Origin of the sequence: Shimazuella alba (assembly GCF_009831235.1) — a bacterium.
Classification (GTDB): Bacteria; Bacillota; Bacilli; order Thermoactinomycetales; family Thermoactinomycetaceae; genus Shimazuella; species Shimazuella alba.
Genome location: NZ_WUUL01000002.1, coordinates 57125 through 114795 on the forward strand (window position 1 = coordinate 57125; position 57671 = coordinate 114795).

62 protein-coding genes and 6 pseudogenes (1 of these 68 cut by a window edge) are annotated in these 57671 nt (G+C 40.2%); 29 read left to right on the plus strand and 39 right to left on the minus strand.

From position 1 onward, the window contains the following. Nucleotides 1-34: 34 nt before the first annotated feature. On the minus strand, nucleotides 35-436 hold the full coding sequence (locus tag GSM42_RS02975; RefSeq protein ID WP_160799857.1) for a hypothetical protein: 402 nt from the start codon (nucleotides 434-436) through the stop codon (nucleotides 35-37). A gap of 525 nt (nucleotides 437-961) precedes the next feature. Between GSM42_RS02975 and GSM42_RS02980 the strand changes: the two genes are divergently transcribed. From GSM42_RS02980 to GSM42_RS03000, 5 genes are all read left to right on the plus strand, one after another. Then, nucleotides 962-1393: a MarR family winged helix-turn-helix transcriptional regulator gene (locus GSM42_RS02980; RefSeq protein ID WP_160799860.1), complete on the plus strand. Its 432-nt coding sequence runs from the start codon at nucleotides 962-964 to the stop codon at nucleotides 1391-1393. Between the two features lie 4 nt (nucleotides 1394-1397). Next, nucleotides 1398-2009, plus strand: coding sequence for an HlyD family secretion protein (locus GSM42_RS02985; protein ID WP_160799862.1), 612 nt, complete (start codon nucleotides 1398-1400; stop codon nucleotides 2007-2009). A 14-nt stretch (nucleotides 2010-2023) separates the two neighbouring features. Further along, nucleotides 2024-2656, plus strand: a complete 633-nt coding sequence (locus tag GSM42_RS02990) for an HlyD family secretion protein (protein WP_160799864.1) — start codon at nucleotides 2024-2026, stop codon at nucleotides 2654-2656. Between the two features lie 15 nt (nucleotides 2657-2671). Continuing rightward, nucleotides 2672-4294, plus strand: a complete 1623-nt coding sequence (locus GSM42_RS02995; protein WP_160799867.1) for a DHA2 family efflux MFS transporter permease subunit — start codon at nucleotides 2672-2674, stop codon at nucleotides 4292-4294. Nucleotides 4295-4536: 242 nt separating this feature from the next. Next, entirely contained in the window at nucleotides 4537-5103 is a 567-nt protein-coding gene (locus tag GSM42_RS03000) for an NAD(P)H-dependent oxidoreductase (protein WP_160799869.1), read from the plus strand. Nucleotides 5104-5204: 101 nt separating this feature from the next. Here GSM42_RS03000 and GSM42_RS03005 read toward each other — a convergent pair whose 3' ends face one another. The 4 genes from GSM42_RS03005 to GSM42_RS03020 form a co-directional block, all read right to left on the minus strand. Beyond that, a complete protein-coding gene (locus GSM42_RS03005) occupies nucleotides 5205-5573 on the minus strand; it encodes a winged helix-turn-helix transcriptional regulator (RefSeq protein ID WP_202404756.1) in 369 nt (122 codons plus the stop codon). 553 nt (nucleotides 5574-6126) lie between these two features. Next, complete coding sequence (locus GSM42_RS03010; protein ID WP_160799871.1) at nucleotides 6127-6441, minus strand: thioredoxin family protein; 315 nt, start codon at nucleotides 6439-6441, stop codon at nucleotides 6127-6129. Between the two features lie 12 nt (nucleotides 6442-6453). Beyond that, on the minus strand, nucleotides 6454-8145 hold the full coding sequence (locus GSM42_RS03015) for a tetratricopeptide repeat protein (RefSeq protein WP_160799873.1): 1692 nt from the start codon (nucleotides 8143-8145) through the stop codon (nucleotides 6454-6456). A gap of 119 nt (nucleotides 8146-8264) precedes the next feature. Next, nucleotides 8265-9206: a ribose-phosphate diphosphokinase gene (locus tag GSM42_RS03020; RefSeq protein WP_160799876.1), complete on the minus strand. Its 942-nt coding sequence runs from the start codon at nucleotides 9204-9206 to the stop codon at nucleotides 8265-8267. A gap of 211 nt (nucleotides 9207-9417) precedes the next feature. Between GSM42_RS03020 and GSM42_RS03025 the strand changes: the two genes are divergently transcribed. The 3 genes from GSM42_RS03025 (at nucleotide 9418) to GSM42_RS03035 (ending at nucleotide 11717) form a co-directional block, all read left to right on the plus strand. Then, on the plus strand, nucleotides 9418-10311 hold the full coding sequence (locus GSM42_RS03025) for a class I SAM-dependent methyltransferase (RefSeq protein ID WP_160799879.1): 894 nt from the start codon (nucleotides 9418-9420) through the stop codon (nucleotides 10309-10311). Nucleotides 10312-10431: 120 nt separating this feature from the next. Beyond that, a complete protein-coding gene (locus GSM42_RS03030; protein ID WP_160799881.1) occupies nucleotides 10432-11154 on the plus strand; it encodes an MBL fold metallo-hydrolase in 723 nt (240 codons plus the stop codon). Then, nucleotides 11154-11717 carry a TetR/AcrR family transcriptional regulator gene (locus GSM42_RS03035; protein WP_160799883.1) on the plus strand — a complete coding sequence of 188 codons (564 nt, stop codon included), beginning with the start codon at nucleotides 11154-11156 and terminating at the stop codon, nucleotides 11715-11717. The genes GSM42_RS03030 and GSM42_RS03035 overlap by 1 nt, the downstream gene beginning before the upstream one ends. Nucleotides 11718-12269: 552 nt before the next feature. Here GSM42_RS03035 and GSM42_RS03040 read toward each other — a convergent pair. The 4 genes from GSM42_RS03040 to argC are packed head-to-tail and all read right to left on the minus strand — an operon-like array spanning nucleotide 12270 to nucleotide 16531. After that, nucleotides 12270-13448, minus strand: a complete 1179-nt coding sequence (locus GSM42_RS03040; RefSeq protein WP_338055221.1) for an acetylornithine transaminase — start codon at nucleotides 13446-13448, stop codon at nucleotides 12270-12272. After that, a complete protein-coding gene (gene argB, locus GSM42_RS03045) occupies nucleotides 13432-14229 on the minus strand; it encodes an acetylglutamate kinase (RefSeq protein ID WP_160799887.1) in 798 nt (265 codons plus the stop codon). The genes GSM42_RS03040 and argB overlap by 17 nt, the downstream gene beginning before the upstream one ends. A gap of 12 nt (nucleotides 14230-14241) precedes the next feature. Next, on the minus strand, nucleotides 14242-15474 hold the full coding sequence (argJ, locus tag GSM42_RS03050) for a bifunctional glutamate N-acetyltransferase/amino-acid acetyltransferase ArgJ (RefSeq protein WP_160799888.1): 1233 nt from the start codon (nucleotides 15472-15474) through the stop codon (nucleotides 14242-14244). A 25-nt stretch (nucleotides 15475-15499) separates the two neighbouring features. Next, nucleotides 15500-16531 carry an N-acetyl-gamma-glutamyl-phosphate reductase gene (gene argC / locus GSM42_RS03055; RefSeq protein ID WP_160799890.1) on the minus strand — a complete coding sequence of 344 codons (1032 nt, stop codon included), beginning with the start codon at nucleotides 16529-16531 and terminating at the stop codon, nucleotides 15500-15502. Nucleotides 16532-16888: 357 nt separating this feature from the next. Between argC and GSM42_RS03060 the strand changes: the two genes are divergently transcribed. The 3 genes from GSM42_RS03060 to GSM42_RS03070 all read left to right on the plus strand — a co-directional run bounded on the left by GSM42_RS03060 (nucleotide 16889) and on the right by GSM42_RS03070 (nucleotide 18390). Then, the gene (locus GSM42_RS03060; RefSeq protein WP_160799891.1) at nucleotides 16889-17368 is read left to right on the plus strand and encodes a DUF2975 domain-containing protein; all 480 of its coding nucleotides are present in this window, start codon (nucleotides 16889-16891) and stop codon (nucleotides 17366-17368) included. Between the two features lie 145 nt (nucleotides 17369-17513). Continuing rightward, on the plus strand, nucleotides 17514-17924 hold the full coding sequence (locus GSM42_RS03065; RefSeq protein WP_160799893.1) for a hypothetical protein: 411 nt from the start codon (nucleotides 17514-17516) through the stop codon (nucleotides 17922-17924). A 91-nt stretch (nucleotides 17925-18015) separates the two neighbouring features. Further along, nucleotides 18016-18390: a transposase gene (locus GSM42_RS03070; protein WP_160800446.1), complete on the plus strand. Its 375-nt coding sequence runs from the start codon at nucleotides 18016-18018 to the stop codon at nucleotides 18388-18390. A 327-nt stretch (nucleotides 18391-18717) separates the two neighbouring features. Here GSM42_RS03070 and GSM42_RS20495 read toward each other — a convergent pair. From GSM42_RS20495 to GSM42_RS03120, 11 genes and pseudogenes are all read right to left on the minus strand, one after another. Further along, a pseudogene (locus GSM42_RS20495) lies at nucleotides 18718-18933 on the minus strand (IS4 family transposase); the annotation flags it as partial. Nucleotides 18934-19123: 190 nt separating this feature from the next. Further along, nucleotides 19124-19618: a DinB family protein gene (locus tag GSM42_RS03075; protein ID WP_160799896.1), complete on the minus strand. Its 495-nt coding sequence runs from the start codon at nucleotides 19616-19618 to the stop codon at nucleotides 19124-19126. A gap of 373 nt (nucleotides 19619-19991) precedes the next feature. Continuing rightward, nucleotides 19992-20454: pseudogene (locus tag GSM42_RS03080) on the minus strand (serine hydrolase); the annotation flags it as partial. Nucleotides 20455-20896: 442 nt separating this feature from the next. After that, a complete protein-coding gene (locus GSM42_RS03085; protein ID WP_160799898.1) occupies nucleotides 20897-23134 on the minus strand; it encodes an ABC transporter permease in 2238 nt (745 codons plus the stop codon). Beyond that, nucleotides 23134-23829, minus strand: a complete 696-nt coding sequence (locus GSM42_RS03090) for an ABC transporter ATP-binding protein (RefSeq protein WP_160799900.1) — start codon at nucleotides 23827-23829, stop codon at nucleotides 23134-23136. Before GSM42_RS03090 ends, GSM42_RS03085 begins: the two co-directional genes overlap by 1 nt. 215 nt (nucleotides 23830-24044) lie before the next feature. After that, nucleotides 24045-24794 (minus strand): ABC transporter permease, encoded by a 750-nt coding sequence (locus GSM42_RS03095; protein ID WP_160799903.1) that lies wholly within the window; start codon nucleotides 24792-24794, stop codon nucleotides 24045-24047. Further along, entirely contained in the window at nucleotides 24795-25556 is a 762-nt protein-coding gene (locus tag GSM42_RS03100; protein ID WP_160799906.1) for an ABC transporter ATP-binding protein, read from the minus strand. 195 nt (nucleotides 25557-25751) lie between these two features. Further along, nucleotides 25752-26057 carry a DUF1048 domain-containing protein gene (locus tag GSM42_RS03105; RefSeq protein ID WP_160799909.1) on the minus strand — a complete coding sequence of 102 codons (306 nt, stop codon included), beginning with the start codon at nucleotides 26055-26057 and terminating at the stop codon, nucleotides 25752-25754. Beyond that, nucleotides 26054-26407 carry a DUF1048 domain-containing protein gene (locus GSM42_RS03110; RefSeq protein ID WP_160799912.1) on the minus strand — a complete coding sequence of 118 codons (354 nt, stop codon included), beginning with the start codon at nucleotides 26405-26407 and terminating at the stop codon, nucleotides 26054-26056. The genes GSM42_RS03105 and GSM42_RS03110 overlap by 4 nt, the downstream gene beginning before the upstream one ends. A 42-nt stretch (nucleotides 26408-26449) precedes the next feature. Continuing rightward, nucleotides 26450-26782, minus strand: a complete 333-nt coding sequence (locus tag GSM42_RS03115) for a DUF1048 domain-containing protein (RefSeq protein WP_160799914.1) — start codon at nucleotides 26780-26782, stop codon at nucleotides 26450-26452. A 12-nt stretch (nucleotides 26783-26794) separates the two neighbouring features. Next, on the minus strand, nucleotides 26795-27115 hold the full coding sequence (locus GSM42_RS03120; RefSeq protein WP_160799917.1) for a PadR family transcriptional regulator: 321 nt from the start codon (nucleotides 27113-27115) through the stop codon (nucleotides 26795-26797). 434 nt (nucleotides 27116-27549) lie between these two features. Here GSM42_RS03120 and GSM42_RS03125 point away from each other — a divergent pair, with 434 nt between their 5' ends. Beyond that, entirely contained in the window at nucleotides 27550-27792 is a 243-nt protein-coding gene (locus GSM42_RS03125; protein ID WP_160799920.1) for a hypothetical protein, read from the plus strand. A gap of 19 nt (nucleotides 27793-27811) precedes the next feature. Here GSM42_RS03125 and GSM42_RS03130 read toward each other — a convergent pair whose 3' ends face one another. Continuing rightward, on the minus strand, nucleotides 27812-28045 hold the full coding sequence (locus GSM42_RS03130; protein WP_160799923.1) for a hypothetical protein: 234 nt from the start codon (nucleotides 28043-28045) through the stop codon (nucleotides 27812-27814). A gap of 347 nt (nucleotides 28046-28392) precedes the next feature. Here GSM42_RS03130 and GSM42_RS03135 point away from each other — a divergent pair, with 347 nt between their 5' ends. From GSM42_RS03135 to GSM42_RS03155, 5 genes and pseudogenes are all read left to right on the plus strand, one after another. Further along, nucleotides 28393-29205, plus strand: coding sequence for an inositol monophosphatase family protein (locus tag GSM42_RS03135; RefSeq protein WP_160799926.1), 813 nt, complete (start codon nucleotides 28393-28395; stop codon nucleotides 29203-29205). A 988-nt stretch (nucleotides 29206-30193) separates the two neighbouring features. Beyond that, a pseudogene (locus tag GSM42_RS21285) lies at nucleotides 30194-30331 on the plus strand (transposase); the annotation flags it as partial. Between the two features lie 37 nt (nucleotides 30332-30368). Next, nucleotides 30369-30905, plus strand: a pseudogene (locus tag GSM42_RS03145) (IS5 family transposase); the annotation flags it as partial. 182 nt (nucleotides 30906-31087) lie between these two features. Continuing rightward, nucleotides 31088-31285, plus strand: a complete 198-nt coding sequence (locus GSM42_RS03150) for a hypothetical protein (RefSeq protein WP_160799934.1) — start codon at nucleotides 31088-31090, stop codon at nucleotides 31283-31285. 626 nt (nucleotides 31286-31911) lie between these two features. Beyond that, on the plus strand, nucleotides 31912-32196 hold the full coding sequence (locus GSM42_RS03155) for a hypothetical protein (protein WP_160799936.1): 285 nt from the start codon (nucleotides 31912-31914) through the stop codon (nucleotides 32194-32196). A gap of 408 nt (nucleotides 32197-32604) precedes the next feature. Here GSM42_RS03155 and hisIE read toward each other — a convergent pair whose 3' ends face one another. Genes hisIE through hisZ form a run of 8 tightly spaced genes read right to left on the minus strand, consistent with a single transcriptional unit; the run spans nucleotide 32605 to nucleotide 38930 of the window. Next, nucleotides 32605-33231: a bifunctional phosphoribosyl-AMP cyclohydrolase/phosphoribosyl-ATP diphosphatase HisIE gene (gene hisIE / locus GSM42_RS03160; protein ID WP_160799939.1), complete on the minus strand. Its 627-nt coding sequence runs from the start codon at nucleotides 33229-33231 to the stop codon at nucleotides 32605-32607. Further along, nucleotides 33213-33986, minus strand: a complete 774-nt coding sequence (gene hisF, locus GSM42_RS03165) for an imidazole glycerol phosphate synthase subunit HisF (RefSeq protein WP_160799942.1) — start codon at nucleotides 33984-33986, stop codon at nucleotides 33213-33215. The genes hisIE and hisF overlap by 19 nt, the downstream gene beginning before the upstream one ends. Then, nucleotides 33983-34714: a 1-(5-phosphoribosyl)-5-[(5-phosphoribosylamino)methylideneamino]imidazole-4-carboxamide isomerase gene (gene hisA / locus GSM42_RS03170; protein WP_160799945.1), complete on the minus strand. Its 732-nt coding sequence runs from the start codon at nucleotides 34712-34714 to the stop codon at nucleotides 33983-33985. The genes hisF and hisA overlap by 4 nt, the downstream gene beginning before the upstream one ends. Nucleotides 34715-34716: 2 nt before the next feature. Further along, nucleotides 34717-35319, minus strand: a complete 603-nt coding sequence (gene hisH / locus GSM42_RS03175) for an imidazole glycerol phosphate synthase subunit HisH (protein WP_160799946.1) — start codon at nucleotides 35317-35319, stop codon at nucleotides 34717-34719. Continuing rightward, the gene (gene hisB / locus GSM42_RS03180) at nucleotides 35316-35906 is read right to left on the minus strand and encodes an imidazoleglycerol-phosphate dehydratase HisB (RefSeq protein WP_160799949.1); all 591 of its coding nucleotides are present in this window, start codon (nucleotides 35904-35906) and stop codon (nucleotides 35316-35318) included. Before hisB ends, hisH begins: the two co-directional genes overlap by 4 nt. Next, complete coding sequence (hisD, locus tag GSM42_RS03185) at nucleotides 35903-37174, minus strand: histidinol dehydrogenase (protein WP_160799954.1); 1272 nt, start codon at nucleotides 37172-37174, stop codon at nucleotides 35903-35905. The genes hisB and hisD overlap by 4 nt, the downstream gene beginning before the upstream one ends. Further along, entirely contained in the window at nucleotides 37152-37787 is a 636-nt protein-coding gene (gene hisG, locus GSM42_RS03190; protein WP_160800447.1) for an ATP phosphoribosyltransferase, read from the minus strand. The genes hisD and hisG overlap by 23 nt, the downstream gene beginning before the upstream one ends. A 21-nt stretch (nucleotides 37788-37808) precedes the next feature. Beyond that, nucleotides 37809-38930, minus strand: a complete 1122-nt coding sequence (hisZ, locus tag GSM42_RS03195; protein ID WP_160799957.1) for an ATP phosphoribosyltransferase regulatory subunit — start codon at nucleotides 38928-38930, stop codon at nucleotides 37809-37811. 337 nt (nucleotides 38931-39267) lie between these two features. Here hisZ and GSM42_RS03200 point away from each other — a divergent pair, with 337 nt between their 5' ends. Next, complete coding sequence (locus GSM42_RS03200; protein ID WP_160799959.1) at nucleotides 39268-39573, plus strand: hypothetical protein; 306 nt, start codon at nucleotides 39268-39270, stop codon at nucleotides 39571-39573. 281 nt (nucleotides 39574-39854) lie between these two features. Beyond that, the gene (locus GSM42_RS03205; protein WP_160799962.1) at nucleotides 39855-40061 is read left to right on the plus strand and encodes a hypothetical protein; all 207 of its coding nucleotides are present in this window, start codon (nucleotides 39855-39857) and stop codon (nucleotides 40059-40061) included. Nucleotides 40062-40350: 289 nt separating this feature from the next. Here the strand turns inward: GSM42_RS03205 and GSM42_RS03210 are convergent, their stop codons facing one another. The 3 genes from GSM42_RS03210 to GSM42_RS03220 all read right to left on the minus strand — a co-directional run bounded on the left by GSM42_RS03210 (nucleotide 40351) and on the right by GSM42_RS03220 (nucleotide 42860). Further along, nucleotides 40351-40602: a hypothetical protein gene (locus tag GSM42_RS03210; RefSeq protein WP_160799965.1), complete on the minus strand. Its 252-nt coding sequence runs from the start codon at nucleotides 40600-40602 to the stop codon at nucleotides 40351-40353. Nucleotides 40603-41197: 595 nt separating this feature from the next. Beyond that, the gene (locus GSM42_RS03215) at nucleotides 41198-41803 is read right to left on the minus strand and encodes a TetR/AcrR family transcriptional regulator (RefSeq protein WP_160799967.1); all 606 of its coding nucleotides are present in this window, start codon (nucleotides 41801-41803) and stop codon (nucleotides 41198-41200) included. 19 nt (nucleotides 41804-41822) lie between these two features. After that, on the minus strand, nucleotides 41823-42860 hold the full coding sequence (locus GSM42_RS03220; RefSeq protein WP_160799970.1) for an alpha/beta fold hydrolase: 1038 nt from the start codon (nucleotides 42858-42860) through the stop codon (nucleotides 41823-41825). Nucleotides 42861-43174: 314 nt separating this feature from the next. Between GSM42_RS03220 and GSM42_RS03225 the strand changes: the two genes are divergently transcribed. The 3 genes and pseudogenes from GSM42_RS03225 (at nucleotide 43175) to GSM42_RS03235 (ending at nucleotide 45548) form a co-directional block, all read left to right on the plus strand. Further along, the gene (locus GSM42_RS03225) at nucleotides 43175-44350 is read left to right on the plus strand and encodes a nucleoside 2-deoxyribosyltransferase domain-containing protein (protein ID WP_160799972.1); all 1176 of its coding nucleotides are present in this window, start codon (nucleotides 43175-43177) and stop codon (nucleotides 44348-44350) included. Nucleotides 44351-44809: 459 nt separating this feature from the next. Then, nucleotides 44810-45191, plus strand: a pseudogene (locus GSM42_RS03230) (SRPBCC family protein). A gap of 136 nt (nucleotides 45192-45327) precedes the next feature. Further along, nucleotides 45328-45548: pseudogene (locus tag GSM42_RS03235) on the plus strand (winged helix-turn-helix transcriptional regulator). A gap of 656 nt (nucleotides 45549-46204) precedes the next feature. Here GSM42_RS03235 and GSM42_RS03240 read toward each other — a convergent pair. The 6 genes from GSM42_RS03240 to GSM42_RS03265 all read right to left on the minus strand — a co-directional run bounded on the left by GSM42_RS03240 (nucleotide 46205) and on the right by GSM42_RS03265 (nucleotide 52327). Beyond that, nucleotides 46205-46513, minus strand: a complete 309-nt coding sequence (locus tag GSM42_RS03240) for a spore coat protein (RefSeq protein WP_202404758.1) — start codon at nucleotides 46511-46513, stop codon at nucleotides 46205-46207. Next, nucleotides 46510-46710: a hypothetical protein gene (locus GSM42_RS03245; RefSeq protein WP_160799975.1), complete on the minus strand. Its 201-nt coding sequence runs from the start codon at nucleotides 46708-46710 to the stop codon at nucleotides 46510-46512. Before GSM42_RS03245 ends, GSM42_RS03240 begins: the two co-directional genes overlap by 4 nt. Nucleotides 46711-46813: 103 nt before the next feature. Then, complete coding sequence (locus tag GSM42_RS03250) at nucleotides 46814-47290, minus strand: spore coat protein (protein ID WP_160799977.1); 477 nt, start codon at nucleotides 47288-47290, stop codon at nucleotides 46814-46816. 127 nt (nucleotides 47291-47417) lie between these two features. Further along, the gene (locus GSM42_RS03255) at nucleotides 47418-48836 is read right to left on the minus strand and encodes a glutamate synthase-related protein (protein ID WP_160799980.1); all 1419 of its coding nucleotides are present in this window, start codon (nucleotides 48834-48836) and stop codon (nucleotides 47418-47420) included. Next, on the minus strand, nucleotides 48820-49113 hold the full coding sequence (locus tag GSM42_RS03260) for a hypothetical protein (protein WP_160799983.1): 294 nt from the start codon (nucleotides 49111-49113) through the stop codon (nucleotides 48820-48822). The genes GSM42_RS03255 and GSM42_RS03260 overlap by 17 nt, the downstream gene beginning before the upstream one ends. Nucleotides 49114-51001: 1888 nt before the next feature. Beyond that, nucleotides 51002-52327 carry a helix-turn-helix domain-containing protein gene (locus GSM42_RS03265; protein ID WP_160799986.1) on the minus strand — a complete coding sequence of 442 codons (1326 nt, stop codon included), beginning with the start codon at nucleotides 52325-52327 and terminating at the stop codon, nucleotides 51002-51004. Nucleotides 52328-52520: 193 nt separating this feature from the next. Here GSM42_RS03265 and GSM42_RS03270 point away from each other — a divergent pair, with 193 nt between their 5' ends. The 3 genes from GSM42_RS03270 to GSM42_RS03280 are packed head-to-tail and all read left to right on the plus strand — an operon-like array spanning nucleotide 52521 to nucleotide 53243. Continuing rightward, complete coding sequence (locus GSM42_RS03270; protein WP_160799989.1) at nucleotides 52521-52724, plus strand: hypothetical protein; 204 nt, start codon at nucleotides 52521-52523, stop codon at nucleotides 52722-52724. Then, entirely contained in the window at nucleotides 52681-53061 is a 381-nt protein-coding gene (locus GSM42_RS03275; RefSeq protein ID WP_160799992.1) for a hypothetical protein, read from the plus strand. The genes GSM42_RS03270 and GSM42_RS03275 overlap by 44 nt, the downstream gene beginning before the upstream one ends. Next, complete coding sequence (locus GSM42_RS03280) at nucleotides 53058-53243, plus strand: hypothetical protein (protein WP_237446454.1); 186 nt, start codon at nucleotides 53058-53060, stop codon at nucleotides 53241-53243. Before GSM42_RS03275 ends, GSM42_RS03280 begins: the two co-directional genes overlap by 4 nt. 354 nt (nucleotides 53244-53597) lie before the next feature. Here the strand turns inward: GSM42_RS03280 and GSM42_RS03285 are convergent, their stop codons facing one another. Then, nucleotides 53598-54188, minus strand: coding sequence for a GNAT family N-acetyltransferase (locus tag GSM42_RS03285; RefSeq protein ID WP_160799997.1), 591 nt, complete (start codon nucleotides 54186-54188; stop codon nucleotides 53598-53600). A 307-nt stretch (nucleotides 54189-54495) separates the two neighbouring features. On the opposite strand from GSM42_RS03285, the gene GSM42_RS03290 reads away from it, so the two are divergent. The 4 genes from GSM42_RS03290 to GSM42_RS03305 all read left to right on the plus strand — a co-directional run. Then, nucleotides 54496-54828 carry a PadR family transcriptional regulator gene (locus tag GSM42_RS03290; RefSeq protein WP_202404759.1) on the plus strand — a complete coding sequence of 111 codons (333 nt, stop codon included), beginning with the start codon at nucleotides 54496-54498 and terminating at the stop codon, nucleotides 54826-54828. A 345-nt stretch (nucleotides 54829-55173) separates the two neighbouring features. Next, nucleotides 55174-55539 carry a DUF1048 domain-containing protein gene (locus GSM42_RS03295; protein ID WP_160800000.1) on the plus strand — a complete coding sequence of 122 codons (366 nt, stop codon included), beginning with the start codon at nucleotides 55174-55176 and terminating at the stop codon, nucleotides 55537-55539. A gap of 224 nt (nucleotides 55540-55763) precedes the next feature. Further along, nucleotides 55764-56993, plus strand: a complete 1230-nt coding sequence (locus GSM42_RS03300; protein ID WP_160800002.1) for a serine hydrolase domain-containing protein — start codon at nucleotides 55764-55766, stop codon at nucleotides 56991-56993. A 642-nt stretch (nucleotides 56994-57635) separates the two neighbouring features. Beyond that, on the plus strand, nucleotides 57636-57671 hold the 5' end (the start) of the coding sequence (locus GSM42_RS03305; protein WP_160800005.1) for a hypothetical protein. Its footprint extends 516 nt past the window's final position; 36 of the gene's 552 nt are visible here — the first part of the coding sequence; it begins with the start codon at nucleotides 57636-57638; its stop codon lies off the right edge, out of view.

A 57671-nucleotide genomic window follows, 5' to 3' on the forward strand; every position in this document is an offset into this window, starting at 1 on the left:
TATTTATGGAAATATATAAAAATCTTAGACCAAACTATTCACTCGGCTGAATATTCAATGCTCTGGTGTTGCAAGTAACTAAAAGTAGATTTGAACCTGACACAGAAATTTTTAATTCGTATTGACCTGATCCAGCAGATGGGGTATCTTCCCAATCTAGCTCAGGAGTTTGTAAATACGATTGGATTGCACCTAATGGTTTATTATCCTGTTCCTCTAACGAAACACTGGAAAGAAGATTACCATCACGATATAAACCATACTGAATAGAATATTCATAGGAGTTAGAAGGTCCAACAATTATATTTATGGAAGATTTGGATGCTATTTTTAAAAATTGCGGATTTTCAATATCGAATGCTCGAGAAAGAACAAGAACTTCTGAACCAAGTGCCAATTCTATTGGCAAACAACTTTCAGCGGAGCTTTCTATCAAATTATTTTCACCATCCTGTATTAAATTTTCACTTCTCTACTAATCTATGAAACAGACTTTTCCCGAAAAATATACAGGTTTTCTTTTTCACTATTGCTAATAGTTGAAAGTTTGATTTAGACACACATACTATTAAGACTTTATAAAATTAAAATTACCATTTCTGATTTTCTAATCTTAGGCTTAGCTTTCATTTTTCATTTCGAATTGCTTACTTGATTGAGGAGGCAATTTTTGTTTCCTTTCTTCCCATATAAACAAGCATGACTTATCTATTTTGACTGGCTATGTAAACAAAAAATCACATTTCATTCACATGGTAAAATTTTCCATCTGATAGGTGCAAAATATATGGGAAAAATAAAGAAAACCAGACATCTCTCCCTTTTTTCACTTAACGATATTTATCTTTATATATAAAAAATACATGTAAAATCGATATTTTCTCTTATTGATATTTCGGATACGAAATAATATAATACGAAATGTTCTCGTAGTGAAATATTCGTGTGAGGTGATATTCGATTGACTGATAATGAAGTACTGGAATTTGTTAGTGCCATGCGATATTGCGTAAAGAGATCTTTTCATATCATGCATGAACACTTCAAAAAATATAACCTGACAATCCCACAGGGACAGGTATTAAGAGTGCTTAATCAAAAAGGTCCTTTATCTTTAGTAGAGCTCAGCAAAGAACTTGACTCTAAACCAAGTTCGATGAGTGGACTGATTGACCGACTTGTAAAAACAGATATGGTTACTCGTCAACGTGATGAAAAAGACCGCCGAATAGTTTGGATCGCATTAAGCGCCAAGAGCAAAGAATTATTTACTAAATTCCCCTATACGCAAGCTCAATATTATCGGACATATTTAGAAAAACTAACTGATGAGGAGTTTTCTCAGCTCTCCGTTAATTTGCAAAAGCTTGTAAGGATTTTAGAGGAAGGATAATCATATGAAACAATGGTTGACTACGATCATCGTAATTATCGTGGTAATAGGAGTTGGGGCATTTGGTTATCAATATGTGTCTGATCAACAAACATATATTTCTACTGATAATGCAACTGTTCAAGCTGACTTATCCACACTTGATGCAACCCAATCAGGTGTTTTAGCTAATTGGAAGATAAAAGAAGGAGACATCTTAAAACAAGGCGATGTTGTAGGAAAAATAACAGACCAAACACTTCCCTCAAAAACAAATGGAACGGTTGTGAAAACAAGTGTCTATGCAAGACAGAATGTTTTACAAGGACAGACACTCGCTCAGATAGCTGATTTGGATCAATCTTATGTGCTTGCATATATCGACGAAGACCAAATTAGCAGCGTAAAACTAGGACAAGATGTAAAAGTGACTATCGAATCTCTTTCCGACGATTTTTATGACGGAAAAGTGATGGAAATCGGTTTGGCAACAGGTGCTTTCTATAATGAAACAGAAACCTCTTCAGCTTCTTCTGAACAAGAAGTACAACGAATACCTGTAAAAATTTCCGTTGAGAATTTACCAGTAAATCGTTTAACGCTTGGTGTACACGCAGAAGTGAAAATAGAAAGATAAGGTGAGATAAAAAAATGAAAACTGGAAGACTTATTGCAATTAATACCATCGTGTTCTTAATTGTTGTAGCAGTTGGCATTGCTGGGATTTCTTACTACCGCAATACAACTGAATTTATTTCTACTGAAAACGCAAAGGTTACTGGAGATATGATCCCTATTACTTCTATAACTGCTGCTAAAATCACTGACTGGACTGCCACTGTTGGTAAACAAGTAACAGAGAACGAAGTAATTGGGAAAGTCACTGGAACAAGTACCACATCTATCACTTCACCAATTGCTGGAACTATCGTTCTCAACAAAGGCATTAAAGGTTCAACTGTAGCTCCCGGTCAAACTCTCGCACAAGTGGTAGATTTAAACAAATTATATATTATCGCAAATATTGAAGAAACCGAAATTAAAAACGTAAGTATAGGGCAAGAGGTTGACGTAGTAGTAGATGTAGAAGAAGGTACAACAATCGATGGAAAAGTAACGGAAATTGGTCGAGCTACAAACTCTGAGTTTTCTTTGCTGCCATCTCAAAACGCAAGCGGTGACTACACCAAAGAAGTAGAGTATGTACCAGTTAAAATCGAGCTTGAAAATTATTCTGATCAAATAGTTCCTGGAATGAATGCTACCGTTAACATACATCGCTAAAGGATGTGAACAAATATGACAGATCAATCCAAATCCAATTCTATTCGTTCACAAATTCCTTTGCTTGCAGTTATCATGCTAGGAATGTTTATATCCGTCTTAAACCAAACGTTATTAAATGTAGCAATACCACATTTGATTACCGAGTTTAACGTAACAGCAACAGATGCAGAATGGTTGTTGACTGGATACATGCTCGTGAACGGAATCTTGATCCCTTTATCTGCTTTTCTCATTGAACGCTTTGGCATTCGCAACTTATTTATTGCAGCCATGATCTTTTTTACAGGTGGTTCCTTTGTTTGTGGACTGGCACCTACTTTTTCGATACTTTTAATTGGGAGATTGTTACAGGCAGTTGGAGCTGGACTTCTCATGCCACTGAGTATGACCATCATCTTATCCATTTTTCCGCCTGAAAACAGAGGAAAAGGGATGGGGATATTCGGGCTTGGTATCATGTTCGCACCTGCTATCGGTCCTACTCTTTCCGGTTGGGTGCTGGAACATTATAGCTGGCGGTTATTATTTGACGGCATTGCACCACTTGGATTGCTCGTACTGATCCTATCGTTGTTCCAGTTAAAAGACTTGGGAGGAACGAATAAAAATCTTAAGCTTGATTATGTAGGAACCATTTTATCAACTATTGGCTTTGGTTCAGCATTGTATGGTTTAAGTGAGGCTGGGAGCAAAGGATGGGACGATTCGATTGTTATTATTACGCTTATCGTCGGGATTGTTTGTATTCTCTTGTTTGTCATCCAACAATTGAACTCTAAACGTCCCATGTTGGATTTCCGGATTTTAAAATATCCCATTTTCACCTTATCCAATATTATGAGTATGATTGTAACGATTGGAATGTTCGGAGGCATGTTCCTTGTGCCAATTTATCTTCAAAATCTACGAGGATTTTCTCCGCTTGAGTCTGGATTACTAATGCTTCCAGGCGCCATACTCATGGGAGCCTTATCACCGATTTCTGGGATTTTGTTTGATAAAGTTGGACCACGGCCTCTAGCCATCATAGGGATGATCATTACACTTATCACAACCTATGAATTTACAAACTTGACATTAGCTACTAGTTATACTTTTATCGTCGTTCTATATATGGTTCGAATGGTTGGAATGGGCCTACTCATGATGCCTATACAGACAGCAGGGATCAATGAATTGCCTCAAGAAAAAAATGCGCATGGTACTGCTTTAACTAATACTGCAAGACAAATCGCTGGATCAATTGGAATTAGTCTCATCACTACCATCTTTACGAATCGCACTACTTTTCATATGGGACTATTACAAAATTCCACCAATACGATGGACCCACAGTTTCAACAATCATATATGGATCAAGCCATACAAATGTCACAACAACTTGGTATTTCCATTGAACAAGCTCAATCGACAATCGCTAGTTCATTATACGGTCAAATTAGTCTTCAAAGCTCGATGGCCGGAATTCAAGACGCATTTTATTGGACAACAGGTATTACCATACTAGCGTTTATCCTCAGCTTCTTCCTAAAAGATGTCCGTAAAAAAGGAAAAACTCCACCTATACAATCTCATCCTGCAAAATTGGAGAAACCACAAGACGAAGGAAAACCTCTAAAACCAGTTACAACATAATCAAAAAAGCTGCTGATCAACTCAGCAGCTTTTTTTCAATTTCTCATATGTGAACTTGTAAAAATCGAGCGAGTAATGATGAATTAGAAACATCTTGGAAAATATATTCCTCATCAATATCCATGATTTGATACTTACCTTGATGTAAGTACCTGTACGAAAAGTGCATACTTGTATATCTCTAGTCTGCACTTTATAGTAAAAAAAGAATAGTAGTACTAATATTTTAGGAGGATAAACCAATGAAAACCCTTGTTATTGTCACACACCCAAATTTAGAAACGTCTGTCATAAATAAACGATGGGTAGAAGAACTCAAAAAAAATCCAGAAAAGTATACTGTACACGAATTGCATACCGTTTACCCTGACGGAAACATTGATGTGAAAAAAGAACAGCAATTAATTGAATCACATGGCAATCTTGTCTTGCAGTTTCCCATTTTTTGGTTTAGCAGCCCACCTCTGCTAAAAAAATGGCTTGACGATGTTTTTGCTTATGGTTGGGCTTATGGTTCCAAAGGAGATAAACTAAAAAATCGCAAGATTGCTTTAGCTGTATCTGCTGGAATTAGAAAAAGTGATTATAGTGAAAAAGGAAGATATCGCTATACACTCGAACATTTATTAGCTCCTTTTGAAACGACTTTTCGATACTGTAGTGCGAATTATCGTTCGTTCTTCGCGTTTTATGGTGAAGAAAAGGAGCCAGGGGGAAATGATCTAACTGCAATCGAAGAAAATGAACACCCTACAACCAAACTGAACAGAAGCACCCAAGATTACTTGAATTTTGTTGAGAACCTGTGAAAGAAAAAAATAGCTATGAGAGTGTGTTAAGTCGTATCCCAATCGATAAAAAAGAAGTAATTTCTTGTTTAGAATACTTCTTTTGATCGAAAACAATATAGCTATGAAAGCTTTTGTACAGCCTCTGGAGCTGGCAACTTGTTTTGTTCTCCCCACTCGCACATCATATTTAGTAATGGAACGAGAGAACGACCACGTTCAGACAGGGAATATTCAACTTTTGGAGGTATTTGGGGAAATTCCTTGCGAATGATAAGATCATCTGCCTCCAATTCTTTTAACATGATGCTCAGTGTTTTAAAAGAAATAGAACCGATACTTCGTTTCAGCTCATTATGCCGCATCACTTTATTTTCCGATAGCCAATAGATAATGATTATTTTATATTTACCGCTTATTAAAGACAATGTATATCCAAATCCAGTGTCTTTTAGTGCCACACCACTGGGAACACAAGTTTCATCCACCATTTACACTCTCCTTCCAGTAAGTACACGTTATATGTGTGCCAATACTTTATATCTTTGTGAGCAGTAAAACCCCGAGCTTCAGCGATGGGGCAAGCAAAGGACAGGAAAGGTAGGGGTGTTTTTTACCCCTCTCCCAAAACCTGACATTTTTTGAAAAAGATCTTTGCAAACGCCCATTCGCATGGTAATATTCACCATAAGCAGGCGATAACCAAGCTACTTAAATGATTCATGTAACATCTAAACCGTGGGGCTCACGGGGTTAGCTTGGTAATGAAGTGTTCATGACTACCGTCCCAAGAATCCCCCGCATTCATGCGTGGGGAGTGGTCAAAATAGATCATCAAATTATTTATCAAAAGAATGCATAGTAAAATCGCTCATTATTTTCATAAATCCAATTTAAAGATATGGGTTATATGATGTGTATAGTGGTAAATTGTCTATGAAAATTTTGAGGTATATATCAGAGTTGCTATCTACAGTTTTAACATCATGTCGGGATTCGGTTCCTACTCCTACATAAAAAATCCACCTATCGGTGGATCTTATTTTATTTCATGGATTCCAAGAACTCCATTACTTGTTCTTTTGTTTTCGCAAATCTACTTGGTAGACGACCTACTTCTTTCCCTTCTTCAAAAACGATAAAAGTAGGGATTCCTTTGACGTTGTATTGCTCTGCCACGGCTTGTTCGTCGTCTGCGTCAATTTCTGCGAACTGAAAACTATCTGCAAATGATTGCGTAATCTCAGGCATATCTGGTGCGATACGCTTACAATCACCACACCAAGTTGTTGTAAACTCAACCACTTTTTTTCCTGAACTAGTGAAACTAGCAAATGATTTTTCGTTGAGCATTTCCATGATAATTCCTCCTTAAATTTGTTTGAAGTAGTGATGCAACAGTGGCAAGATAAGTTTAGCATTTCGAGCAACTGTAGAAGAAGCTACACGGTACTTCTCTGCTACTTGTACTTGTGACAACGACAAATCGTAGTATTTTGCAACTACATATTCAATTGCAGCTGCCATTCCTTCTACTTTGCGAATAACTATTTCGGAAAACTGGCGAAGAAAATCCCACAACATTTTAGCATCTTGCAACTGTGGTCTTTCATAGTTGTCCATATTTTCTAGGAGACAAGCCAAAACTTGTTGCCACTTTTGTTCTTGACTATTAGTAGAATCTTCTAAGGCAAGCATCTCGCCTTTATATAATACCTCATAGGGTGGTTCTGCATCCATATGACGTAATGCAAAAAAAGCCATCTGCTTTAACTCATCATCCTCAACTGGTTTGCGTAAAAAATTGCGCAACAAAGCTTCTGCCTCTTTATGCCTAATCCAACGCATAAAGGTTAGCACTTGCATCTTAGTTTGACGGTCACCATGCGTTAAAGCCCAAGTCAAAGAAGTATGCAGCAGAGAGTTTTTTTCATATTCAAGGGCAACCTTTTCAATCGTCTCCCCTTGATTTATTTTTAACATATACTCTTCAAACGGAAGATGATAATGATAGCAAGTAAGATTAGGAATAGAACCTGGTTCCGTCATCCAAGTTTCCATCTGTTCCAAATAAAATTTAGGGATTTCCGAACGTGGATCAAGCCAAGCTGCTCTTCTCCAGTACCGATGAGCAACAGACAATCTTCCCACATGCACCGCTGCTGTTGCAGCATGATGATATAGGCTTGCTTCGGGTTGATCATCGACTTTCAGTAACCAAGTAAACAATTCATATGCTACTTGATGTTCGCCGAGCATTCCCATTGTTACTGCTAGTTTATAAGCAGCAGCAGGTTGGACAGGGACAAGGTTTTTTAGCATGTCCATTATCCCTTTTGTCATCTCGGTGTTACCCTCATGCTGACTTAAGATGGCTAAATTACATAATGCATGCAAATTGTTTGGATCTGCCTCTAATATGGTAGTTACAATCTCACGTGCTTTTTCTAGTTTTCCTGTATAAAAGTATGCAAGTCCAAGATTGTGATATGTTGGGAGGTAATCCGGATTTTCTTTAGCTAATTCTTCCAGCAACTCAGTTGCTTGTAAAAAACGTCCTTCTTCTAGATGCCATTCTGCTTCTTCATGCTTTTCACGTAATCCAGGCAAAGGTGCAATGAGCTGTTTTGGTAAACGTCCCATTTCATACGCCACCATATATAGCATTTCTTCTGCTTCTTCCGAATATTCACCTTCTGGTTCATGTCTTAAATACTCAATCAAATAGTCTTCTGCTTGTTCAAACGCTTCCATATTAATCGAGTTATTTGCCATGTAATAATAGCATTCAGCCATTTCTGGATCGACATCTTGAAGAACCACTTGCAAAATATTATTGGCCTCTTGGTATTTCCCTAATTCCGCTAAAACACCAGCTACATTGCAGTAATTTGCAGGGTTATCGGGTTCTTTTTCTACTACAAGCCGAAAATATTTAAGTGCCTTCTCATATTGATGGCGCTCCAAAGATTTAATAGCACGATCAAAAAAGGTACTTGCATCCATCTCTAAAGGGATGACCTTGTGGTCAGATATATGTTTAGGGATTGATATTTTTTTCATAGTTTCCTCCCAACCAGTCAGCATACCAAATAATGCCTGATGGTTTGGTACCCCACCAGTATAACACATTTGGAAAAAATCGCTTACATGAATTGGGAATCTTTCTCCTCTTCTATCTTTTAACCGGAGTCTGAACGAAATAGTGTACTTATCGAACCTCCAGTAATAATAATTTTAATTGCATCACTTAGTAATGGTGCTACAGAAAGTACTTTAAAACTATCTGACAAGTTCTCAAATGCGATAGAATCAGTCACTACCACTTCTTCAATTCCTGGGTGAAGTAATTTCTGCGCTGCATTATCTGAAAACAGGGGGTGTGTAGCACATATATATGCTGGTTTTGCACCCTTTTCTTGCAAACCTTCGACTACACTTATTATTGTGCCACCTGTATCGATCATATCTTCAATAATAATAGGGGTATGATCTGTTACTTCTCCAATGATATGTGTTACTTTTGCAGCATTGTGCTGAGGTCTCTTTTTTAACATAATAGCAAACGGAGCATCGAGCAGGGTAGCCAATTTTTCGGCCATCTTTGCACGACCAGCATCTGGGGATACAATAATAGGATTTTGGATATTACATTGTAATATATGGTCGCTAATTAGTTGAAGAGCGGATAAATGATCGACTGGAATATTAAAGAAACCTTGAATAGCAGGCGCATGTAGATCCAAAGTAACAACTCGAGACACACCAACTGTACTTAATAGATCTACAATCATCTTAGCAGTTATTGGTTCTCTTGGTGCATCCTTTTTCTCTTGTCTACCATATGCGAAATAGGGAATGACAGCGCTAATGCTTTTTGCAGATGCGCGCCTAGCAGCATCTACCATGATCAATAGTTCCATTAGGTTTTCATTTACTGGGTGCCCAAGTGTTTGAATAATAAATACATCTTGATTACGAACACTTTCCTCAAAATGTACATATATCTCACCACTCTTAAACCGGCTGATTCGAACTTTACCTAGTTCTTTATTGAGATGAGATGCAATGTTAGTTGCTAACAAGTGATTGGAGGTACCTGAAAAAATCTTAACACTGTTCATCGTTTTAATCCTCCATTAGCTAACGTTTTACTTGTTTTTATTATAACAGTCCTATTATCACAATGAAAATTAATAGAACAACAGAATGCTCGACTATTTGCAGAAGGAAAACTTATGAAAGGATGCCCTTCTATTTTCCAAAAATTCTAGCTAAAAGTAGTATCTCGTGATATGATAAATCGGTCATAAATTTCCATTTTTGGAGGAATATATGAAAAAATTACATCCTAGTAAAACAGCACAATCCATAGCGGCGCATTATCTTCTATTATCCTATGATCCGATATTTGGCAAATTGGTTCCAAAAGAAGCAATAAAACCGCTTCAATGGTTTCTGTCTGAACTTTCAGGCGTTGCAAGTGCGAGTCTCTTTTTATACCGTATCCCATTTATTCGTTCGTATTTACGGTGGATGGAAAAAAAGATACTGTCTGGTTTCTCTATACACATTGCACTTCGAAAACATTGGATTGAATCAAAAGTAAAGGAAGCTATTTCATCCGGTACAGAACAAGTTGTTGTTTTAGGAGCAGGTTTCGATACCCTTTCCTATCGTTTACATCATCACTATCCCCAAGTGAATTGGATTGAATTGGATCATATCGATACACAGCGAGTAAAACAAAAAGCATTGGACAAAAATGGAGAGATAAAAGACAATCTTCATCTTACTAGTGCAGACTTTACAAAACAGAACCTCTCCGAAGTGCTTCTCTTTGTTCCTTCTTTCCAAGCTCAACTTCCAACGATTTACATAGCAGAAGGTTTATTGATGTATCTACCAGAAGAGGATGTTTTATCTTTGTTCCAACAATTATCTGTGCTTCACAAAAAAACATGTCAAGTCGTAGGCACTGCCCTAGAACCGAATAGATATGGGGAACTCAGCATCCAAGGAACTGGAAAAGTAAAAATAGATTCCAAAAAGTCAGGAGAACCACTTCTTTGGGGAACAAAATCAGTAGATTTACAAGCATTTTTAACAAAATGTGATTTTGATTCTGTTTTCACCAAATATACTCATGATTTGTTGTCAGACACGGTCCCAGATCTCCAAGAGCCTCATACTTTGCCGAGTGAAGAATACTTATTTATCGCTCGCTAAACGGATACACACTCCAAACCATTCTTATTATCGAATGGTTTTTTCATCTGCTCTTTACAAAACTAATATAATTAGTTAATATATTAATATCATTAGTTTTACTCATAAGGAGCGCTAAAGATGAAAATAACAAAAAACGAGACCACCTATCAGCTCAGCTTTTTGCCGCATATTTTCCCAGTCAATTGTTATTTGATTGAAGAAGAGAAAGAGCTTACCTTGATTGACTGTGCTTTGCCATATAGCTATAAAGCAATTCTCCAAACTGCTAACAAAATCAAAAAACCTATTACCCGCATTGTATTAACACATGCACACGATGACCACATTGGATCATTGGATAAATTAAAAGAAGCATTACCACAAGCTGCTGTTATGATTTCGAAACGAGATGCAAAATTACTTCGTGGAGATCGCAAACTAGAAGATCACGAAAATAATACGCCTGTTCGTGGTGGTGTTCCTGCCGCTGGTGCTATTCAAACTATACCCGATCACCTAGTCGAAGACGGGGATCAAATCGGTTCTCTTCGCGTTATCTTGACTCCTGGCCATACACCTGGATCTATCAGTCTTTTGGACAAACGCAACAGTCATCTTATTGCAGGGGATGCCTTACAAACACGAGGAGGAGTAGCTGTCTCAGGAGACACCCGATCTTTGTTTCCTTTTCCTGCTATGGCTACTTGGAACAATAAAACTGCGCTTACTAGTGCTATCACCATAAAAAATACTCATCCAAAGCTTCTCGCTGTTGGACATGGCAAAATGTTAGAACATCCAGATGAAATATTAACAAAAGCTATTCATCGTGCTACACAAAAATGGAAGGAGCAAACATAATGCCCCGTGTTGGATTAGATCGAAATAAAATAGTCGAAGCTGCAATTGAATTAGCGAATAACATGGGGATCGAACAAGTGACAATTGCTGCATTGGCAAAAAATTTAGATGTCCGGCCTCCTTCTCTGTACAATCATTTTGCAAGTCTTACTGAAATCCGTATGCAAATAGCGAAAGAAGGGATGCAAAAATTGGAAGACACCCTGATCCGCTCTGTTGCAGGGAAATCAGGAGAAGAAGCACTGCTTACCTTTGCAAAACAATACCTCAATTTTGCTAATCAAAATCCAGGATTATATGAAGCTACCATCCAACCAATGAGTGTACCTGACAAAATGGTTGAAGAAACAAGTAAAAACATGATTGATCTTTTGATTCAGTTACTGTCTTCTTTTTCTTTGGAAGAACACGAAGCTTTACATCTCGTAAGAGGGTTGCGAAGTATCGTTCATGGCTTTTCTTCGCTCCAACGTGCTGGGGGATTTCAGATGGATTTTAACGTAGAAGATAGTTTGCTTTATACCATAAAGCTTTTATGCAATGGGCTTAAATTCGAGAAATAGGAAAAAGATAGACTTTCAGAATCCATTCGGAATATTTTCTTATCTTACTTAAGAGTAGTTACTCTATAACTCTGCTAACGAGAAAACCCACGGTTTTAATCGTCGGATCATAAGGAGTATTAGACAAAGGAGGATTTATCCTCCTGAAAGTCTGACAATGTTTTTCAAAACACACCTTTACAAACATGTTCCATTGGTAAAATAACCCTAGTCGCTTGTTGAATACAAGATAGTATATAGGGTGGTGCAAAACAATCATTTTGCACACAAAATACTAGACAGAATTGCGGAAACCAAGCTTTCTGTCTATGCTGCTCCTAGCAACAAAGAACCCTATTAACCGTGGGGCACACGGTTAGCTTGGCAAAGAAATAGTCGCTAGACTATCGTCCCAAGAATCACACAGCTTTAGCTGTGTGGAGTGTCAAACTTAGAAACCTATTCATTTCATATGAAGCAATAGAGACAACAAGAAACAACCTGAAACAGATTGTTTCTTGTTGTCTCTATTCCTAACTCTAATATTATGGTGCTATCTTTTATTCACCGTTGTTACCCTAGATGAACTTTCATGCTAGTTGAAGTAAGAACTGCTTTGATCAGAGATACAGCCTGTTCTATCTGATCAAACGTAACTACCAACGGAGGTAAGAGTCGCAACACTTTTTCTCCAGCAGGTAACGTAACAAGACCATTTTTTAATAAACTTTCTATAATAGGTAATACTGGTTTAGTTAGTTTGATTCCTACCATTAACCCAAGACCTCTTATGTCTTCGCTTATGGAGAAGTTAGCCAGTTCTTCTGTTAAACGATCTAACAGAAAAGCTCCTTTTTTCTTTGCTTCTTGAAGCAGTCCATGTTTGTTTATTTCCGTTAGTACTGCTTTTGCTACTGCCATAGCTAGTGGATTGCCGCCAAAAGTAGTGCCATGTGTTCCAGGTCCCATAACAGGTTTTAATTTGTCTTTTGCGATCATAGCTCCAATCGGAAATCCATTGCCTAATCCTTTGGCTACTGTGACAACATCTGGCTGAATCCCATAGTGTTGAAAAGCAAAGATTTCTCCTGTTCTCCCGATTCCTGTCTGTACTTCATCTACCATAAGCAATATGTCTTTTTCTTGGCACCAATCTGCCAGATCATGCATGAATGCAAAAGAGGCAGGCTGGACACCACCTTCCCCTTGCACTAGCTCCAAAAGTATTCCAGCAGTTTGAGGATTGGTCATCTGTTTTAATGCACGAATATTTTGAAGAGATGTGGTACGAAATCCCTGTGGCAGGGGGTCAAATCCCGTCTTCACTTTATTTTGACCTGTTGCTGTCAGAGTAGCTAAGGTACGACCATGAAAAGAACCTTCAAAAGTGATGATCTCTGGGTTTGAAATCTCCTTGACTTCATTTGCCCACTTCCGTGCCAATTTGATCGCTGCTTCATTTGCCTCAGCCCCACTGTTACAAAAAAATGCCGCCCCAAGTCCACTATATTCGCAAAGCATATCAGCTACTTCTATTTGCAATGGAATGGGAAACAAATTGGATACATGCCATAAATGATTTGCTTGTTCTAGAAGTGCATTTGTCATTTTAGGGTGACAATGACCCAAATTGGTAACACCAATACCAGATCCAAAGTCCAAATACGTCTTTCCTGTATCATCCCATAATAGTGCACCATCACCTTTTACAAAGGTAACTTCTTGTCTCATATAGTTAGGAAAGAGTGACACGATCCGATACCTCCTGATGCAAACGTGTGCCAACAAATAGTTCTTCATCAAATGGGAGTGGCTTAGTACCGTTTACAATCCAAACTTCTTGTACAGCATGCTGCAATGCTTTGATACTTGAGCGAGCTTTAGGAATCATCCCGCCCGAGATTTCGCCAGTTTGAATATAGTATTCCACTAAGCTTGGGGTTGCCTTATGGAGCATTTTCCTTTCCGAACTGGTTTTGATATATATTCCATCTACATCACTCACCATAATTAAATGACTGGCGTTCAAAGCTTGGGCAATCGCAGAAGCAACTTCATCTGCATTGATATTGTAGTGGGATTCATTGGTTCCAACACCAAGCGATGCTACAACTGGTACCCATCCTTGCTCTAAAATGGTGTGTAGGGCAGATATATTTACTTTCGTTACTTCTCCTACATAACCGAGTTGAGTATTTTGTTGTTTTGCCTCAATCAGTTTGAGATCGATTCCACTTAACCCAATCGCTGTTAAGCCAATAGAGGCAAGCTTGCTTACTATTTGCTTATTTACTGTGCCTGCTAATACCATCTCCGCAATAGTGAGCATCTCCTGATCGGTTACCCGATATCCATTCATAAACTGTGCATCTTTCCCTATTTTTTGCGCCCAATCAGAAATCATTGATCCTCCCCCATGGACAATGATGATAGAAAACCCTTGCTCCTTAAGCTGTGCGCATTGTGCGAAAAAATCAGGGTGCAAATTCTTTAAAATATTACCTCCCAATTTAATCACTATTTTCTGTGTCACAAGTAATCCTCCTTATGTTCGATAACTAGCATTGATTTTCACATACTCATAGGTGAGGTCACAGCCCCATGCTGTTGCTTTTTGTTTGCCTTGTTGAAGATCAACAAAAATATTTACTGTTTCTTGTTTCAGTATCTCTGATACCTTTGACTCATCAAAAAAGACTGGCAAGCCCTTGTCCACAACTAAGATAGAACCCAGTTTCACCTTCACTTTCTCCGTCCGAATAAGGGGATCACCATATCCTGCTGCACACAAAATACGTCCCCAATTGGCATCAGCACCAAAAACTGCTGATTTCACAAGATTTGATCCGACAATTGCCTTGGACACTTTTCTTGCCATCTCGATCGTAGGTGCACCTGCCACATGAACTTCAATCAGACGAGTAGCACCTTCACCATCATTAGCGATTTTTTTCGCTAATTCTTGACAGACATACGTAAATCCTGCTTGAAATGCCATCCAATCTGGATGATGTGGATGCAAAGAATTATTTCCTGCTAGGCCGCTTGCCATTGCGATAACGCTGTCATTTGTACTACAATCACCGTCAACTGTGATCATATTGAATGTACTATCTGTTGCTGTCCACAATAAGGATTGCAAGTGATGGGCATGAATAACTGCGTCTGTCGTTATAAAACCAAGCATCGTAGCCATATTTGGGTGAATCATTCCTGAACCCTTCGCAACACCAGCGATTGTCAACTTCTTTCCATCGATTTGCATGGTAACTTGTACTTGTTTGGTTAACGTATCAGTAGTCAGTATGGCTTCAGCGAATTCATTTCCACCTGTTTCATCCGCTATGGACAAAACTTTCATCAGACTCGTTTGTATTTTTTCCATCGGTAAAAATTGTCCAATAACACCTGTTGAAGCAACTGCAACTTGGTGAATAGGTATGTCAAGCAACTGAGCCGTTTGTTTTGCAATATCTCTCGCATCTTGAATTCCACGCTCTCCTGTACAAGAGTTGGCTACTCCACTATTGACTACAATCGCTTGCAATTTGCCATCTACACCGATGTTCTCTTGGGTTACTTGGAGTGGAGCAGCTTGAAAAGCATTGGTCGTATAAACAGCTGCTGCTGAAGCTGGAACAGAGCAAATAATCACTCCTAGATCTCTTTTCCGTTTGCGAATCCCAGCGTGCAAACCCGTTGCAATAAAGCCTTTTGGAGCTGTAATGCTCGCTTGTTCATTCACTTGATAGAAAGGGGCTAGAGCAGTTTGGTTCATTTCAAATCTCTCCTTTTTGATCTTATTAAGGATAAAGGGCAGGAAATAAAAGACCAGATGTTTCTGGGATTCCAAAACGAATGTTAGCATTTTGAATCGCTTGCCCCGCGGCCCCCTTCATCAAGTTATCGATCGCAGATAGGATAATAATTCGTCCTGTACGCTTATCTGAATAGAAACCGAGATCACAATAATTACTTCCTTGAACAAATTTGGTTTCCGGCCATTGTCGACCTCTGACACGCACAAAAGAAGTATTCTCATAAGTAGAATGGTAGAGATCATATAAATCTTCATTTGTATAATTATTCACATTTCCTGCAAAGATCGTGACCAAGATTCCTCTGCTCATTGGTACCAGTTGTGGAACAAAACTTACCTTTATTTCTGTTTGAGCAAAGAGACTAGCGAATTGTTCAATTTCAGGGATATGCTGATGTCCATCTACTTTGTAAGGGCGAATATTTTCATTTACCTCACTAAATAACATTGCTTGATTAGCACTTCGTCCAGCTCCAGTCACACCAGACTTGGCATCAATAAGAATGGAAGAAGGGTCAATGATTTTTTCTTGGAGTAGTGGAATAAGTGCCAGCAAAGTAGCGGTAGGATAACATCCTGGATTAGAAATAAGGGGAGAGATCGCTATTTCTTGCTGAAACCATTCACTGAGTCCATACACTGCCTGATTTAGATACTTTGTCGGTGCTGCTGGTTTTTGATACCAGCTTTTATAAGTGTTGGGATTAGATAAGCGGAAATCCCCTGACAAATCGATCACACATTTCCCCTGTTCGATGAGAGATGGAACCCAATGACTACTAACACTTGGGGGAGTAGCAAAAAAAACAAGCTCTATGTCTGCTTCACTCAAATCTTCCACACTCATCTCTTTGAAAACAAGGGACGAATCGAGGTGTGGATAGACAGAACGAAGTAAATGACCCGGTTGAGAGGAAGAAAACACTGCCCTCAATTCAAAAGAAGGATGTTGTTCAATCAGCCGAATCAATTCCACTCCGCCGTAGCCCGAGGCCCCAACAACCGCTACTTTCACCAACTTTCCCTCCTAACGCAATTTATGAATTATTATACATTTTATTTTATATTCATGCAATAAAATCAAAAAAAATCTCCGTTGCTGGGGTAGTACCACATGCCCATCAAGCTAAGAAACATGAATACCCCCAAAACGAAAAAATGAGCCCGCTTCTTTCTGAACATCTTCAGAAAAAGTACTCGTTCTTACATTTAATGATTTGGCAACTGCTTAGCTTGATAGTTATGTGCGCCTTCCCCCTAAATGGGGAGATGGCTTACAATAATAATATAATAAATATCAATATAAATTTATTGAAAAACAATAAATTTTGTATTAAAGTCATTTTATCATTAAATATGTGAGGTGTTTCAAATGCATGCTAAACAAGGTTCGACCACTTTCTTAAAGGTAATTATTTTTCTGGCTGGAATTACAGTGCTTGCTTTGTGTATCTGGTGGTTTCCTGAGTTAGCCATTAGAGATGCAAGAGTACGTCCAGGGGACTACTCGCTGTATCCCATTTTAGGATTTGCGTATGGATGCTGTATTGCGTTTTCTGTTGCATTGTATCAAGCATTTAAACTATTAACCTATATCGAAAGGAACAATGCTTTCTCCGAGTTATCACTTAAATCTCTAAAGGTTATAAAGAAATCTGCTTTAACAACCATTTTCATCATTGTGTTAGGGATAGGATACTTAAAGGTACTTTCTAAATTCACAGGTGACGATCCAGCAGGTCCCATATCATTAAGTCTAATGGGTATTTTGGCAACAAGTATAATCGCAGCCATTGTAGACGCACTTCAAAAACCATTAAAAAACATCCTAGAAAAACCAAAAAATGATTAAAAATTTGATATGAATTTAATAGCGAGGTGTTTTTGGGGGATCACCGTACGTGTCCATCAAGCTAAAAACAAAATAATCACCCAAAAGGGAAAAAACACGCTATTCTTCCATTGAGATTTAAAAAATAGAAGGAAGCGTGTTTTCTGTGAAAGAAACCACCAAAGAAGAACTTCATTTGTTTTCACAAGTATTGAAAAAGTATCTCTCTCCTACCGAAGCCGAACAGTTGGCAAGGGCAGCTGAATTTGTGAGACGAACCAGCAAGTATTTGGGGAAAGACCTCGTTACTTTATGTGTTTGGTTGAGTCATAATCTAGCAAGTACCTCGCTGATTCAACTATGTAGTGAACTAGAATCTGCGACAAGGGTAAGCATGAGCCCGGAAGGGTTAAATCAACGTTTGAACGAACATGCAGATGCCTTTCTTTGGGAACTTTTTGCCCATCTACTGAAAGCAGAACTAGATTCAGCGAGTGCCATTCCAAGTGCCTATAGCGATCATTTCTACGAATTGGGATTCTCGATTCGACTACGTTTCAAGTTCCAAATTCCTTAACCGAACATTATCCAGGAGCGGATGGCTATGGTCATACGGCTGGAGTCAGCATCAATTGGAATCCGACTTACATAGTGGACAGTTTTAAAATATCGACGTTGAAGCAGGGAAAAAGAACGACAAAACCTTTGGTACCACTTGCTTATCCACGCTTCGACCAAGGGATTTATGTATCCATGACCTTGGTTACTTTTCGCTAGAAGATCTAGATCAAATGGATCAACGAGGAGTGTCTTATGTCTCTCGTTTAAAGCTAAATAACCGAATCTATCAAAAGAATCCAGAACCAACCTATTTTCAAGATGGAAATTTAAAGAAACAAACAGAGTATCTACCTCTGGATATAGAGATGATCATGAACCGCATGCAATCGGGAGAAATCGTAGAAATTCGGGATGCTTACATCGGAAAGATCAAAAACTACCTGCTCGCGTCATTTTGTATCGGCTTACCGAAGTTCAAGTAAAGAAAAGACACAAAGACCAAGCTTATAGAGAGAAGAAAAACCGTGTTTAAAAGATGGAATCTTTTCTTCAGATCGACCGATGCAAGGATGTAAAACGGGAACGGTTGGAGTGCCACCTGTATGAACAACTCATCGCGCTATTCTTATCTGCTCCTCCTGTTTCGAATGCGATAGCTTTTGTTGAAAGAAAAGCAAGTGGAGGTAAGTGAGTATAAGGCTTTCTTATATGATTCAAACCTATTTTCCTTTGTTTCATCAAGCACTACAACAGGAAAACACCCAAGTATATACAAAGATCCTGTTTCGCCCATTCTTTTCTGTTCAATAGAAGAGGTAAAGTAGGATCTTTGATAACTCTTGGGTGTTTTTTGTATCGACTGATGATTGATGAATTAATAATCATATAAAACCTTGTATTCACTCAACACTTTACAATTCTTGCGAAGCAAGAGTTCTCTCATACAAAAGATGGTAAAAGAGCTCCGATCTACTGACCTAAAGATGACATTCTATTCGTTCATTTTTAATGTCTTTGCAGTGATAGGTTTCATTCATGTTGAATCGAAAGATACATTGCGAAACGCCATTCTTTCTATAGAAAGAATGGCGTTTTCTAATGGTAAGACTATTTTATTTTGTTGTTAACGATTGGGTATGAAAACCATAAGCAAAATAGGGGCCAGATTCAAAAAATCTCTTAGTGTTTTCACTTTTCCTCTGCCGTTAATTTATTTCAGGAATGTCCAAATGACCGCTTAGCCGGCCAAGATCCTTGAAGTTTGCAGATTTGTATAATTTGTCCGGTGTGATACGCATCGTGAAGAATGAGACTGTATAACCACATGTCGACAGGGTCAGGAACTTTGCGCTCTAAGTCGTCATCGCTGTACCCAGCGATGATGTCGCGAATCGATTGGTGTAACTCGTCTAGTTTCTTAACAGATTCTTCCCAAGCAGACGGTTCCACGGAAGTGACGGCAAATGTGTCGTTGTTTGTCAAACCTGGAGGGTTCTCGGTTTCTTCACCCGTTAAACGCTTCAGGAACCGTTCCTTGTAAAACGTCAAATGGTGAACATTCTCCCAGATTGTATTGATCGGAGCGCCTTCAGGCTTCCAATTTGCTTGCTCCGCTGTAACGCCTTTGAGCGCATCGGACAACGGCGGATACCAGTCTTCTTTGTCATAACCAATTTCCCATCCGTGCAATAAAAATGCTTTCTTGTCCATACGATTCCTCCTGAAATAAAAATAGATAACGACTAAAAATTACATGGATAGTTACAACTAGTATCACATGCGGACAGAAAAGCACCCACCGATATAAGAGAAAAACGGTCTTTGAGGGGTGTTGTCTACGATTATATCACTTTTACTTATCAGGGTGGGATAGTACCGGCATCCATGCCATGCATTTAACTTATAAGAAAAAAGCGTCTTGGGATGTTGAAACGCACCTTCAATTGTTAGGCAAACCTAGCAACTGAGGTGCATAATGAAAAAACAAACCGATTAAAATAGAAGTCGATTCGTTTTTTTCACAGGAAAATTATTATATGCAAAGATATATGCCATGAGGATAATTCCGATACAACATTGAGTCTCAGTTTTCGATCGCTTGATAAACCGTAGTCCAGAAGTCATGAATAAGCCGTGCTGGAGTCCGGGGTGGACCATTCCGGTCTGGGTGAGCAAGATGCCGACGAGCTGGTTGTCCGGATCGGCGTTGTCGTGGTACCGGCTCCGCCGTCCCAGCCAAACTGGCCGATGGACGCGAAGTCACCACGGTAGGTGCGTACCGCCATCCCAAAGCCCCAGCCTCCGTGCTGCCCCTTGCCGTGTGACAAATGGACAACGCTACGAGCCCAAGCTTCTAGAGCGGCTTGCTGCTTAGGCGCGAGGCGGTTGGTGGTCATCAGCTCAACTGCGGGTTGAGACAGGATCCGTTGGTTCCTGTGCATCTCGCCGTTGAGCAGCATACGGAAGTAGGCATGGTAGTCATCGACGGTTGAGTCGAGTCCACCGCCGCCTGACTGGAACGCCGGAGGCTTGCTGTGGTGTCCCCCTCACAAATGAATATTTGATAAATCAAATACTAGCGAGCGAAAGGTGACGATCAAACATTTATTTTCGATTTCCTATTTCAAGTCATCAGTTTAATTTTGTGCCCATCGTTACTTTTTTCGAGCATTTTAGGAAAGTTTTTTCTCCATGGTTCTTTTCCCCGTCTAGGTTTCCTTAAATCTCATGTAATAGATCATCGGTGTTTATCTGCCTTTCGCTCTGTGGCTCAATATGCTTGTCTAATCTAGCCTGCTGACCCCATTCCTCGGAGTCGATACATTGTCCCAGTGTTTCAGACGTTTCCGTTATCAGGAACGCCCTACTGGTAGACCCACCTGACATTCCCGATGAGGTGGATTCACCTCCTTACTGAAAGCGACTTTTCAAGTCGCGTACTCTTAACTTGATAGATAATGGTTCGGTTTTGGGTTGCAACCAAACAACTCACTCCGTGCCCGCTTTCAGTACCTCGCTCATAGATATTTTTGCGAGCTTCCTCCCACACAGCCACTTAGTCACTTCGTACACAGCGAAAATCAAGACAAAACTTATCAGAACATACCATGGGTTCACAATCATAGGCATCACCATGTTGATTTGTTCCCCAAGATACCCGTACAGGGTGTTCCCGACAGCAAGCATGAGAGGCAGTCCGAGCCAGAAACCAATAAACACTACTGGCGTAGAACTGTTGAGAATCAACTTGGCAACCTCTTTTCCGCGATATCCGAATATCTTTAAGAGAGATATCGTGCTGCGGCTTTCCTCAATCATCATCGATGTTACAAGAAAGATAATGATTGCCCCAGCCAGACTTGCGACAATGGTAATAAGCACTACCGATGCCGTCAATGTAGATGTAGTTGTATCATCCATTTCATTGAGATTATGAAAATCATTTATTCCAGTAAGGAGATTTTCGTCAATATCAAGTTTATTTTTGCTCAAAAGCCCAAGATAGCTTCCCGGCGCGTTACCGGTCATGCGGTTGAACTCCTCAAGGGGCATATAGATGTACTGCCCGAAGTAGGTTTGAACAATCCCATCTATCTTTAAACTGTATGATTTTCCGTCCACTTTGCTAACGATGTTAATCGTATCACCTACCTTTAGCCCCAGCCTGTAAGCCAAAAGATACGTGATATTTACCTGATTCTTTGGTAGATTGTTGCCGTTCGAGTCACGCATCGTAATTCCGATGGAGTTTGGTTCCAAGCCCACAACGTAAAACTCTGCCTTTTCGTTCCCCTTGAGATAACTGCGAATGGCGTTAAGCGGCTCCGCACCTTTTGGAGCAGCTCCATGCTGAATTTCTTTGAAAGTAGTTTCTATAGGGAAATACCTGTCGCTCCCGGTGCTGTCCATCAAAACTTGAAAAGAGTTGTGGACAGTAAATCCAAGAAGCAGCAGCATCGACGCAGCGCTAACTCCCAGCAGTAAAAACAACAAACGCGGTATGCTGCGAATCTGCTCACGCAGTTTGAATTTAGTGGCAAATTTGAACCGCTCCAGCTGGAGTTTGCGTTCAAGGAAATTCACCTTCGTTTTTTGTTCATCGCCTTTCATCAACTCCGCTGCAGATTTCTTCAGCACTCTGCGTAGAATAACATAGCTTGAGAGACTCAGCAGAACCATAGGCATCAGCACTCCCAGTACCATGCTCAATGGTGGAAAGGATAAGCCTGTTACTGGCATATTGTAAGAAGACGTCAAAATACCGATGACAGGTCCCACAACTGGCAGAGCAAGCAGTGTACCCACAAGACCACTTACAGCGGACAGCAGAACCGGAATTGCCATGTAGTGCCGGACCAGTTCACCCCGGCGATATCCCTGTGCGTACAGTGTACCAATGACTACGCCGTCTGACTTAACTATGCGCTGGATCATCACCCCGAGAATAAGACAGCACAGCAGGTAAACAGCTGCTGCCACGGGAGCACCCATGGTCTTCGCCCCTTCAATGTTTCCCCGCACCATCGCGATGCGCGCGTTGGTTTCAGCGTTCAACCATTCGGAAAGGGAATATCCTTTGTTGCTTAAGAGTCGATTCAGATTGGCAGCCTTTGCTTTTACATTTTCCCTGTCCTTCATGTATGCAGAGTATACGGTGGCTGCCTTGGGGAAGGCTTTAAAATCCGCGTTGGAAATAAGCCCGATACCAAAACCTTTGGGGGGGTATTGTTCATAAACATTCTTTAGAATATAAACGTAATTGGGCATAGCTACCGTGCCAACGATATCGAATGTTCTGCCGTTCAGCTTTAATTGATCCCCTATCTTTAATCCGTGCACTTTACAAAAGATCGGATCAAGCAAAATGTCTCCTGGTTTTTTCAGGCCATGTCCTGATGTTACTGCCGGAATATTGACCTTCGTACTAGGGCTTAGAAGACGTAGTTCTCCGTTAGGCACTTTTATATCGTGTAGCCGGTAAGTGTCGATTAGCGCACCAGATTCTCTTTCCAACGCCGCAATATTTTCCAGTGGTTTGTTTGTCTTAAACGTAATGTCTTCTTGCTTGTTTTTTTCGGTAAAGTCTGTGACCAGCTTCCCCATACTGCTGCCCACACCCGAAGCTGCAATAAAATAAAAGCTTCCCAAAAATATCAAGATAAAGATACCGATATACCGACCTTTGTTTTCCTTTATGATTCGCCATACGCGTTTTCGCAGTGCCATTACCATTCAATCCTTTCAGCTTGAATCAGCTCGGAATTTTGCCGAACTTCCGCAATCTCGCCGTCTCTCATCCGGAACACGGCATGCGCCATACCGGCGATGGCACTGTTGTGGGTAATCATCAAAATGGTCGTGCCAAACTGCGTGTTTACTTTTTGGAGCAACGACAGCACGCCTCGCGAGGTCTCAAGATCCAGCGCACCGGTGGGCTCATCGCAGAGCAAGAGCTTTGGATTTTTGACGATGGCTCGTGCGATCGACACGCGCTGCTGCTCGCCGCCGGAGAGTTCCCGGGGAAAACGGTTCTTTTTATTGAAAAGTCCGACAGCAGAAAGCACCTCGTCAGTTTGAAGCGGATTTCTACTGATGTTCGACACAACCTCGATGTTTTCGGCTACCGTGAGATTCGGCACAAGGTTGTAAAACTGGAAGACGAAGCCCACGCTCTCCCGACGGTATTCAACCAGTTGTTTGTCATTTAAACCTGTAATACGCTCACCGTCCACTTCAACTGTGCCGCTGTCTGCACTGTCCACACCGCCTATAATGTTCATAAGCGTAGATTTACCCGAACCGGAGGGACCTAATATTACTCCGATTTGTCCTCTTTTCATCTCCAAATTCACACCTTTGAGTACATGGGTAATAATCCCTGTGTTATAGCTTTTCGTAAGGTTAGATACTGATAAAAACATGCTAACACCCCAATATATTTTTATTAATTCCGAATATTTAATTAAGTTTATTTATGGTTTGCAGTTTTCGAAACGAGCACCCTCTCTACCTCGTAAAACTATTTAAGGGTTCCCCTAATTTCGCCGATGGTTGTCACTTAAACAGCCCTCCATGTGATAACAAATGCATTCATCGCAGTTCGGCTGATTTTTCATATGAATAATGCCATAGGGTACTACATTAACTGGCGTTTAAATGCTTTATTGGCGAAGAAGTAAGCGATGACCATGATACCAACGCACCAAGCAAGAGCGATCCAAATATCGTTGCCAACAGATCCTTCATACAAGAGAGCTCGAATCGCATTCACGATGGATGTCACGGGCTGGTTCTCAGCGAACAAACGAACAATTTTAGGCATGGTTTCCGTTGGGACAAAAGCTGAACTGATAAACGGCAGGAAAATCAACGGGTAGGAGTAGGCTGTTGCCCCTTCCATAGACTTCGCTGTCAATCCTGGAATGACAGCCAGCCATGTCAGCGCCAGCGTAAACAGCCCAAGTATCCCAACTACCGCAAGCCAATCTAAGATACCAGCGCTGGAACGAAAGCCCATCAACAGCGCTATGAGGATAACTACCACAACAGTAAGCGCATTGGAAACAAGCGATGTCCACACGTGGGCCCACAAAATCGACGAACGCTTGATTGGCATGGTAATGAAACGTGCCATCAACCCGCTCTTTACATCCGTAAACAGACGCAGGGAAGTGTAAGCTACACCGGATGCAATAGCCATCAGCAAGATTCCTGGCAATAAATAATTGACGTAGTTGTCCGTTCCTGTCTCTATAGCGCCGCCAAATACGTAGACAAACAGCAACATCATCATAATCGGCGTAATCGCCACCGTGATAATCGTATCCGGGCTGCGCATGATGTTGCGCATTAAACGCCCAAGTAATACCCCTGTTTTACTTTTCATTTACTTCTCCTCCTTTTGACCGATGATCGCGAGGAAAATTTCCTCCAATGTCGGCTGCTTCTCGATGTACTCCACTTTCGCTGGTGGGAACATCTCTTTAAGTTCGGTAAGGGTACCAGTCGTGATGATTATTCCGCCATGCAGGATGGCGATGCGGTCCGCCAGTTGTTCGGCTTCCTCTAGGTACTGGGTTGTCAGCAAGATGGTCGTGCCACCGTCTGCAAGCTCCTTAACTGTATTCCATACTTCAATCCGTGCTTCGGGGTCAAGCCCTGTCGTCGGTTCGTCGAGAAAAATGACTGCTGGCGTACCAATCAGACTCATGGCGATGTCAAGCCGACGCTTCATCCCACCTGAATATTGATCCGCCCGCCGATTGGCCGCATCAGTCAGGCTGAATCTTGCCAGCAGATTATCGGCGACCTGCGCGGGATTGGAAACTCCTCGTAACTTGGCGATCATCAACAGATTTTCCCGCCCGGTGAGCATGCCGTCTAAAGCTGCAAACTGTCCTGTCAGGCTGATGCTCTGGCGAACATGATCCGGTTGACGCTGGACGTCAAATCCGCAAATACCTACTTCCCCTCCATCTGACTTCATCAGCGTCGAGAGGATGTTGACCGTCGTTGTCTTGCCTGCTCCATTTGAGCCCAGCAGTGCGAAAATTTCGCCACGCTGCACTTCAAAATCCACTCCCTTTAAGACTTCCTTGTCTTGAAAGGATTTTTTTAATCCTTTTACAGAAATCGCTGCATTGCTCATCCTTTTATCCTCCTTATAAAAACGAAACAAGGTGCTAGATCGTCTATCCTATTTAGTCAGACTGATAATCAGTAATACTTACTACCAAGGTGAAAATATAACTGAATAGGGAAGGTGGCACATCCGTATTTGTAACCAGCTATTCAGTCGGATTTCTTTATTGAATTTACTTTTTTCCAATCGCTTCATGATACTCTAATTCAAATCTTCATGATATTTGTCCAACCAAGTTTTCTCATCCTTCACTAGATCGTCGCAAAAAGCGGCAACGTCCTCTCCTGTTACTTCAAGCACACCTTTTCCAGCAGCTGCACCTTCTTCAAAGAAGATGAGAATTTCCGAGAGCAGTCCGATACCTTCGTTTAGCTTAACAGGACCGACTTTGAAGAGATATTTTTGGATCTCTTTATAAACAATTTGGTAATCTTTTGGAAGTGCTTTGACACGCGAAACATGGGCTCTCCATGCTTTTTTTCCTTCGATGATTTCTTTGATGCTCATTTCAGTCCTCCTAATTTTCTTGCTACGTTTTTGTTGAGTTGGTCACGCCACTTATCTCGATAAGTCTTTGCACCTTCATCACCTACAAGTGCTGCACTGAAGCCTTTGATATCATCTCCCAGCACCTCTTCGACGCTCTGGCCGTCTGCTGATGAAACTTCAAGCAGCTCAAGAGCATTATCAAGAATTGGCATCAAATTACGACCGGTGAAATCTCCGTGAAGCCAGAGATTGCTTTGAATTTCTTTCCAAGCAGTTTGATATTCAGCTGGCAAGGCTTTTGCCCGTTCCTCAAAACCTTTCATTTCTTTCGTCATATCGCTGCCAGTTATTTTTTCTAAAAAGTTCATTGTAGTCTCCTTTAAGATACTAAGCTGTTCCGCAAAGTTCTATTATTTAATCGAATCGTTGAGTTCTTGACGTTGTTTATCCACCCACGATTTTGCATCTATGACGAGATCATCACAGAAGGCTGCTACATCGTTGCCAGTAACCTCTTTAACTTGCTTGCCGTCAGCTGCGGCTTCTTCAAGAAGATCGATGATGTGATGAAAGACAAATTTCGTTTCTTGCCAATCCATCACGCCGCCAGTGTTCCAGAGATATTTTTGCATCGCTTTGTAGGCGTTGTAGTAGTCTTCAGGTAAGGTTTTTGCGCGGTTTTCCATTTCACGCCATTCTTTCTTTTCGCTAAAAACTCCAAAGATTTTTTCGAATATACTCATGTTCATTCTCCTTTAGTTTGTTTTTAATTCGTTTAGTTTGCTTGAGACAAAGTTCCATTTGGCCCAAAAATTTTCCAGTTTCTCTTGACCTGCTACGTTAAGTGTGTAAAATTTTCTCGGCGGTCCCTTAGTGGAAGGCTTTTTCTCGATATCCACCAGATTGTGTTTCTCCAGTCGCATCGTAATCGTATAAACTGTACCTTCCACGACATCAGTGAAGCCAAGTTCTCGAAGGTGTTGCGTGATTTCATAACCGTAAGTTTCGCCTCGACTGATGATTTCCAGCACACAACCTTCAAGCACTCCTTTCAGCATTTCCGTGATATTTTCCAAATATCTTCCCTCCTTTTATATTTTGCTTATATTTTTCCAGTACCCTGTATCACCGGTATTTTGTAATACAGATATTTAGTATTACTGACTACCGTTACATAGTAATACAGAATAGCTTTGCTTGTCAAGAATAAAAATTTTCGTCTGAAAAGCCCATTTGTACGGGCTTCATAGTTGTTTTTATCAAATTTCACAGCTCAAACTTTCATTTGAGTTTACACTGTAACCGCTTCTTTCATGATTAATAGAATGAGAGCAAACGAGAGAAGAATGGATGACAGGCATCTCACATGATTTAAGAAGCTGCTAAAGGATATGCCGAGTTTTGGAGGGATGTAAGTCTATAAACGAGGAAATAAACGCACAACATTTCCTTATTCGTACGATCAAAGATGATGGGATAGGTATGAGTAAAAACACAAAGATTCGACTGTTTGAGCGATATTATCGAGGAAAAGATTCTGGAAAGACCAAATTGGCTCAGGCTTAGGATGAATATTGAAAAGAAAATGATACCAATCATCGGGGATAAAATAACAATAAATTCAGAGGAAGACATGTTAATGTTTGCAACTCCGTTTGGAATCGAAATCTCCATCTATAAAGATTTGTCCCCCCCACAGTTACAAATACACAAATTCTTTTTGTATAAAAAATCAGCGGCTGGATGCGGTTGACCACACCCAGCCTGCAAACTCAGAGCTTCTTCAGATTCCCTAGCTTCTCAGCCAGTGCGATAGATTCTGGTGTGTTTTCCGCCCTCAACTCACGATGCGCCTCTTGAATAAGTTTACGAGCGGTATCCAAATCAAGCCGATCCAGCTTTAGAGCATTTACCGCTTTCCAAAGCTTCTCACCGATTTCGGGCGAGGCATGCAAAGCAACAACGGGGATCACGTTGCGATGGTTTAGGTAGGGATCACGAGACATAAATCCTCCTAGTGTGAGTTTGCTTATAGCTATTATAAACAAATTTATATATCAAGGAAAATATCCTCAATGAATAAACCCACATTGCGCTCCTAATCGTTTGGAAAGCCACCTTTTTGCTCAAACAGCATAGAGAAACTTTCCGATATATACAACCAAAAAAACTTCTATCTAGGAATAACCTTTCAAACTATTACAGCTATTTTAGAGTAGGTTTGTTAGCAATGCACCAGAACACGCTATTTATTGATATGGAAATATTTTATACATTATACGAGAGGAAATTTCACGGTTTTGTTCCATTGCCGGTTACATCATAGAAAACTACATCTCTCCAAAGAGGAATCATGACAAATAACCTGTACACAGATGAGCTTCGTTTTGCACAAGATGTGGCTCGGAAAGCTGGAGCCATCATGCTTCGGCATTTTCGAACTGGAATCGGCCACGAAAGAAAAGCTGACGGAACTCCCGTAACGAAAGTAGACCGGAATGTAAACCAGTTCATGCCCATGGAAGTAAAAAGGCAGCGTCCCGGTGAAGGGATGCTCGGCGAGGAAGACGCACGACACGCTTGGGGAGCACAACAGGCAAACGCTGTTCCTCGACGGTGGGTCTGCGACCCTATCGATGGTACTTGGCTGTACGCTGCTGGTGTTCCGAACAACATCTCTTCGATGGCACTCCTCGAGCATCGCCAGCCCGTGCTCGGTGTTCTGTACGATCCCTATACCAACAGCATGGTACATGCTGTGGTTGATGGGGGTGCGTTTCTGAACGGAAAGCCCATCCGTGTGAACACATCCGATAGCATCTCAGGGAGCTGTCTCACACTTCCAGGAGGGCGAGTAGATACACTCGATGCTGGGGCTCTCTTCAAAGAGGTTGTGGATCAGGGTGCTGACGTGGTGACGTTTGGCTCTGTTATCTATGATGCCTCTCTCGTCGCACTTGGCTTCGCATCTGCACATGTCTATCCCTACACATCACCCTGGGATATGGCTGCCATTAAGGTAATTGTCGAAGAAGCCGGCGGTCGAATCACCGATTTGAATGGAAACGATCAACCATACGATCGCCCGATCAACGGTGCAATCGTCACAAATGGCTCCATTCACGAGAAGATTGTCAAGCTGGTTAGGGGGCACATCCGAAAGTAGATCCGTCAAACCGATCAGAAAAAAAGCTTATTCCACTGATGTTAGGTCAGTGAACAAGTCCCTTGAATGGTTCGAGACCGTTTAGGGGACACTATCATTTTCGATTGTTAGTAGAAAATTATTAACTCTTAGACCTATTTGAGGGTGATTTACTATAGAAGGCTCAAAAAACGTTCCCTTTCCATTTACGAACGTTTTTTTGTTTTAAGATATGAAATAGGGCAATTACTGGATAAAAAATAACTGGCTTACTAGTATAATTACCAATCAATATTCTAAGAGAGGGGACCCATTGAACATAGAGAAAATCATATTTTATATATGGAAGATGACAAAGAAGTAAGGGATCTCGTTCGGCAAAATTTACTGGAATATGGATATGAAGTAACAACCTAAAATTATTGAAACAATTCGTGGACTAGGTTATAGGTTGATACAATGAAATTATCTCAAAAATATACATTCATATCTTATTGTCGGTTTTTGTCTTCCCTTTAGCCTATTTAGGAGTAAATTTCTTCTATTATACGATTATTACGAAACTGGGGAACCTCTCATCGGAGCAATTTCTTATTCCTGATAAAGTAGAAAAAGATTGGGATGATTTCGTAAGTTCTTTGAAAGACTTAGATGATGGTACAGTAGAATCAAAATTGAAAAATCCAAAAAATCAAATAAAAAGTGGGATACAGATAAGACAATCGAATTTATGACAGCTCCGAAAAAGGGACTTATTTTACCACTCAATCCTATTTGGACGGAGCGAAACATAAAGGATATGTTTTTGCCACAACTATATTGTTAGGAGCAAATTATTCGATATTGTTCCCCTTTTCTTTCCTTTACCACTGTAGAAGCTATTTCAAAACTAAAAATTGTCAAATGAGTCTGAACAGAACTAAAATAGCAGACATGAGTTAATAGACGAACAATGGAAAATAATTGAACCTCTCCTACCGAAAAGAAAAACACAGATAGGTGACCACCAATCCCACTCAGGAAAGTCCTAAATGGGATTATTTACGTGTTGAAAACGGGTGTAGCATGGATGGATATGCCGAAAAAGTATGGGTCCTATGTAACATGTTGGAGACGATTGAAAGAATGGGAAAAGGTCGGAATTTGGGAACGGATCTGGAGAAAATTATTGGGAATGCTGCAAGAAAAAAAAGCGTTTGAACTGGGATCAAGTGTATTTGGATGGATCGTTTGTGGCAGCAAAGCGCGGAGGGACGGGAATCGGGAATACCAAGATGGGAAAAGGAACCAAAGTCATGGCTGTAGCTGAAAAAAACGGCATCCCCATTGGAATTTTGGTAGAGAGTGCACAGCCACATGAAATTCGCTTGGCAGAACGAACATTGGCTACTATTCGGGTACCATCCAAGCGAGGTAGACCCCTTAGTCGATTTCGCGAATTGGTCGCAGATCGTGCTTACCATAGTGGAGCTTTTCGTCTCGCGCTTCGAAAAAAAGGGATCAAACCTACGATACCCGGTCGAAAAACGGATAAAAAAAGAAAAGGTCGCCCATTGGCAGTGGGCGACGGTTACAAACACCGCTGGAAAATAGAACGTTGTTTTGCTTGGATGGACAATAATCGCAGATTAGTTGTCCGATATGAACGTTACATTCAACATTATAAAGCATTTTGTTTACTTTCACTAATCCTTTTGTGTGTTAACCGACTTTTGAAATGACTTCTAGTATTCCATTTTTTGATGTCTCGCTGGGATATGAAAACCAAAGCCTCATCTTATGGGGAAGTGTAATCTTTACGGCTTACATTATTGCTCCTTTATTCGGATTATATCAATATTCGCAAAAGACTCGGTTAAATTAAAAGGATCTTAAAAATTATCATGCAAAGGTGCGGATTCATATGGAAAAATTCATGTTGCTTGTTGCGATCATTTCCTTCGGGCTAGCTATAGCAATCTTTATTGCCAATATTCTAAACTATGGCTTAAAAGGCGATGTATTAAGCATAAAACGCAAATCATCAAAATGGATCGTGGATTTGTTTCTCATTTACATGGTCAGCTTTTCCAGTTTTTCTTTTCCTTTGGAATTAGTGTAGAAGCAGTAGCAACTTTTATTTAAGAATATGAAAAAACTACCCCAAAAGAGATTTACCTTCTGCAACTCTATTATATAGATTAGATAGTCAGGAGAACCCCCATAAATAACGCTTAATTGAAAACAAAGATGATCTAGGGACAATTCTATTCCCCGTTTCATTTTTGTTTTTGAGCACTTTAACTAAGTTACGGCTGTAGATAGGTTTGCTTTGTCTAACTGTTTATCACTGCTTCCATTGTGACCTACTTGCAATCTCTACATAAAAAAGAACCCTACTACTTACTTCTTTTTTCCATAGTAAGGATCGTTGAGAGTCGTCCTCTTGTCTTTCTATCTCCATTCTTCTTTTTGAAGTTTTTGCTACAATGATCACTCTGCTGATTCACTATCTCATCTATCTCTTCGATAAAAAAGTACATACTATAGAACCCTTCTGATAATTTCCGTTCACATCAGTATTTTTTCTAAATCAAATAAAGACTCAAATCCTAATTTTTTTATTATATTCATTCCAATTCATATTTCAAACGTTTAATTTCCACAAATTAATTTGTTATTTGAACGCTGTTTCAGTATGATGAAATTGCAGATTTCACTCCCTGTCACCAAAGAAAAGAGTAAACCATGTCAGATGCGTTTCGAAAATTTCAGTGGGAGATCAAGGTTCTTTTTCCTTTTCAGGTGAGTCAAGAAAGTGCGGATGCAGCTCTCCTCAAACTCTCGGCTGAAGGGTTTACAATAGGTATCATGCCGGACTTGCTGGTCCTTTGGGAAGATAGCTCTCACAAAGATGTTGCTGGTCTGTCCGATGGAATGACCAACAATCTCTACCCGATCATTCCAGCAAATGAAACCGTTATTCTGGAACATGAGGGAGTAAAATTCTGCGAAGTCAGGCTAATGAAATAAGATAACAAGGTAACTGTTATCTTTGTCTCTGGACAGGGTTTTGTCCCCTGTCCAGAGAGCTAATCATATTTATTCATACACCATCTGTATATTACATATAGAAAGCATTTTGATAACTTATCTTCAAATTTTTAATACTTGTGAATACAAGTAAATGCTCATCTGATGGAAGAGTATCAACATGGCAAAGGTTGCAGTTTACCTCGATTTCAAGTAATTTCGAAAATTGATTGTCACCTCCTGATCCGTAACCAGAATCGCAACAAAATTCTCAGACTATAAGAGAGTATAAATGTGCTCTGGTGTCTAATAAAAGCCATGCACCTTTTTGTCCAGACACCAACCGATCAATCACGTTTTTTACATAGAAAAAACCAGCCGGTATAAGGCTAGTTTTGATTTTTCCACTTATTCGCTTTTTCGCCCTACATACCTACTCGCCAGTTCTTCATAGATTTCATCCATTGATACACCTTGATTTTGCAACAATACCATTAAGTGATAGATGAGATCCGCTGCTTCATATCTCAATTCAGCTTTTGAATTATTTTTTGCTGCAATGATGACTTCCGCTGATTCTTCCCCAATCTTTTTCCCTATTTTATCCACCCCTTTGGCAAACAAATAGGTTGTATAAGAACCTTCTGGTAATCTCTGATGGCGGTCAGCGATCAATGATTCCAGGTCTGACAAGACACCGATGGGAGACGGTGGACTTGGTGCTTCTTCTCCAATAAAACAACTTGTACTTCCAGTATGGCAAGCAGGTCCCGCTGGGATCACTTTTAACAAGAGTGCATCTTGATCACAATCATAGGAGACCTCTTTTACTTCTTGTGTGTTCCCAGAAGTTGCCCCCTTATGCCATAGTTCTTGACGCGAACGGCTGTACAACCATGTTTCTCCTGATTCTAATGTCTTCTCATAAGCAGTTTTATTCATATATGCAAGGGTTAACACCTGTTTACTCTCTGCATGTTGAATAATAACAGGTACAAGCCCATCTTTACCCCAGTTTATCTCGTTGGAATCCATCGTACTTCTTCCCCTCTATCCCGTAATAACGCTTTTACTTCCATGATGCCTACTTCTTCGTAATGAAAGATAGAGGCAGCAAGAGCTGCTGATGCTTTTGTTTGAGTAAATACATCAATGAAATCTTGTGCACTTCCCGCTCCGCCAGATGCGATAACTGGAACGCTAACAGTATCCGATACAGCTTTCACTAACGCAATGTCGAAACCATTTTTTTGACCATCTTGATCCATGCTTGTTAGTAAGATCTCCCCTGCACCTAACTCCACAACATGCTGAGCCCAGTCCAATACGTTCCAATCTGTACGTTCTCTTCCTCCATGTGTGTAGACAACCCATGTTCCTGTATCTTCTTGATATTTTGCATCTATTGCTACGACGATACACTGGTTGCCAAAACGACGAGCACCCTCGTGAATGAGCTCTGGATTTAAAACAGCAGCAGTATTAAGCGAAACTTTGTCTGCACCTGCGCGCAATGTTTCCGTCATGTCCTCTACACTGCGAATGCCACCACCCACTGTAAAAGGGATGGTTAGTTTACTTGCAGCTTGTCGGACAACATCGATCATCGTTTTTCTACCTTCATGAGAAGCAGATATATCTAAAAAGACAAGTTCATCTGCCCCAGTTCGATCATATAAGGCTGCTAATTCTACAGGGTCACCTGCATCACGTAAACCAACAAAAGAAACTCCTTTTACCACCCGACCATCTTTCACATCCAAACATGGGATAATACGCTTGGTAATCATCGGTTGGCCTCCTCTAAAGCATCGGCAAGATTTACCGAGCCCATATACAATGCTTTTCCTACGATTACACCCGTCACTCCACGGGACTCGAGTGTTTTCAATTGTTTGATGTCATTTATGGTAGCAACTCCACCAGAGGCAATAACCTCAGCCCCTGAAACATTTGCGATTTGCGTAGCAATATCTCCATTCACTCCAGAGAGCAGACCATCCTTTGCGATATCTGTCACAATAAAAGTAGCAGCTCCAAGCTCTGCCATTTGTTTCGCCAGTTCTTCCGCAGTGACAGTTGCTTGATTGAGCCAACCATGTGTGGCAACATATCCATCTCTTGCATCCAAACCAATAGCGATCTGATCTGCATACTTTGCCAGCGCTTCTTTGACAAAGGAGGGGTTGTCAATGGCTGCAGAACCAATGATAACACGTGTAACCCCAATAGACAGAAGATATTCTAGTCGATCCATATCCCGAACTCCACCACCGACTTGGATCGAAATGCCTGTCTCTCTCACTATCTCCTTTATGACTTTACTATTTGTCAGTTCACCAGAACGAGCACCATCGAGATCTACCAAATGAAGCCATTTTGCTCCTTGGGCAACCCATTGTTGTGCCATTTCTAAAGGCTGATCATGAAAAATAGTTTCTTGATTATAATCTCCTTGGATTAATCGGACACATTTGCCATTTCGTATATCAATTGCTGGATATATTGTAAATCCCATCGTTAAATCCTCCCTTTTGCAAATTGATGGAGGAGTTGAATGCCTAAGGGACCACTTTTCTCTGGATGAAACTGCATTCCAATGATATTGTTCCTAGCTACGATTGCTGTGATCTCTTCGCTATAATCCGTTGTCGCAATAACATCTTCTGCGTTGGTTGCTTTCACATGATAAGAATGAACAAAATAAACATGTCCTTCTTCTAAACTTCCAAGTAATGGATGTGGATGACGAAAGCTCAACCAGTTCCAGCCCATATGTGGGATGGGTAAATCCATCGACATCTTTTCCACATGGCCTGCTAGTAAATTTAAGCCACTAAAATAGCCATGTTCATCACTACTAGTAAAAAGCAACTGCATTCCAAGGCATATTCCAAGTAATGGTTTTCCCGCGATTGCTTCCTCTGTGATAACTTTTGCTAACCCTCGCCCTTTCAACTCAACCATTGCATCTCCAAATGCGCCAACACCTGGTAATATTAATTTATCTGCATTTTTTATCGTCTCGGTATCATCTGTTATGACAAATTCATGATCCAAACGAAGTAAAGCTTGGCTAAGGCTGTACAAATTACCCATGCCATAGTCAATAATTGCTATCACCCTAGTACCCCCTTTGAGGAAGGAACACCTTTGATGCTGGGGTCAATCCTTGTCGCCTCATGCAATGCTCGTCCTAGAGCTTTAAACAATGATTCAATCATATGATGCGTATTGCGTCCATAGTGAAGAATGACATGTAAATTCATTCTGCTCTCCAATGCGAGTTTCCAGAAAAACTCATGTACAAGTTCTGTATCAAAACTCCCTACACGATCACTTGGGAAATCAGCACGGAATTCAAGATGTGATCTACCCGATAAATCGATAACAACTTGCCCCAATGACTCATCCATTGGTACAAACGCATTTCCATATCGACGGATTCCGATGCGATCTCCTAACGCTTTATCAATCGCTCTGCCAATGCATATCCCCGTATCTTCTACGGTATGATGATCATCGATATGCACATCACCAATGGAACGAACAGCTAAATTAAATTGTCCATGCTTAGCAAATAAGTCTAGCATATGCTCTAAGAAAGGAACTCCTGTATGTAGAGTCGCTTTTCCTTCTCCATCCAATGATAGATTTACATCTACTTGCGTTTCTTTTGTGATTCGTTCCACATGACCTCTTCTATTCATGCTTCATCCTCCATCCGAATGCGAATAGAAGCAGCATGTGCTCCTAATCCTTCTTGTTCTGCCAAGGTAATAATATGTTTGGCATCTTGCTGCAGGGCTGTTTTACTATAGGAAATAAGACTTGTTTTTTTTATAAAGGTATCCACACTCAGAGCAGATGAAAAACGTGCTGTACCACTTGTAGGCAATACATGACTTGGACCAGCCATATAATCCCCTACTGTCTCTGCACTCATGGAACCTAAAAATACTGCCCCCGCATGACGTATCAATCCTAATAGTTCCCAAGGATTTTCTACCATTAGCTCCAAATGTTCAGGAGCGATCTGGTTAGAAAGTTCAACTGCTTCCTTAATGCCTTCTGTAAGAACAATCGCTCCATTACTCTCCAAAGATTCTGTTGCTATCTCTACTCTTTCCAAATTAGCTAATTGTTTTTCAACCTCACCTGCAACACGCTCTGCAAGTTGTTTAGAAGAAGTTAACAAAATAGCTGCTGCATCTGGATCATGCTCTGCTTGAGCTAACAGATCCGCTGCGACATAGGCCGGATTCGCGTTGTTATCAGCAATAACAACAACTTCACTAGGACCCGCGATACTATCGATATCTACTTGTCCATATACCAGTTGTTTTGCCAATGCGACATACTGATTTCCAGGTCCTACTATCTTATCGACCTGAATGATACTCTCTGTACCATAGGCAAGTGCAGCGATTGCTTGTGCACCGCCTACTTTATAAATTTGGTCTATACCTGCTATCTTTGCGGCCACTAGTGTTGTCGCCGGAATACTACCGTTTTTATCGGGCGGTGTTACCATCACTATATCCTCTACACCAGCTACTATCGCTGGGATTGCATTCATCAACACAGAAGAGGGATAAGCTGCGCGTCCACCTGGAACATAGATCCCTACCCGATCTAGAGGGCGGATGATCTGCCCTAAAATAGAGCCGTCATTTTCCATGTTCCACCAAGAGCCTCTTCGTTCCTTCTCATGAAACATACGAATTCGATCTGCCGCTTTTTGGAGTGCTTCTATAAATGTCGTATCTACTTGTTGCCATGCTTTTGTTTTCTCATCTTCGGTTACAAGGAGGGTATCGAGGATCGCTCCATCCAATTCTTTTGTATAGGAGAAAAGGGCTTCATCTTTCTTTTCCCGTACTTGAGCAATGATGCTTTGAACAGTGGATAATATTGCTCTGTTATCCTGTTTGTTACTCTCTCTTGGCTTCCACTCACTCGCTTTGACGATCTTCATCGCGACTTCCCCTCCTTTCGATGTGTTGTTTCAGTTGATCATAAAATTGATTGATGCGTTTGTATTTTAATTGATAACTTGCACGATTGGCGATCAACCTCGACGTAACTGTCGTGATGGTCTCCAGCTCAATCAAACCATTTTCCCGTAATGTTTGCCCTGTTGAGACAATGTCTACAATTCGATCTGCTAATCCGATCAATGGAGCTAATTCAATCGAACCATTTAACTTTACCACTTCTACTTGCTCTCCAATACTGCGAAAATACTTCTCTGCAATAGAAGGATATTTGGTAGCAATTCGCCCATTTACTGTTTTTTTATCTGGTAATCCTGCTACAGATACTCGGCAGGGACTGATTTGCAAATCCAATAGTTCATATACATTTCTCGATTCTTCTAGCAGCACATCTTTTCCCACAATTCCTAAGTCTGCTACTCCATACTCTACATACGTAGCAACATCCATCGGTTTCGCTAAAAAGAAAGCAAGCTGAGCTTCTGGTGCTGTTAGGATCAGCTTGCGGGTTTCTTTTGTAAGATCATCAGGAACTGGAACCCCAGCATCTGCCAGTATTTCGAGTGCTTCTTCATAAATTCTGCCTTTCGGCATTGCGATCGTTAAGAGTTCCACCTATGTCTCCCTCCATACTAAGTCTGTTTGTTCATCATCTATTTGAAGTACAACAATATACCCGGCATCTCTCAACTCTTTTGCTTTGGCAATAGCAGTTTTTCGGAGCGGTGTGGGATAAAACAAGGTTGTCTGTTTTGTTTCCATCATATCAATGTTGCAAGTATCCAATAGATTATTCATCCGAAAAGCAAAACCTGTAGCGGGCAAACTTCTCCCAAACTGCCCATAAAGTTGATCATAGCGGCCACCACTTAAAATAGCAAAACCAACTCCATCGGCAAATCCTTCTAAGTACATACCCGTATAATAATCGATGTTTCCTAGTAAGCGAATATCTACTGTGATATAAGACGCATAACCGTAGTCTGCAAGGATATCCCAAATTCGTATGAGTTGTTTTGCAGCTTTCACTACTTGAGTAGAAGAGTGAGACAAAAGGGGTTCTAAGTATTCTTTTTTGTCTAAGCCTCTGCATAACTGCAAGATTTCTGCTACACCTTCTTTATTTTCCAGCTGATGCAACAATGCTTCAAAGCCAACATAATCACGTTTGATAAGATAGTTCGTCAGCTGTGTTTGCTTCTTTTGGGAAGAACAGACGGAAGCCAATAATCCTGCTAATAACTCCACATGACCGACAACAAGTCGAAATTTAGAAGTTTGACAAGCTTGAAGAGCCGTGATCGCTAAGGCCAGTAATTCAGCGTCTGCCTTCACTCCAGGTTCTCCGACTAATTCTACTCCTGTTTGATACAACTCAGCACGCCGGCCAGCAGCTTGCTCTTGTGTACGAAAAACACTCGCATGATAAAAAAGCCGCAGCGGCAATGGCTCATGCTGAAGGATGGAATTTACCATTCTTGCGATTGGAGCTGTTTGATCTGGACGAAGTACAAGCATTGCTTTCTCTTGTCCAATCAGGCGAAACATCTTATCTTCGGAGATAGCACTTGCTTTCCCGACTGTTTCCGCATATTCTAACATCGGTGTCATCACTTCTTGATAACCCCAACTGGAAAATACATGAGATAACCGAGCTTCCACTTCTCTTTTCTTTCTGGCTAGAGTAGGTGTCACATCCTGAAACCCTATTGGTTTCTCGAATGCTTCTGGACTCATTCTACACACCTCACTTTAGTATGCTAATGCAATAAAGTAATTGTTAGTTATTGTAACATAATACAACAATTATGGCTACAATGGACAGAAAAAGAGGCATCATAGTTGTAAATTTGATGATCAGCAGATGGACAACGGGTTAAAAAAATAGAAACTTAGAATGAGGAATAAAAACACAAAACGGGGACGAAAAACCATAGGTTGGATCAACATTTTGAGATAACTATTCTATAAAATAATCATTTTTCGAATCAAATATTTATAATAATTTGATAAAATGGAATATAGTTTGTTCACTAAATAACTTATGAGGATAAACAAAAAAAGAGAGAAAGAAATGGAAATAGAACCTGTAAAAATTACGCTCACATATAGAAATGTCAAAAAAGAGGAGGTGCTCGTATCAGAAGAGCATGCTGTCTACTTTCTCGAATCACTGAATAGTCAAAGACCATTTGTTGATCTATGGATTGATGATGATGAATTGGTGTCCATTCGCAAAGAGGATATTGCAGTGGTTAACGTTAGTGGGATAGAGTACGATGATTTTGCTTATGAAGATCTACATGAGAATATAAGTGATTCAGTCCTTCAAGTAGCAAAATCTTTGGATGGCTTTACGAAGATGATGAACGATACTTGAAAAATAATAAAAGATAGTAAGCAACCATATTTTAAATTTCACCACTCAAAGTACCAGCTCCATTTTATTTGTATAATAAAAACAGCCCTGCTTCTATGCAAAGGCTGTTTTTTCAGCATCTATCCGTAAACCATTATACTCTAGCCTGGACGCACCAAATTATGGTCGCCCAGTAGACCCCGAAACTGTTAGTCTCGGGAGCTGATGGTTCCATGGACTGAGCCACCCTTCTCGGGGTGTATCTGAACTCATCCAACATCAACGCCAGGGGCGGTAAAACTTTGGAACGAAGTCAACCGCGAAGGGTGGAAGGATCTGCTGACCTGACGGCGGAAACCGTCGGGTGGAAACTCCATCGACCCAGCAGCATCATGAGCTTGGCCACCGCTCATGATACACCCTTTGACCACCTGAATCAGGTAACCAAAGGCAATATCACGAGGGAAGTATTATCTCATGTACTCCCAAAAAGCGTCGTAACCAATTAACATTATAAATGATATTAATGTAATTTTCAAATAATAAGTTTTGATTGTATTCGTCTTGTTTCATTATTCTAAACTATTCGATACATAAGATTATGCGACAAGAGAACCGTCCCCATGTCGCACATGCTACTGTATTTATAGTTGAAAATCGATCAAATCGAAAATATTCTATTTTAGAAGGTTATTTGTTGTCCTTTTTTAATCAGGGATAGTTAAAAGCATTCCAAGTAAATATAGCGCGGAGCAACCATTCCAAAGAATAGCTGCTCCGCTGAGGCCAAACCAGATATTAAATCTTGACTTTACAAATCACCTGAAACGATTTGCAGGGACTTGTCCATTTCCAAGGTTTGTAACCTGGCTTTTCCAGCTTTCTGCCATCATAATTAATGAAAACTTTGAACTGTATAGGGGTGTCATCTGGAGGTCCACCTATGTTGCAAGCGAACACAGTAAGCTTATGTTTCCCAGCTGATTTCTCGTATTTTGTACCTTCGCCGTGACATTCTGTATAGCCTGTTTCGATCACGATTGGACTCACGAGAACTCCTCTAGTTCGGCAACAACATGTACATATATATTGTACACTCAAATACAGATAGTTTGCAAAAAATATAAGATTATTTCATTGGAATACCTATTGAGTTTTCATGATGAAACAGCTAGGCCGCACTGCTGGAGGAGAAATTGCTAATACTATTCTGTTGATTGTCTAGGATGAGGCGGTCGATTCGCATATTCTTATCGAATACATCCATCACTTAGGACAACCAGAGAAGTCAAAGTAACGAAATATCACGGCGAACTTGTTCGTGAGATAATACATTTTAGTAACTAAGCTAACTCCTCCTATTAGCTATACCTTTTCCCTAAAGGATGCGCAGGAAGTACATACAGTTTTTAACATCATTATTTTGGAAAAATATTTCTACAAATTCCCTAAGTTAGGTGTTTTTCTTCAGTTTTTCTAAACAAATGAAAGAACCTCGGGTTGGAATTCTTTTCTCGTACATTTTTCGTAATTCAACCTTCTGCATTCTATACACGACATATAAACTGACTTCTAAAAGGTAAAAGAGCAGCTTCACATGTTGATAAACGAGACTGCTAAATCAATCTCCATAACAGAGCAAAATTTAGAAATGGCATAATGGATGTTTGATCAACTGGATAAGAAAATCAATCCTCGGCATACCATAAACTTCATCGCCTTGTTCTTGAGCGAGCAAGCTGTCAATAACGAAAAAGTACCATGCGAGCAATTGTTTGGCATCGCCATCCCGAAATTGTTTCATCTCTTGTCCCTTTACAAAAATGGGTACCAATTTATCATAGAAATCACTCGTTGAGTACTGCTCTAGAAGTTGTGCAACTATTTCAGGTACAGCTTCTGCTTTTCTTACTTGATGGATAAACATAAAGGCATAGCGACTTTCTTCGTCTAACATGCTTTGTGTTAAGGCTTGAATCTGTTCCAAAGGTGTACCAGGTAAAAATGGGACAGCACCTAATTCTTCGCTCGCACGCTCCAATAACTCTTGGACCAATATCTGAAATAATTCCTCTTTTGACTTGAAATAACGATAGGCCAAACCCACACTGACCCCTGCTTCGGTTGCAATCAAGCTCATTTTGGTACCTGTCATTCCTTTTTTAGCAAAAACTTTTAGAGCTGCTTGTTTTATCTCTTCTCGTCGTTTATCTTTTATCTCTTCTAGTGTTTGTTTGTTCTTAGGAGACAATTTCCATACACCTCTTCAATTATTGTGCTATATCTATATTTCTCTCCTGTTTTACATGGATTAAAACTTTTGTTAAGAGTTCTTCCAAAAACTGATTTGGTCTTGCAAAACAAGCTAAATGGCCTGCCTGACGAATTAGTACAAACTCTTTATGTGGAGCTTTTATTTTATCAAAATATGCTTTTGCAGTTGCAGTCGGAGTGACAATATCACTGTCTCCTTGAAAGATAAACAGTGGAACTACTAAAGCATCAATCTCATCCAAACCATCGATCATCTCCTGAAATAATTGTTCAGAGGAGTAACTCATTCCTTTAAAATAATCCATGATATCACGGATAGTATGAATGGGGGATGACAACATAGCTGGTAAAATCAAATCCGTGATCATATTTGGCACATTTTTCACCGTTTTAACCACATGTTGATTGCGCTTATCAAAATCCTTTTGATTCCAATGTTCTGGATTCGGACCCATCTTTTTGACTAACTCCAAACCTTTTTTATCCCCTGCTTCTCTAAGGGCGTCCAATACCAAATGGTAACCAACATATTCGGGATCTGGAGAGTTTTGATCTGTTCCCACATAAGCATGAAACAGATCAGGTCGGCGATGAGCCATGCGGATACCAATCAAACTGCCAACCGAACTACCAACCAAAATCACCTTCTGTTGTCCCAATTCCGCTCTCACATATTCGACTACTTCTATTCCATCTCCAATGATTCGATCAAAAGTAAGTTTGCCTGTTTCTGTCCCATTGAGGCCAAATGTCTTTCCTGCTCCGGGTTGATCCCATTGAACAATCGTAAAATACTTTTCCCAAGAACGTAACAAGGACTGAAAAATGGAATAACTCGATGCTGGACCACCGTGTACAAGAAATAAAATGGGATTATTACGATTTTCCCCACGCATAGAAATCCATTGACGAGTTCCGCCAATCTGGATAAATTTATCTTCCCCAATTTCATTTGGTGTATCAATTTGCAGCAGTATAGTATTTTTGCGTTGGTCTCTTTTCCGAAAAACGATTGATGATAGTAAGTTACTCATAAGTCATAGTCCCCTTTTCTAGGTTCAATTTCCCCTGTATCAAAATGAATGAATGGTTCATTCTTTTGTTTATAGATAAAATAAACCAATTCTCAGAAAGTATCAAGCATTATTTTTTAAAAAAAAATGTGATCATTTGAACTCACATACTACTAAAGGCATGGTATTCGCCTTAACAAAAATCTCTTAGCAATCCACAATATTTGTAACTATTCATGAATAAATTCAAAAATATAAAACCCACTAAATTTAACCAATACATAGTATAATTACTTTTGTTAGTATCCATTCAGATAATCCAACTAGGAAGCATTATGTCAAACATTACCGTTGTGTACCTAGGTGAGAAACCACCAAGAGGATACGAGAAGTCTATCTACCTGCTTGGTCCAACCCCAAGGAATCCTGAAGTCAAGTCGTGGCGTCCACAGGCGATCCAACTGCTGGAAGCAGCAGGCTATAATGGGGTCGTCTTCATCCCTGAAGTTCATCCTGACGGAGATGAACACGTGGATTTCCAGGAGAAGTACGTGGAACTCATTGAGTGGCAGGAGCGCTGCCTCAACCTTGCTGATGTAATCATCGCTTGGGTTCCACGCAACATGGAAACCATGCCCGGTCTGACGACCAATGAAGAATGGGGTAAGTGGAAAGACAGTGGTAAGATCGTATTCGGAGCACCGGAAGATGCGTATTCCACTCGTTACCTCAAACATTATGCAAAGAAGCTGAATGTACCTGAAGCAACCACTCTGGAACAGACGGTTGCAAACGCGCTCGAGTTGTTGGGAGAAGGTGCATGGCGAACCGATGGAGAAAGAGAAATCCCTCTGTTCGTATGGCGCACTGACCGTTTCCAAGAGTGGTATCAGGCACAGCGTGATGCGGGTAACGTACTGGAGCATGCACGAGTTGTCTGGACTTTCCGTGTCGGCAAGGATCGTCGATTGGTGTTCTTCTGGGCCTTGCACGCAGAGGTCTATATTACTGCCGAAGGCCGTTCCAAGACCAATGAAGTAGTATTGTCTCGTCCAGACATCGCCACCATTGTCCTGTATCAGCGTGCCGAACGACTCAATGACAGTCGAGTAGTACTCATTCGAGAGTTCCGTACTCCTGTCTCCAATCCTTCTGGATACGTTTGGGAAGTTCCAGGTGGTTCCAGCTTCAAACCTGTCCCCAATCCTCGTGTGCTCGCTTCAGAAGAGTGCCAGGAGGAAACAGGTCTGAAACTCCCAGCTGATCGATTCGTGATGTACGGTTCTCGACAGCTTGTCGCAACGATGTCAGCCCACCGAGCTCACCTCTTCGCCGCCGAACTAAACGAAGAGGAGATGGAGATTCTGCGCCAGAAGCAGGGAATTCCACAAGGTGTCCTAGAGGACACCGAGAGGACATACGTAGAAATACCAACCCTGCGTGAAATTCGGGAGCAGGAACTTGTAGACTGGCCTACGCTTGGCATGATCCTTCATGTCCTAGTGGAGTAGATCTTGCTAATTACTTCACTTCTGTATAGAGTGAAGTAGCTTTGGTATCTATACAGAAACATTATTGTCACTAGAGCAACTGACCCCGGCTGAAAATTAGTCGGGGCCATCACTTTTCTTAATCGCTGCAAGTCAAAAAGCCAACTGAGGAGATAGCTTTTAAGTTTTCTGTATAAAAAATGCACCTTGCACAAAGCATGAAATCGTTATTTTTCAGAAAAAACTATTGGTAGGTAAAATATGAAGCAAAAGAAAAAATCATTTTTATTATTTTGATTGCGACAAAATTCGTTGACATTATACATGTAAGATCAAAATAAACAGATGACTTGACCTCAAAATAAATTATCCTTATCATAACTTGGCAGATGAGACTAAAAAATCATTACCAAAAACTATATTTATAAGAAGAAGACTAGAGAAAACTAATTTTCAGAAGGAAAAAGAACGGATTTAACAGTGTCTCAAGACTTTCATTTTAAAAACCCAATTGAGAAGGTTTGGCATGGATTAACAGATGCAGATACGCTTGCCAAATGGGTAATGCCTAATGATATGAAACCAGTCGTCGGACATAAATTTCAGTTTCGTAACGAACAATGGAACTTAATTATTGATTCCGAAGTTCTTGAAGTAGACGAGCTTTATAAATTATCTTACACTTGGGCTGGCCACGGCATAAACACTATCATTACATGGACATTAAAGCACGAGGATGGAACTTACCTACTTACATTTGGAACAAACCGGATTCGAGAAAGAGAATCAAGCTTTCCATGGTGCCAAACAAGGTTGGGTGAAGATGACTGGAGAACTTGAAAAAGTGTTGATAGAACTCTAATACAAACATTTAAAAACGACTGTTCGTATCAGAGAGCATTACTGTAAACAAAAGTAATGCTCTTTTTTTATTTCCGGAAAAGAAGAAAAAATAGATTAACACGACGCTCCAGGGGTAGAACGGCTGTCCAGTAGAATTGACTCTGCACATAATAGGCGGAAAGTGGAAAGACCTTATCCATATCTTATCAGAGAAGTCTGTCCGGTTTAATGAACTCAGAAGACTAATACCAGGTATTACACAGAAAATGCTAACTTTGCAAGAGAATTAGGAACAGATGGAATTAGAAAGAGAGAAGCAGAACAAACCATGCCAATAAAAGTGCAATATTCACTAACGGATCAAGAAAAAAATTAACCCCCATTTATCCTAGCAATGAGGGTTCGAAGCAATGAATATAGGAATACTCTTGAATCTGAAAAATGAGACACTGCTTGGTGTGACAAGAAAACCGTCTTCTTCTCCTGCCTGTTTCTCTCTTCTTTACTATCAAAAAAAGCAGGGCAAATAGATTTGTGAGTTATCCAAGAACTAGAATTGTTATATAAATAATCGTTATGCGTTCGGCCATCGTTGAAAATTATATCATTCTGTTTTCTCTTGGTGTTCACTTCTCATCTAAATAAAAACCATGCAAATATCCCTCATTGACGTATAAAATAACTTATTCATCTAATATAGTTCAAACAGCACCTTTTATTCTGAAGTGCTCTCTAATGGATGTCATAGGACACTTATGACCATTCAAGAGAGGGAAAAAGCCCAAGGCCAGGTGAGCGACAGTCGGAGTTAAGATCCTAACCTCATCTTTTTAATATCCCCATAAGCTCAATACGTTTTTTGCACATGGTAAAAACATCTTAACAAAAGCATATTTGAAAATAACAAAATTACCTTTTATTTAATTACTCACTATTCTTTAAAACAAATAAAACCCCTTGATAGACGTTTCTACCGTCTATCAAGAGGAGCTATCATTCAAACAATAAAAATCTCCGTTGGGGCATTTTCACTTATTGCATGATGTTTGTTGCTGTTTCTAAATTTCTCATGTCAATCTTTATTTGTTGCTGAAAATCTTTAGCATTATAAAGTCCTTTAGACTCCATGTATTCAAAAACTTTAGCATGCATTTCGATCGCATCATCTAGTTGTCTTCTTAGTACATCTCTTAATTCTTGATTCGCTGTTTCAGAGATGGCTACTGCATAATTTCTAATTCCGACTTTGCAATCATTTAGGAATCCAGTAGCAATGATGCCATCGTTCATCATTCCTGAATTAGTCACCATATCTGACATGTTCTCCAACATCCCCATCATTGAACACCTCCTGGATTCACTAAAAAACGCTTAAGTTCATCAATATGTTTACTAGATCGTTCTAGATCCTCGGTAATTAAACGACGTAAACTCTCATCGTCGACAATGCCTTGTGTCATTCGATTTTTTGCAGTACACAAAGTTTTAAATGTTAAAACTTCATGTAACTCTATTGCTTCGTGCATTCCTAGATCCATGTTAGCACCTCTTTTAAATTTTCTACTGTTTACGTTACCCAACTATTTTGTTTATATGCATTGCTTAAAAATGATGTCATTTAACAAACAATCAATACAAAATCTAGTAGGACAATTCTAAAGCTTTTTTGGCATTCCTGACATCACCCTGTAGTAGCTTCGTTAAATCATAAGAAGGATAGTATCCCCGGTGATACATATATTGGAATACTTTATAGTGCAAGCGAATGTAACGATTTAGTTGTGTTGTGAGCACTTCTCTTAGTTTATAGGTGGCAGTTTCTGTTATCGCAATGGCATAATTACGAACTGCTGTTTTTGTAAGTCCTAATAAATTACCAGCAAAAAAAGGCGTTTCATCCATATGATGATCAGAAACGTGAGGTGCTTCTGGATAAAACCGTAACAACTCCCATAAATTCTTTTCTATTTTTCCAATCGAATAATGATACAGCCCTTTCAGCTCTTCATCAGCGACATCTTTTACTGATTTTTTCAACTGAACTAACACATTGGATTGGAAAGCCACTAACTCATGTAGTTCCATTGTTTCATGCCAAGCTAAATGATTTGCTTGCATTTCTGATCCCCTCCTAAGTCATTTACGTAACATAATATGTAAATTTCTAAAGAAGGGCTTCAATATTTCTGCCTAATTTCCAAGGATGGAACCATACATGTATAACAATAGTACTTAAAAATCATTATCAATTCATGTTGACTGGTTGCTCATCTTGATGCTCAAATGTATGGAATAATGGTTTTGTTTCTTCAAAAAATCGGTCTTGATGTTCAGAAGCAACAGATCCAAGTTGAATTCCAGTTGCCTTTGCAAGGAAAGGATCGATGGTACATAGATCTGATTTTGTGATATCTGTTAAGGAAGTCTTTCCAAGAGATACAGCTACTTGCTCCATTTCCAATACACAAGCATTCAGATAGCGAACAAGATTTATGACTGCTTGGTCAATATCCAACTGATCCGTCATTTTTGCTGAATAAATTACCAAGCTAGTCGGAGGCTCGAAAGGCATGGATTTCACCATTTGTTCGCTTACAAGTGCCATAATAGCAGCAGTACCGATATAAACACCATCTGCACCAAGTGCGATAGCCTTTAGCATTTGTCCAGGTGTAACTAATCCTCCTGTTGCAAGCAGATTGATATCGCGAATAACGCCTTTTCTGGCAAAAAATTCAGTTGCCCTTGATATTGCATATAGAGTAGGAAGTCCTACATCATCTTGTAAAGTAGGGGAGCCGCCATGGGTTCCTCCTTCTGCACCATCAATGGTGACAAAATCCACTTCACTTTCTACTGCTATTTGCAATTCTTTTTCTAGATGATGAGTTGCAGCTATTTTTAATCCAATCGGTACACCAGTCTCATCACGAAGCTCTCTCACCAAATTTATAAAATCATCCTTGGTATTTACTCCTGGTAACCTAGAATGAATAAGGGCATCTTCGCCTTTTTTTAGTTGAAAAACTTCTCGAAAGTCTTCTCCAATGTTTTTACTTGTTGTCCTCTGATAAGTGGAACCTTGTGCACCTTGTCCTAGTTGAATCTCTATCGCATCTAGTTGTTTGTATTTGTCAGGTGTATTCATCCAACCCCCTCGGTTATATTGACCGATTAATAATTGTGCTGCATCTCTTTCTTCCTTCATTAGTCCTGCTTCGCCAGTATTGGTGGCTGTTCCAACGGCAGATGCTGCTTTTGCTAAGGCTATTTTTGTGCTTTTACTTAAGGCTCCACCAAAAGACATCGCCGCAATCATGATTGGTATAGTAATAGTCATTGGTTTTTTTGCTCGGTGTCCAATCGTTATAGAAGTACGAATTCCAACGTTTTCTTGTGTAGGAAAACGGAAAAGATGGACAGGATTAAATAAAATCTTCTCCCATGGAGATAAGTGAATGGGGCTTCCAAGGGGGCGGGAAACCGGTGATCCTTGGTTAGCTCTCATGGCTATCTCTAGTAGATTTGTCAAACCTACCTTGTTGGTGGCTGGAATCATTTCTACTAGATTTTCTGTATACTGATCTCTTATTGCTCTTGTAATCGCTTTATCAACCGTTGTATTGATTGCTGAACGGATCATATTTTCAATGAATTTCAGCACGTTTTGCACTCTCCCCTATCTCACCACGATCGATTGCATTTTTTATTCCTTCGATCTTTTCAGCCATTGCTAAACACATCTGCTTCATCGTACCAAGTTGCCTAGCGGCATTCTGTTCTTCCACTGCAATATCCATAATCTCTCGATGATCGAAACTGGTAAGCTTGTTATAATGTTCCCTTTCTATGGTAGAAAGGGTTCCAGCCATGGTTTCTATTCGGTTTATTTCCGAATGAAGATAAGAAAGGGTATGTTTCAAATCTTGATAGTTATCCAATTAAAACCCACCTTTTTTTGTTTACTATTCCTAAATGGATAACGATTATGCATAAATCCTTTTCTGTGACTGTGATTACTTGATAAAAAACGAAAGTATACTGCTAAGTACTAGGATTTGATTTTTTTACCTCCTATCTCCCCATCGTGAAATTCCTAGTTTACCATTTTACTGTTTCGATTACCGATGGTAGGGTTGATTGAGGTTAGGGAATTCATGCATTATCTCTTAAATGTTGATTTTGTTTTAAGCTATAATAACTATTTTTGTATACCATTTTTCCATTGCTGGTAATAACATAATTAATTCACTTGAGAAGCAAAAGCATTACTCAAAAAAGTTACAAAAGACTTTTAATGAATCTGGTATTACTCCATTCAAATTTAGAGTCCTTGAATTATGTAAAGCTGAATAGTTAAAAGAAAAGGAAAAACGGTGGATTGCTAATATGCTCTCGGAATCGTTTTCAAATGTTTCGATGATCCTTCTTCCTATTCCAATTAGTCTTACCAAGACAATAACAATTCGATGATTTTCCAATGCTGTTCTGTTACCTCATGTCTGCTCATGCACCATGTCTTTGAGCGAAGAAGCCGCAAACCTTGTAATATTCTTAGGTTAACATTCACGTGACCTGACCTTCTTGGCAAATGTTCTCGTTCTCTGTAAGACATCCTTGAGCGACGAGGATCAGGAGAGGCATGAGCGGCTCTCTCGCAGTGCGGACAACTTCATCAATCTAGCAATGCTGATCCTCAATTTTTCCAACGTAGGCATCTCTACAAGTGAGTCCTTTCATGATCCATATCGGAACGCTAATCTAAAGCTGAGGCAACCGCTCGGTTCTGGTTTTGGATCACCTTGTGTCTCCGATTTTCGACATGCCTGGAAATCACTCTGATACCTATACGAAGTACAGAAAGCTGGCGAAGAAGTATCAACCCAAACTGAACGAGGAGATGAGGCAGAAGTTTGTAACACTTCTCGTTGAGGCGAAGTGGATCCTGTTCACTCTTCTGCGACTTCTCTGCATGCCACCTTCTTCAACGAGTCCTTATAAAGCTTAGGATTGCTGATGCTCCACTTTCATGGAAAACAGAATCCAATACAACACAGGAACAGGTCAAGACAAAGGTCGGCTACTACAATCCCAACAATCCTGAACTGGTGATCTGGGGAAGTTGAATAACCTATCCTATCCTGTGGTAGGATGATCTGGGTGGGAACCCAGATCATCACTTATTTCTTGACCTGTATTCTAGAACGTAAATTCACATGATGCCAAATACTGTTTTATAACTGCTTTTTAGCTAAGGTCAAAGCTCTGTGGTCTAACATCGTAAACTTTTCCGTTTAAGGTGCGATCCAAAATGCTGACATCGTATACTCGTGAGCGACGTTGGGGAAGGTTCTTTTCACCCACTATATCTGAAAAAATAATATCTGGACCATTCCGATTTATAGAAAAATGATGATCCGCTTCATCCTAAACATATATCTCCTGTCTACAGCCTCTTACTCTCTTTACATGATATCTGGATTCTATTTATTATCATATTTTTCATACGAAGAATACGACAAGAGAACTGTCCCCCTTGTCGTTCCTTTGTCGCAAATATATTCCGATTTAAGATAGCAACAAACACAAACATCCTAATATTTGTGACTATCAAATAGAAACGAAATGCCAATGGTCTCCCGCAGGATCAGCAGCTCCACCACCGTACATAATTAGCTAACTCCTCTCTCTAAGAGGTAGAACTTTGTCGCACATTTTTAAAGAAATTAATTTCATCTTGTAATGCATCATAGCAAGTACAAAGACTTGTGCCATGTTTTTTTCATTGTCTAACTAATTTCAGGATCACCAGCTCCACCACCATACATATCAACTAACCCCTCTCTCTATACGATATAACTTTGTCGCATATTTTAAGAAATTACCATTATCTTGTAATGCATCATAACAAGTACATAAACTAGAAATACTTTTGTTCACTAGTTCCTCAAAGGTATATTCCTTTGCTAATGCTTCTGCTTCAAGACAAAGAGGAACAGCCTGATTATATTTATCCTGTTGGATATACCATTCCCCAAAAACTAACAATGATTGAACAAGCTGAAAGTTATCGTTATTTTTTCGGCAAATTTGGACAGATTGTTTGATTAATTGTTTCGCATCTTTCCATTGTTGTTTTCCAATCAATAATTTCGCAAAGTTAACAAATGCAAAAGGAAAAAGATGTTCCTTCCCTTGTAAACTAATTTCTAAATCTAGAGTCTTTCGATAATACCTTTCTGCTTTAGCTAAATCGCCTAAACTTTCATATATAATAGCTGTTTGTGTCCACAGCGTAAACAAAAAATGATAGCTTTTGTTTATCTTTGCTAACCGGATTCCTTTTTTGGCATGATCCAATGCACGCTCATTCATGCGTAGCTTGTTTAAGACACTTGCATATATGGTATACATTTGAATAATGACGGACATGCGAAATTCCTTTTCAATTGATAGGTTATTTTGTAGATGGTTCTCCAGTACTTCGAGACAGAGAATAGATTTTTCTAGTAAGTTCAACCGTTCTAAATAAATGCTTTTATTGAGCAAAAGCAAACTATAGTAAAATCCGTGGTTTTCGTGCTCAACATAACATTCCAAGCCTTTTTTAGTATAATGTAAAGCTTGATAAAACTGGTCACGATGATAGTAAACTACACCTAAGTCCAAATAACACCTTGATATCAGATTGTCGACCATTAACTCTGGTTGCATTTCAGCGATCCGAATTGCTTGTAGAATACTATCCTGAGCTAAACCTAACTCCTTCTTTCTAAGGTGATACTTCGACTCGATATGATAAAAGAACGGCTGTAAAATCGGAATACTCTCGATTTGTTCCTCTTGATTCAACTTCTTTAAATCATCAAATGCTTTTTCTGGATTAGCAAGCAAAATTTCCTCAATATCTTCTAACTGTTCTTTCAAAGCAATTATTTTCTTATCTGCTTCATTTACCATGCCAAACAAAATTCCTTTGCCTAATGTCTCCGCATAATACTGATATTTTTCTAAACTAACTGTTGGCATTCCCCGTTCAATTAAACTAATCGTCGTTCCGCCTAAAGCGATTTCCTCGGCCAGCCGCTCGATACTCTTCCCTAATTTTCTTCGCTCCGCGCGTAAAATCCCACCAATCCGAACGAGATCTACCAACACTCATTCCTCCTACGGTAGAAATATCATTATCTACTGTTTATTCTCCCAATTATAGGTATAACATTGTGAAAATTAGGAAGTCAACCGTATCTTTATCAAAAATTTCGGATTAGTAAAAATATGATACCCATATTAAAATAAAGCCAAGAAATTATGAAATTTGCTTATCGAGCAAGCAAAGGAGATAGACATGAATTTGACGTTAAAAATCGAAGGAGACAGCAAAGTAGTTCGTGATTTTATTCACTATATTCGCAAGGACGAACGGTATGTTTTTTATTCTCGAGCTAAATATTTATTTTCTCCAGAGGGGGGTCTAGTAGAATTTGTTTTTGCTGGGAGGGAAGCTGGTGGAGCTGACACAGATGAAGCTGGTAGGAAAAGAATTAGCTAGGTATTTGGTCTATAGCTGCGAACACGATGATTATGTTACCCGCATGGATCATTTTCGCTTGGCAACTTCTCGCTATTCGCTCATTGAGTCAATCTACTCCCTCTATCAAACTGGAGGTGCAGTGTCTCCCCAACGTACAAAATCGATCCAGCTAACTGACTATCGAATAGAAGAACTATGTGCTTTTATCCGTACCAAAGAAATTCAAGAAGTCAAAGACCTTCACACTTCGATGATCCGAGATATCGCTACTTTTGATCTAGAAAAAATTCATCAAATGGAGCAGTACATAGAACAATTACTAGCTGACTTACAAGAAGGAGGGATAACCAGTTGATGGAGACAACAAAAATTACATATGTAACCTTAGAAACAGAAAACGGAACTATCACACTGGAACTTTTACATGCGGTTGAAACGCAGATTGATATTCATATCGTAGAAGTGAAAGGTACGAGCTATGATATATTTGCAACTCCAAGTAATTCTTTGGAAGTACATTTAGGAAACATGGTGTAAATCAATATAATCGCTAATAAATAAGGGACTGTTTATTTATAACAGTCCCTTACTATTTCCCCAGAATCTCTCACGATTTTATTCAAAAACATCTCCCTTTTGACTACTCCCCACGTATGAATACGGGGGATTCTTAGGACGGTAGCCTCATGACCATTTCCTTACTAAGCTAACCCCGTGAACCCCACGGTTTCGATATCCCATGAATCATATAGTGTATCTTTTTGTTTATTTTGCCTATTTGTTCTTCAGGCATGCAGAATAATAGAAAATACAAAAAAAGTATAATTGTATTTTTGTGCCTCCCTCTTCAGACTTAATAGATCTGAAGGGGGAGATCACTCTTATGGGCAGTTATCCAGTAAACATTCCTTCGGTCATTCCGTAGATCGCCATGTCATGCCAACCATCCGCACACCACATATCCTCCTTGCGAACACCTTCACGTGCGAATCCCAGTTTCTCGAAACAACGACGAGATGCGTGGTTCTTCATGGAGACATCCGCTTCTAGTCGATGAAATCCAGCCTCCTCAAAGGCCCACTTCATCACCGCATGTATCGCAGCACAGGCAATTCCCTTCTTCTGAAAATCGGGACTGACAGCAATTCGACTGATTGTAGCATGATTGTGAAAAGAAGAGATGTCCATAAGCGAGATCATGCCCACGATCTGATCATTCTCATCTGCAATCATCCATGGAAACCTGTTGCCGTTCTGGCACTCATCGATCCTCCGTTCCAGATGATCCTTCGCCCTCGCGATACTGTCAATGACTGCATTGCCCCTGTAGTAAGGATACCAGAGCTTCGAATGCCCAAGAGAACCGTAAAAATCATTCACCCGGTTGAGTGAATATGGAATGAGGGTATAACCGTTGTTGGTGTGGAGGACAAGTTCTCCATTCAGGAACTGTTTGCCCGTAGGAAGCTTCAGCTTGTTCACTAGTAACTCCGTTTATAAAGAGTGCTGAATTTTTTGCAAATAATATTATATATCACAGACTTAAAATGTGTTATAAGGTATAGAAAAACCTAAGATAGTTGCAAAATCAACCACCCAAAAACATATATCTTTCCATTCGCTCGTTACGCAAACTTTGTTCCAATATGCGCAATTTCTATCGTTCTCCCAGAATGACCTTCTACTCCACTCGTTTCCAGAAAAAAATGAATCAAAGTATTGACACTGTCATCTACTTGGTAATATTATGTAGAAGTATTCAGTTATACTAAGTAGAGAGGTGCTCGTTTTGGAAAATTTGACAGAGATGCTAAAGGGAGTTCTAGAGGGGTGTGTCCTAGAAATCATCAGCCGTAAAGAAACGTATGGCTACGAGATCGTGAAAAAGTTGAATTCCTTAGGCTTTGAAGATGTTGTCGAAGGGACAGTATATACGATATTGCTCAGACTGGAAAAAAAGAAGCTAGTCGAAATTCAGAAGAAGCCTTCGGAAATGGGACCACCACGGAAATTCTACACACTGAACACTGCGGGACAAAATCAACTCCAATCCTTTTGGCTTAAATGGGATTTTATCGCATCAAAAATGAATGAATTAAAGAAGAGTTATAGTGGACAATAATATGTTTTCGATAGAAAAATGCAAACAGGAAAAAGCCGAGTATTAAGATTATAAAAACAGACAAAGGATATAGGCGGGGCAAAAAACAACTGAGCTCAGCCATACACAAAAAGCTTAGAAAAGAAAAATAACGAAATCACATATGCAACCCTTTCAAAAAAAATAAATCAGACTATTGACAGTATCATCTACTTAGTATTATTATGTAGAAGTACTAAGTGTTACAGAGTAGAAAGGTGCTCACATTGTAAAATCTGACCGCCCCGAAAGAAATCAACTTCAAACCTTTTGGTGTAAATGGAATTTTATCTCATCTAAAAATGAATGAATAAAAGGAGAATTAGAATGGAAAATATTTTTGCGACCTTTAAAAGATGGAAACAAGAAAAAGCAGAATATAGAAATTACAAAAAACGGATTGGTGATTTGCCAAAAGATTATCAGATTGTGATGGAAGAGATTGAGAATTTCTTATGGAGTTCTGCATCCAACCATGACTCTGCTATGGTCATGTTTAGTATGCTAAAAGATATACTGGAATTTTTTGAAACAAACGCACAAGAGGGAATGGATGTGATGGATGTAGTGGGACAGGATGTGGGAGGTTTTTGCGATGACCTGTTGCATGAGCTTCAAGGGCAAACCTGGATCGGGAAAAGAAAAGAACAATTGAGCGAAAACATTCGTAAAAAACTTGGTAAAAAACAGTAGGAAAGAATCGTTACTTTTGAAGCAACAGAGTAAAAAGCGATACTAAAAGTGTTATCAGTGATTGGTTCAAAAGAGAAAAAATTATTTGATACATCGAACATAGATTTCCCAGCATGAATAACAAGCTGAAACAATCGGACTTGAAAAAAGTATAGAGAGAAATCCAACGCAAAAGAAAACAGCATAATTAAACAGAAAATTACGATAAAAAGGAGAAATTCATAATGACACAAAACAACAAAGGCTTCTCCGAAACAGGGCTGCGCAAAATGCGTGAGGTGCTGGCACGACATGTTGATTCCGGAAAGATTCCCGGGTTCGTCGCATTAGTAAGCCGGAACGGGGAGACACACGTCGAAGCGCTTGGCACGATGAGACATGATGGAGGGGCGCCGATGCGCCGGGACACGATCTTCCGAATGGCGTCCACTTCCAAGATTCTCGCAGTCGCACCGGTAATGGTCCTACTCGATGAGTGCAAGCTGCATTTGGATGACCCAGTAGACACCTGGCTGCCCGAACTCGCTAACCGTCAGGTACTGAAACGACCAGACGGTCCGCTGGACGAAACCGTGCCCGCACGTCGTCCCATCACTGTACGGGACCTGTTGACCTCTACGTTCGGACTCGGAGTGGATCATTCGTTGCTGGGCTCCCCAATCATGAATGCGTTCTTCGGGAGTGGGCTATTCGACACGCCAGGGCAGGATTTGCCCGATCCGGATGAGTATATGCGCCGCCTGAGCACACTACCGCTGATCTACCAGCCCGGAGAACGATGGCAGTACCACCTCAGCAACGAAGTGCTTGGAGTACTTGTTGCGAGGGTCACAGGTCAGACGTTCGAAACGTTCCTGCGTGAACGCATTCTCGATCCGCTGGGGATGAAGGACACCGGCTTTTACGTGCCCGAGAGCAAGATTCACAGGCTGCCTCCTGCTTATATACCTGATCCCCAGACTGGAGAGCTTAACGTGTGGGACGAAGCCGCAGGCGGACGCTATAGCAAACCTCGAGCATTCCAAGCTGGCGGTGGCGGGCTGCTCTCCACCGTCGACGATTATCACGCGTATTTGCAAATGCTGCTGAACCAAGGGATACACGGGAACAAACGAATCCTGTCCCGCCCCGCAGTCCAGTTGATGACCACCAACCGCCTCACTCCCGAACAACAAGCATTCCGAGACGAATTGGCCAAAAATAACGTCCATTTGTCACACGGTCAAGGGCAGCACGGCGGCTGGGGATTCGGGATGGCAGTGCGCACCTACCGCGGAGACTACGCGTCCATCGGTCAGTTCGGCTGGGATGGCGGAAGCGGCACTTCGGCTTACGCCGACCCGGACAAACAGCTTACCGGACTCCTGCTCACTCAGGTTGGGATGTCCACTCCAGATTCAGCACGGCTTATCCACGACTTCTGGACCATGGTCTACCAGGCAATCGAAGATTAATACCGATCCTCTTAGCCTACAACAATCAATGTTAAAAAAGACCGATCCGAAATAGATATCGGTCTTTTTTTCAAAACACAGCTTGATGATCAAATCATACAGGTGGTAGGTACTAGCTATGATATATTTGCAAACCCCACATAATAGGTAAAAATAAACACCCCGTTTTCCCTGCATACATAAAGGAGATCAATACCATTAGGGGATAATACCAAGAAATAGTCTTTTCTCTCTTCTAATAATTCTTAAGAATTCATGATTTATAGAATGATCCTCTGTATCCTAATATCTTCTGTCTACAACTCTCACTCTTTTTCCAATGATATCTGGATTCTATTACTCTTAAATTTTTTATTATCTATTAATATTAACTATTCGTAAGAAGGATACAAGACAAGAGATCCTCCTCTTTTCGCATATAGCTCAAATAAATTACTTTTCTCTAAACCGAAATGCCTTATGCGAAAATGACTCAATCAAATATGTATCGTATTCTCGAATGGATCTTACCAGAAATCCAGCCTATCATGATATTACCTATTTCCATTTTTAAACAAAACTTTTAATTTCGAATCATAAATTGAGTGTGTTATATTTAGGATAGATTTGTCACCTAGATATCGGTTGAGCAGAGGAAAGTATATGAATGACGTAGCTTGCATGCCCTACCTCGACGAC

Bases quoted from the DNA above. Each gene is read 5' to 3' on its own strand.
- GSM42_RS02985 (WP_160799862.1), top strand. From the start codon at position 1,398: ATGAAACAATGGTTGACTACGATCATCGTAATTATCGTGGTAATAGGA.
- GSM42_RS02990 (WP_160799864.1), top strand. From the start codon at position 2,024: ATGAAAACTGGAAGACTTATTGCAATTAATACCATCGTGTTCTTAATT.
- GSM42_RS02995 (WP_160799867.1), top strand. From the start codon at position 2,672: ATGACAGATCAATCCAAATCCAATTCTATTCGTTCACAAATTCCTTTG.
- GSM42_RS03000 (WP_160799869.1), top strand. From the start codon at position 4,537: ATGAAAACCCTTGTTATTGTCACACACCCAAATTTAGAAACGTCTGTC.
- GSM42_RS03005 (WP_202404756.1), bottom strand. From the start codon at position 5,573: ATGGTGGATGAAACTTGTGTTCCCAGTGGTGTGGCACTAAAAGACACT.
- GSM42_RS03010 (WP_160799871.1), bottom strand. From the start codon at position 6,441: ATGGAAATGCTCAACGAAAAATCATTTGCTAGTTTCACTAGTTCAGGA.
- GSM42_RS03015 (WP_160799873.1), bottom strand. From the start codon at position 8,145: ATGAAAAAAATATCAATCCCTAAACATATATCTGACCACAAGGTCATC.
- GSM42_RS03020 (WP_160799876.1), bottom strand. From the start codon at position 9,206: ATGAACAGTGTTAAGATTTTTTCAGGTACCTCCAATCACTTGTTAGCA.
- GSM42_RS03025 (WP_160799879.1), top strand. From the start codon at position 9,418: ATGAAAAAATTACATCCTAGTAAAACAGCACAATCCATAGCGGCGCAT.
- GSM42_RS03030 (WP_160799881.1), top strand. From the start codon at position 10,432: ATGAAAATAACAAAAAACGAGACCACCTATCAGCTCAGCTTTTTGCCG.
- GSM42_RS03035 (WP_160799883.1), top strand. From the start codon at position 11,154: ATGCCCCGTGTTGGATTAGATCGAAATAAAATAGTCGAAGCTGCAATT.
- argJ (WP_160799888.1), bottom strand. From the start codon at position 15,474: ATGAACCAAACTGCTCTAGCCCCTTTCTATCAAGTGAATGAACAAGCG.
- GSM42_RS03060 (WP_160799891.1), top strand. From the start codon at position 16,889: ATGCATGCTAAACAAGGTTCGACCACTTTCTTAAAGGTAATTATTTTT.
- GSM42_RS03075 (WP_160799896.1), bottom strand. From the start codon at position 19,618: ATGGACAAGAAAGCATTTTTATTGCACGGATGGGAAATTGGTTATGAC.
- GSM42_RS03085 (WP_160799898.1), bottom strand. From the start codon at position 23,134: ATGGCACTGCGAAAACGCGTATGGCGAATCATAAAGGAAAACAAAGGT.
- GSM42_RS03090 (WP_160799900.1), bottom strand. From the start codon at position 23,829: ATGTTTTTATCAGTATCTAACCTTACGAAAAGCTATAACACAGGGATT.
- GSM42_RS03095 (WP_160799903.1), bottom strand. From the start codon at position 24,794: ATGAAAAGTAAAACAGGGGTATTACTTGGGCGTTTAATGCGCAACATC.
- GSM42_RS03100 (WP_160799906.1), bottom strand. From the start codon at position 25,556: ATGAGCAATGCAGCGATTTCTGTAAAAGGATTAAAAAAATCCTTTCAA.
- GSM42_RS03105 (WP_160799909.1), bottom strand. From the start codon at position 26,057: ATGAGCATCAAAGAAATCATCGAAGGAAAAAAAGCATGGAGAGCCCAT.
- GSM42_RS03110 (WP_160799912.1), bottom strand. From the start codon at position 26,407: ATGAACTTTTTAGAAAAAATAACTGGCAGCGATATGACGAAAGAAATG.
- GSM42_RS03115 (WP_160799914.1), bottom strand. From the start codon at position 26,782: ATGAGTATATTCGAAAAAATCTTTGGAGTTTTTAGCGAAAAGAAAGAA.
- GSM42_RS03130 (WP_160799923.1), bottom strand. From the start codon at position 28,045: ATGTCTCGTGATCCCTACCTAAACCATCGCAACGTGATCCCCGTTGTT.
- GSM42_RS03135 (WP_160799926.1), top strand. From the start codon at position 28,393: ATGACAAATAACCTGTACACAGATGAGCTTCGTTTTGCACAAGATGTG.
- GSM42_RS03150 (WP_160799934.1), top strand. From the start codon at position 31,088: ATGGAAAAATTCATGTTGCTTGTTGCGATCATTTCCTTCGGGCTAGCT.
- GSM42_RS03155 (WP_160799936.1), top strand. From the start codon at position 31,912: ATGTCAGATGCGTTTCGAAAATTTCAGTGGGAGATCAAGGTTCTTTTT.
- hisIE (WP_160799939.1), bottom strand. From the start codon at position 33,231: ATGGATTCCAACGAGATAAACTGGGGTAAAGATGGGCTTGTACCTGTT.
- hisF (WP_160799942.1), bottom strand. From the start codon at position 33,986: ATGATTACCAAGCGTATTATCCCATGTTTGGATGTGAAAGATGGTCGG.
- hisA (WP_160799945.1), bottom strand. From the start codon at position 34,714: ATGGGATTTACAATATATCCAGCAATTGATATACGAAATGGCAAATGT.
- hisB (WP_160799949.1), bottom strand. From the start codon at position 35,906: ATGAATAGAAGAGGTCATGTGGAACGAATCACAAAAGAAACGCAAGTA.
- hisD (WP_160799954.1), bottom strand. From the start codon at position 37,174: ATGAAGATCGTCAAAGCGAGTGAGTGGAAGCCAAGAGAGAGTAACAAA.
- hisG (WP_160800447.1), bottom strand. From the start codon at position 37,787: ATGCCGAAAGGCAGAATTTATGAAGAAGCACTCGAAATACTGGCAGAT.
- hisZ (WP_160799957.1), bottom strand. From the start codon at position 38,930: ATGAGTCCAGAAGCATTCGAGAAACCAATAGGGTTTCAGGATGTGACA.
- GSM42_RS03200 (WP_160799959.1), top strand. From the start codon at position 39,268: ATGGAAATAGAACCTGTAAAAATTACGCTCACATATAGAAATGTCAAA.
- GSM42_RS03220 (WP_160799970.1), bottom strand. From the start codon at position 42,860: ATGAGTAACTTACTATCATCAATCGTTTTTCGGAAAAGAGACCAACGC.
- GSM42_RS03225 (WP_160799972.1), top strand. From the start codon at position 43,175: ATGTCAAACATTACCGTTGTGTACCTAGGTGAGAAACCACCAAGAGGA.
- GSM42_RS03240 (WP_202404758.1), bottom strand. From the start codon at position 46,513: ATGATGGGGATGTTGGAGAACATGTCAGATATGGTGACTAATTCAGGA.
- GSM42_RS03245 (WP_160799975.1), bottom strand. From the start codon at position 46,710: ATGGATCTAGGAATGCACGAAGCAATAGAGTTACATGAAGTTTTAACA.
- GSM42_RS03250 (WP_160799977.1), bottom strand. From the start codon at position 47,290: ATGCAAGCAAATCATTTAGCTTGGCATGAAACAATGGAACTACATGAG.
- GSM42_RS03270 (WP_160799989.1), top strand. From the start codon at position 52,521: ATGAATTTGACGTTAAAAATCGAAGGAGACAGCAAAGTAGTTCGTGAT.
- GSM42_RS03295 (WP_160800000.1), top strand. From the start codon at position 55,174: ATGGAAAATATTTTTGCGACCTTTAAAAGATGGAAACAAGAAAAAGCA.
- GSM42_RS03300 (WP_160800002.1), top strand. From the start codon at position 55,764: ATGACACAAAACAACAAAGGCTTCTCCGAAACAGGGCTGCGCAAAATG.